The organism is Nocardia sp. NPDC058666, assembly GCF_042714895.1.
In the GTDB taxonomy this organism is placed as follows: domain Bacteria; phylum Actinomycetota; class Actinomycetes; order Mycobacteriales; family Mycobacteriaceae; genus Nocardia.
Genome location: NZ_JBHXRY010000001.1, coordinates 651168 through 708838 on the forward strand (window position 1 = coordinate 651168; position 57671 = coordinate 708838).

48 protein-coding genes and 1 pseudogene (2 of these 49 cut by a window edge) are annotated in these 57671 nt (G+C 66.5%); 30 read left to right on the plus strand and 19 right to left on the minus strand.

Translation table 11 applies throughout. The features are described 5' to 3' along the window. Window positions 1-1469, minus strand: partial view of a DEAD/DEAH box helicase gene (locus tag ACFWVD_RS02985; protein ID WP_379240229.1) — the 5' portion only. The gene continues 217 nt to the left of window position 1, outside the view; only the first 1469 of its 1686 coding nucleotides appear in the window; its start codon is at window positions 1467-1469; the stop codon falls past the left edge of the window. A gap of 489 nt (window positions 1470-1958) precedes the next feature. Here ACFWVD_RS02985 and ACFWVD_RS02990 point away from each other — a divergent pair, with 489 nt between their 5' ends. Together ACFWVD_RS02990 and ACFWVD_RS02995 are read left to right on the plus strand one after the other, a co-directional pair. Next, window positions 1959-3011, plus strand: a complete 1053-nt coding sequence (locus ACFWVD_RS02990) for an alpha/beta fold hydrolase (RefSeq protein ID WP_379240230.1) — start codon at window positions 1959-1961, stop codon at window positions 3009-3011. A gap of 28 nt (window positions 3012-3039) precedes the next feature. Beyond that, window positions 3040-3729, plus strand: a complete 690-nt coding sequence (locus tag ACFWVD_RS02995) for a ferritin-like fold-containing protein (RefSeq protein WP_379240231.1) — start codon at window positions 3040-3042, stop codon at window positions 3727-3729. A gap of 676 nt (window positions 3730-4405) precedes the next feature. Here ACFWVD_RS02995 and ACFWVD_RS03000 read toward each other — a convergent pair. Together ACFWVD_RS03000 and ACFWVD_RS03005 are read right to left on the minus strand one after the other, a co-directional pair. Further along, window positions 4406-4564 (minus strand): annotated as a pseudogene (locus ACFWVD_RS03000) (DUF6973 domain-containing protein); the annotation flags it as partial. Between the two features lie 109 nt (window positions 4565-4673). After that, on the minus strand, window positions 4674-5543 hold the full coding sequence (locus ACFWVD_RS03005) for a helix-turn-helix transcriptional regulator (RefSeq protein WP_379240232.1): 870 nt from the start codon (window positions 5541-5543) through the stop codon (window positions 4674-4676). 100 nt (window positions 5544-5643) lie between these two features. Here ACFWVD_RS03005 and ACFWVD_RS03010 point away from each other — a divergent pair, with 100 nt between their 5' ends. Together ACFWVD_RS03010 and ACFWVD_RS03015 are read left to right on the plus strand one after the other, a co-directional pair. Continuing rightward, on the plus strand, window positions 5644-6180 hold the full coding sequence (locus ACFWVD_RS03010; RefSeq protein WP_379240233.1) for a YceI family protein: 537 nt from the start codon (window positions 5644-5646) through the stop codon (window positions 6178-6180). Between the two features lie 101 nt (window positions 6181-6281). Continuing rightward, window positions 6282-6509: a DUF3107 domain-containing protein gene (locus tag ACFWVD_RS03015; RefSeq protein ID WP_357366222.1), complete on the plus strand. Its 228-nt coding sequence runs from the start codon at window positions 6282-6284 to the stop codon at window positions 6507-6509. Window positions 6510-6577: 68 nt separating this feature from the next. On the opposite strand, the gene ACFWVD_RS03020 is transcribed toward ACFWVD_RS03015, so the two are convergent. Beyond that, a complete protein-coding gene (locus tag ACFWVD_RS03020; protein ID WP_379240234.1) occupies window positions 6578-7258 on the minus strand; it encodes a TetR/AcrR family transcriptional regulator in 681 nt (226 codons plus the stop codon). A gap of 193 nt (window positions 7259-7451) precedes the next feature. On the opposite strand from ACFWVD_RS03020, the gene ACFWVD_RS03025 reads away from it, so the two are divergent. The 7 genes from ACFWVD_RS03025 to ACFWVD_RS03055 all read left to right on the plus strand — a co-directional run bounded on the left by ACFWVD_RS03025 (window position 7452) and on the right by ACFWVD_RS03055 (window position 15382). After that, window positions 7452-8537 (plus strand): DUF3152 domain-containing protein, encoded by a 1086-nt coding sequence (locus ACFWVD_RS03025; protein WP_379240235.1) that lies wholly within the window; start codon window positions 7452-7454, stop codon window positions 8535-8537. 104 nt (window positions 8538-8641) lie between these two features. Further along, a complete protein-coding gene (moeZ, locus tag ACFWVD_RS03030; RefSeq protein WP_379240236.1) occupies window positions 8642-9823 on the plus strand; it encodes an adenylyltransferase/sulfurtransferase MoeZ in 1182 nt (393 codons plus the stop codon). A 106-nt stretch (window positions 9824-9929) separates the two neighbouring features. Further along, window positions 9930-10781: a TIGR02569 family protein gene (locus ACFWVD_RS03035; RefSeq protein WP_379240237.1), complete on the plus strand. Its 852-nt coding sequence runs from the start codon at window positions 9930-9932 to the stop codon at window positions 10779-10781. Window positions 10782-10944: 163 nt separating this feature from the next. Continuing rightward, window positions 10945-12822, plus strand: a complete 1878-nt coding sequence (locus ACFWVD_RS03040; RefSeq protein WP_379240239.1) for an SCO2524 family protein — start codon at window positions 10945-10947, stop codon at window positions 12820-12822. Window positions 12823-12827: 5 nt separating this feature from the next. Then, the gene (locus ACFWVD_RS03045; RefSeq protein WP_379240240.1) at window positions 12828-13781 is read left to right on the plus strand and encodes an SCO2523 family variant P-loop protein; all 954 of its coding nucleotides are present in this window, start codon (window positions 12828-12830) and stop codon (window positions 13779-13781) included. A 149-nt stretch (window positions 13782-13930) separates the two neighbouring features. Continuing rightward, window positions 13931-14458 carry a GNAT family N-acetyltransferase gene (locus ACFWVD_RS03050; protein ID WP_379240241.1) on the plus strand — a complete coding sequence of 176 codons (528 nt, stop codon included), beginning with the start codon at window positions 13931-13933 and terminating at the stop codon, window positions 14456-14458. Between the two features lie 72 nt (window positions 14459-14530). Then, on the plus strand, window positions 14531-15382 hold the full coding sequence (locus ACFWVD_RS03055) for a hypothetical protein (RefSeq protein WP_379240242.1): 852 nt from the start codon (window positions 14531-14533) through the stop codon (window positions 15380-15382). Here the strand turns inward: ACFWVD_RS03055 and ACFWVD_RS03060 are convergent, their stop codons facing one another. The 4 genes from ACFWVD_RS03060 to ACFWVD_RS03075 are packed head-to-tail and all read right to left on the minus strand — an operon-like array spanning window position 15383 to window position 20186. Then, window positions 15383-16402, minus strand: a complete 1020-nt coding sequence (locus ACFWVD_RS03060; RefSeq protein WP_379240243.1) for an SCO2521 family protein — start codon at window positions 16400-16402, stop codon at window positions 15383-15385. 2 nt (window positions 16403-16404) lie between these two features. Next, on the minus strand, window positions 16405-17418 hold the full coding sequence (locus tag ACFWVD_RS03065; protein ID WP_379240244.1) for an SCO2522 family protein: 1014 nt from the start codon (window positions 17416-17418) through the stop codon (window positions 16405-16407). After that, a complete protein-coding gene (locus ACFWVD_RS03070) occupies window positions 17419-18354 on the minus strand; it encodes an SCO2523 family variant P-loop protein (protein WP_379240245.1) in 936 nt (311 codons plus the stop codon). Continuing rightward, window positions 18351-20186 (minus strand): SCO2524 family protein, encoded by a 1836-nt coding sequence (locus tag ACFWVD_RS03075; protein ID WP_379240246.1) that lies wholly within the window; start codon window positions 20184-20186, stop codon window positions 18351-18353. The genes ACFWVD_RS03070 and ACFWVD_RS03075 overlap by 4 nt, the downstream gene beginning before the upstream one ends. Window positions 20187-20382: 196 nt before the next feature. On the opposite strand from ACFWVD_RS03075, the gene ACFWVD_RS03080 reads away from it, so the two are divergent. Together ACFWVD_RS03080 and ACFWVD_RS03085 are read left to right on the plus strand one after the other, a co-directional pair. After that, window positions 20383-21396, plus strand: a complete 1014-nt coding sequence (locus ACFWVD_RS03080; RefSeq protein WP_379240247.1) for an SCO2522 family protein — start codon at window positions 20383-20385, stop codon at window positions 21394-21396. A 22-nt stretch (window positions 21397-21418) separates the two neighbouring features. Further along, complete coding sequence (locus tag ACFWVD_RS03085) at window positions 21419-22390, plus strand: SCO2521 family protein (protein ID WP_379240248.1); 972 nt, start codon at window positions 21419-21421, stop codon at window positions 22388-22390. On the opposite strand, the gene ACFWVD_RS03090 is transcribed toward ACFWVD_RS03085, so the two are convergent. The 4 genes from ACFWVD_RS03090 to ACFWVD_RS03105 all read right to left on the minus strand — a co-directional run bounded on the left by ACFWVD_RS03090 (window position 22391) and on the right by ACFWVD_RS03105 (window position 26243). Further along, window positions 22391-23215 carry a hypothetical protein gene (locus tag ACFWVD_RS03090; protein ID WP_379240249.1) on the minus strand — a complete coding sequence of 275 codons (825 nt, stop codon included), beginning with the start codon at window positions 23213-23215 and terminating at the stop codon, window positions 22391-22393. Between the two features lie 24 nt (window positions 23216-23239). Next, window positions 23240-23767, minus strand: coding sequence for a GNAT family N-acetyltransferase (locus tag ACFWVD_RS03095; protein ID WP_379240250.1), 528 nt, complete (start codon window positions 23765-23767; stop codon window positions 23240-23242). Between the two features lie 155 nt (window positions 23768-23922). Continuing rightward, on the minus strand, window positions 23923-25404 hold the full coding sequence (locus tag ACFWVD_RS03100; protein WP_379240251.1) for an MFS transporter: 1482 nt from the start codon (window positions 25402-25404) through the stop codon (window positions 23923-23925). A gap of 167 nt (window positions 25405-25571) precedes the next feature. Further along, window positions 25572-26243, minus strand: coding sequence for a FadR/GntR family transcriptional regulator (locus tag ACFWVD_RS03105; protein WP_379240252.1), 672 nt, complete (start codon window positions 26241-26243; stop codon window positions 25572-25574). 216 nt (window positions 26244-26459) lie between these two features. Here ACFWVD_RS03105 and ACFWVD_RS03110 point away from each other — a divergent pair, with 216 nt between their 5' ends. From ACFWVD_RS03110 to ACFWVD_RS03155, 10 genes are all read left to right on the plus strand, one after another. Next, window positions 26460-27605 (plus strand): MFS transporter, encoded by a 1146-nt coding sequence (locus ACFWVD_RS03110; RefSeq protein ID WP_379240960.1) that lies wholly within the window; start codon window positions 26460-26462, stop codon window positions 27603-27605. A 279-nt stretch (window positions 27606-27884) separates the two neighbouring features. Then, the gene (locus ACFWVD_RS03115) at window positions 27885-29330 is read left to right on the plus strand and encodes a nitrate/nitrite transporter (RefSeq protein WP_379240961.1); all 1446 of its coding nucleotides are present in this window, start codon (window positions 27885-27887) and stop codon (window positions 29328-29330) included. A 31-nt stretch (window positions 29331-29361) separates the two neighbouring features. Further along, window positions 29362-31911, plus strand: coding sequence for a nitrite reductase large subunit NirB (gene nirB, locus ACFWVD_RS03120; protein WP_379240253.1), 2550 nt, complete (start codon window positions 29362-29364; stop codon window positions 31909-31911). Window positions 31912-31974: 63 nt separating this feature from the next. Further along, window positions 31975-32355, plus strand: a complete 381-nt coding sequence (nirD, locus tag ACFWVD_RS03125) for a nitrite reductase small subunit NirD (RefSeq protein ID WP_379240254.1) — start codon at window positions 31975-31977, stop codon at window positions 32353-32355. Next, complete coding sequence (locus tag ACFWVD_RS03130) at window positions 32352-33584, plus strand: uroporphyrinogen-III synthase (RefSeq protein ID WP_379240255.1); 1233 nt, start codon at window positions 32352-32354, stop codon at window positions 33582-33584. Before nirD ends, ACFWVD_RS03130 begins: the two co-directional genes overlap by 4 nt. After that, entirely contained in the window at window positions 33578-34321 is a 744-nt protein-coding gene (locus tag ACFWVD_RS03135) for a sirohydrochlorin chelatase (RefSeq protein ID WP_379240256.1), read from the plus strand. Before ACFWVD_RS03130 ends, ACFWVD_RS03135 begins: the two co-directional genes overlap by 7 nt. Window positions 34322-34400: 79 nt before the next feature. Then, entirely contained in the window at window positions 34401-35183 is a 783-nt protein-coding gene (locus ACFWVD_RS03140) for a hypothetical protein (RefSeq protein WP_379240257.1), read from the plus strand. A 141-nt stretch (window positions 35184-35324) separates the two neighbouring features. After that, on the plus strand, window positions 35325-39539 hold the full coding sequence (locus ACFWVD_RS03145) for an amino acid adenylation domain-containing protein (protein WP_379240258.1): 4215 nt from the start codon (window positions 35325-35327) through the stop codon (window positions 39537-39539). Then, entirely contained in the window at window positions 39536-40207 is a 672-nt protein-coding gene (locus ACFWVD_RS03150; protein ID WP_379240259.1) for a DUF6875 domain-containing protein, read from the plus strand. The genes ACFWVD_RS03145 and ACFWVD_RS03150 overlap by 4 nt, the downstream gene beginning before the upstream one ends. Window positions 40208-40263: 56 nt before the next feature. Then, window positions 40264-41229: an alpha/beta hydrolase gene (locus ACFWVD_RS03155; protein ID WP_379240260.1), complete on the plus strand. Its 966-nt coding sequence runs from the start codon at window positions 40264-40266 to the stop codon at window positions 41227-41229. 59 nt (window positions 41230-41288) lie between these two features. Here the strand turns inward: ACFWVD_RS03155 and ACFWVD_RS03160 are convergent, their stop codons facing one another. Next, on the minus strand, window positions 41289-41723 hold the full coding sequence (locus ACFWVD_RS03160) for an Ig-like domain-containing protein (RefSeq protein WP_379240261.1): 435 nt from the start codon (window positions 41721-41723) through the stop codon (window positions 41289-41291). Window positions 41724-41899: 176 nt separating this feature from the next. Here ACFWVD_RS03160 and ACFWVD_RS03165 point away from each other — a divergent pair, with 176 nt between their 5' ends. Next, the gene (locus ACFWVD_RS03165) at window positions 41900-42118 is read left to right on the plus strand and encodes a hypothetical protein (protein WP_379240262.1); all 219 of its coding nucleotides are present in this window, start codon (window positions 41900-41902) and stop codon (window positions 42116-42118) included. Between the two features lie 141 nt (window positions 42119-42259). Further along, on the plus strand, window positions 42260-44821 hold the full coding sequence (locus ACFWVD_RS03170) for a LuxR C-terminal-related transcriptional regulator (protein ID WP_379240263.1): 2562 nt from the start codon (window positions 42260-42262) through the stop codon (window positions 44819-44821). A 2-nt stretch (window positions 44822-44823) separates the two neighbouring features. Here the strand turns inward: ACFWVD_RS03170 and ACFWVD_RS03175 are convergent, their stop codons facing one another. Then, window positions 44824-45435, minus strand: coding sequence for a TetR/AcrR family transcriptional regulator (locus tag ACFWVD_RS03175; RefSeq protein WP_379240264.1), 612 nt, complete (start codon window positions 45433-45435; stop codon window positions 44824-44826). Between the two features lie 114 nt (window positions 45436-45549). Here ACFWVD_RS03175 and ACFWVD_RS03180 point away from each other — a divergent pair, with 114 nt between their 5' ends. The 5 genes from ACFWVD_RS03180 to ACFWVD_RS03200 are packed head-to-tail and all read left to right on the plus strand — an operon-like array spanning window position 45550 to window position 51907. Further along, a complete protein-coding gene (locus ACFWVD_RS03180; protein WP_379240265.1) occupies window positions 45550-46923 on the plus strand; it encodes a flavin-containing monooxygenase in 1374 nt (457 codons plus the stop codon). Next, window positions 46920-48065 (plus strand): serine hydrolase domain-containing protein, encoded by a 1146-nt coding sequence (locus ACFWVD_RS03185; RefSeq protein WP_379240266.1) that lies wholly within the window; start codon window positions 46920-46922, stop codon window positions 48063-48065. The genes ACFWVD_RS03180 and ACFWVD_RS03185 overlap by 4 nt, the downstream gene beginning before the upstream one ends. A gap of 11 nt (window positions 48066-48076) precedes the next feature. Further along, window positions 48077-49723 (plus strand): class I adenylate-forming enzyme family protein, encoded by a 1647-nt coding sequence (locus ACFWVD_RS03190; protein ID WP_379240267.1) that lies wholly within the window; start codon window positions 48077-48079, stop codon window positions 49721-49723. A 14-nt stretch (window positions 49724-49737) separates the two neighbouring features. Further along, complete coding sequence (locus tag ACFWVD_RS03195; protein WP_379240268.1) at window positions 49738-51477, plus strand: amidohydrolase family protein; 1740 nt, start codon at window positions 49738-49740, stop codon at window positions 51475-51477. 31 nt (window positions 51478-51508) lie between these two features. Then, a complete protein-coding gene (locus tag ACFWVD_RS03200; protein WP_379240269.1) occupies window positions 51509-51907 on the plus strand; it encodes a hypothetical protein in 399 nt (132 codons plus the stop codon). Window positions 51908-51914: 7 nt separating this feature from the next. On the opposite strand, the gene ACFWVD_RS03205 is transcribed toward ACFWVD_RS03200, so the two are convergent. The 5 genes from ACFWVD_RS03205 to ACFWVD_RS03225 form a co-directional block, all read right to left on the minus strand. Continuing rightward, window positions 51915-52574, minus strand: coding sequence for a maleylpyruvate isomerase family mycothiol-dependent enzyme (locus ACFWVD_RS03205; RefSeq protein ID WP_379240270.1), 660 nt, complete (start codon window positions 52572-52574; stop codon window positions 51915-51917). A gap of 109 nt (window positions 52575-52683) precedes the next feature. Next, window positions 52684-53439: a respiratory nitrate reductase subunit gamma gene (narI, locus tag ACFWVD_RS03210; protein ID WP_379240271.1), complete on the minus strand. Its 756-nt coding sequence runs from the start codon at window positions 53437-53439 to the stop codon at window positions 52684-52686. Further along, window positions 53436-54116, minus strand: a complete 681-nt coding sequence (gene narJ / locus ACFWVD_RS03215; protein ID WP_379240272.1) for a nitrate reductase molybdenum cofactor assembly chaperone — start codon at window positions 54114-54116, stop codon at window positions 53436-53438. The genes narI and narJ overlap by 4 nt, the downstream gene beginning before the upstream one ends. Then, window positions 54113-55792, minus strand: coding sequence for a nitrate reductase subunit beta (gene narH / locus ACFWVD_RS03220; protein WP_379240273.1), 1680 nt, complete (start codon window positions 55790-55792; stop codon window positions 54113-54115). Before narH ends, narJ begins: the two co-directional genes overlap by 4 nt. An 11-nt stretch (window positions 55793-55803) precedes the next feature. Further along, window positions 55804-57671, minus strand: the 3' portion of a protein-coding gene (locus ACFWVD_RS03225) for a nitrate reductase subunit alpha (protein ID WP_379240274.1). 1840 nt of this gene lie beyond the right edge of the window; 1868 of the gene's 3708 nt are visible here — the last part of the coding sequence; its start codon lies off the right edge, out of view — the gene reads right to left on this strand; it ends in the stop codon at window positions 55804-55806.

Consider the following 57671-nt stretch of genomic DNA (forward strand, 5'->3'; position numbering starts at 1 on the left):
GTCTCGTCGGTGCCCTCCGCCGACTCGGTGGTCGGTTCGGTGCCCTCGGTGATGGGGGTGCCTGCGCGGGTGCGGCGGCGGCTGCGCGAGGACTTCGGGCGCTCGGTGCGCTCCTCGACCACGACGTCGGCTTCCCGAGCGGCGGGCGCGGCCTTGCGGATCACGCCGGTGATGCCCTGCGGGATGCCCAGGTCGCTGTAGAGGTGCGCGGAACTGGAGTAGGTCTCGGCCGGGTCGGCCATGTTCAGGCTCAGGGCCTTGTTGATCGACTCCCAGCGGTGCAGCTCGTCCCAGTCGATGAGGGTGATCGCGACGCCGGTGCGGCCCGCACGGCCGGTGCGGCCGATCCGGTGCACATACGTCTTCTCGTCTTCGGGGCACTGGTAGTTGATGACGTGCGTGACGTCGTCGATGTCGATACCGCGCGCGGCCACATCGGTGGCCACGAGCACGTCGATGCCGCCCTTGCGGAACTTGGTCAGCGCCTTCTCGCGGGCGATCTGACCGAGGTCACCGTGCACAGCGCCGACATTGAACCCACGCTCGGCGAGATCGTCGGCCACCTTCTGCGCGGTGCGCTTGGTGCGGGTGAAGATCATCGTCGCGCCGCGGGTCTCCGCCTGCAGCACGCGCGCGACCAGTTCGGCCTTGTCCATCGCGTGTGCGCGGTAGACGAACTGCTCGGTGCGATCGTGCACCGCGGAATCGTTGGCCAGCTCGGCACGGATGTGCGTGGGCTTGGTCAGGAAGGTGCGGGCCAGGGTGATGATCGGACCCGGCATGGTGGCCGAGAACAGCATCGTCTGACGCTTGTCGGGCACCATCGACAGGATGCGCTCGATATCGGGCAGGAAGCCCAGATCCAGCATCTCGTCGGCCTCGTCGAGCACGAGCACGCCGATCTTGCCCAGGATCAGGTGACCCTGGTTCGCCAGATCGAGCAGTCGACCCGGCGTGCCCACGACCACGTCGACGCCCTTGCGGAGGTCGGCGATCTGGGTGTCGTAGGGGCGGCCACCGTAGATGGCGGCGACCTTGAGCGGGCCCTGGTGGTTGGTCAGGTACTTGCTCGCGTTCTCCAGGTCCTTGGTGACCTGGATGCACAGCTCGCGCGTGGGCACGATGATCAGCGCACGCGGGGTGCCGTCGAGCGGGGTGGTGCCGGTGTCGGCGGTGGCGACACGGTGCAGCAGCGGCACGCCGAACCCGAAGGTCTTGCCCATGCCGGTGCGGGCCTGGCCGATGAGATCCTCGCCGGCCAGAGCCAGCGGCAGGGTCAGTTCCTGAATCGCGAAGGTGCGTTCGATCCCGATTTCGCCCAGCGCGCGCACGATTTCTTCGCGCACGCCCAATTCGGCGAAACTCGGCGGGATGTGGGTGGTGTCCAGTTCGGCCGTCAGGAGTGTTTCGGCCACGCCGGGTTCCTGTTCGACAGTGATCTTGCTCAGTGTTCGTGCCTTCCTCGTCATTGCATCTCGCACGCACGAGGTGGGGCGGGCCGGTCGGCCCGCGACGACCACATCTCCGCCTGTGATACTCACCGGGCCTGCGCCGGATAACCATCGTCGACCAGGCGTTATGCTCGATCGTCTGCGACGGTGTCATCGGCGCGGCGCTGCGGTGATGCGGATTCGTTGCGCGCACAATTTCTTCGACATTGCTGTCTGTGAACGACGCTGCGGTCCGCTCGCGCGCTGGCGCAAGTGGAGTGCCTCGCCCGCGAACTATGGTTCTCCGGCGATGAAACTAGCGTTGTCCACGGAGATTGTAGCGTGATATTCTGCGCAATCGGAAATTTCGACACCGGTGAATGCTGTGCGAAAACGGCTCGCCACCGATGTCTGTGCGCGGCGGCGGTGTGTCGCAGGACAATTCGCGGGTGGGGGGATTTCGGGCGTGTCCCGAATGTAATCGAGCTCACTGTTACCGCCGGTACCGCGTGTGAGACATTTCTAGGTGTGAGCATCACCGACACCGTCACCACTGCCGCGCGCAACGCGTGGGCGCTGAGCTTCGGCGCGGGCATCGAGCCCGTGGACCCCGCGCCCTCCACCGTGCTGTGGGACGAGCCGCACCGCCTGCTACGTCGCTACGACACCGAATTCCAGTCCGCGGCAAGCGATTCCGCGGTGTTGCTGGTGCCGCCGCTGGCCGCTCCCGCCACCTGTTTCGACCTGCGCCGCGATCAGAGCCTGGCCCGCTTTCTGGTGGAGACCGGGCGCGCGCCCTACCTGGTCGACTACGGCGACATCACCTTCGCCGACCGCAAGATGGGCTTCGAGGACTGGATCTGCGACATCCTGCCCGAGGCGATCCTGCGGGTCAGCGCCGATCGCGGTGGCGCGCCGGTGGACCTGGTCGGCTGGTCGGTCGGTGGCATGTTCTCGCTGCTCACCGCCGCCGCGAACCCGGAATTGCCGATCCGTTCGGTCACCGGCGTCGGCCCGCCGTTGGACTACGACAAGATGCTGGGCATCCCGCAATTGCGCGCGGTCGCGAAATTCACCGGCGGCTGGGGCAGCACCGCGATCGTGCGCGCGGCCGGTGGCATTCCCGCACCGCTGACCAAACTCGGCTATCGGCTGGCCGCCTTCGACCGTGAACTGGCGCGACCGGGGTTCATCGCACGCAATATCACCGATAAGCAGACCCTGGCCAAGATGGAATCCATCGACCGTTTCCAGGCCGCCATGCCCGGCTACCCCGGCCGCTTCTACAACCAGCTGTGGGGCCGGATGATGCTGGCCAACGACATCGGCAACGGCAAACTCGAACTGTCCGACCGCACCATCCGCCTCGCCGACGTGCGCGTACCGGTGCTGCTGATCGGCGGCAAGTCCGACGTGATCACCCCCAAGGCCGCCGTCGAGGCCGGTCTGCGCACGCTGTCGGGTTCGCCGTCGGTCACCTACGAGGTCGTGCCGGGCAGTCACCTGGGCATCCTCACCGGACCCGATGCGCGCGAAACCACCTGGGCGCACCTGGACAAGTTCCTGGCCGAACGCGATTGATCTTCGATCGGGACTATTCTTGATAGTTATGGGAGCCCAAACCACCAGCGTGCCGGAATTCTTCTCCACCGAACCGCTGCCCGCGGACCACGCCGGGGTGACGGAACTGTTCGCGGTCCTCGCCTACGGTGAGCTGTCGGCGTTCTACCGGCTGGCCGAAGAGGCGAAGCAGGCGCCGTCGTTGCGCGGCCGGATCGGCGTGGCCAAGATGGCCGCCGCCGAACTCGCGCACTTCGAAACCCTCGAAGCCGCGCTGACCGCCCGCGGTGCCGACGCCGAGGCCGCGATGGCCCAGTACCAGGGCGCGCTGGACTCCTACCACGCCTCCACCGACCCCTCGACCTGGCTCGAGTCGATGGTGAAGTTCTACGTCGCCGACGGCCTCGCCGCCGACTTCTACACCGAGATCGCCGACGCGCTCCCGGCAGAAGTCGCCGACGTGGTCCGCGACGTCCTCGCCGAAACCAGCCACTCCCAGTTCGTGGTCGACGAGGTCCGCAGCGCCGTGGAGTCCAGCCGCTCCGAACGCGACCGCCTCACCCTGTGGGGCCGCCGCCTCCTCGGCGAAGCCATCACCCAGGCCCAGTTCGTCATGGCCCAACGCGACGAACTCGCCGAACTGGTCCTGGCCGCCACCGGCGACCTCAACGGCATCGCCACCCTGTTCGACCGCATGCAGGAACGCCACGCGGCCCGCATGGCCGTGCTGGGCCTGTAGGCGCCGAAGTGAGCAACGGTCCTCGCCTGACGACGAGGACCGTTGCTCGCGTCGAGGTAGCCTCGCGAGCCCACCGTGAATGCAACGAAGGTGTTTACTGCGGGCGGAGATCGACGCCTGGGTCCGATGCCACCAATTGTTCGTCGGCCTGAATCGCCGACGCCGTGCCGGAGAAATCGAAGGGTCTATTGCTGGTTTCCCACCAAGACGTCGTCTGCTTCGCGGTCGATCCATCGAGAAAAAGGTAACTCCCTGTCGGGAGGACATCGTCACCGGCGGAATCCTCTGGGATACCCATCCAGCATATTCCACTTGTTCCTGCGGCGAGATTTATCTCATCAGATGTCATATTCGGCCGTATTTCAACGACGTGATCCCAGTTATCCGACCACCCTGCGGCGCGGGTGATCGTACGGAGTGTAGTCGGCTCACTGCGATCGGCTGCGGCAATGCTTTCCTGACGAAATCTCATTCCAGATCCAAGAACCTCACCCCGAATGGGCAAAGAGACCCTTGACATGCAGTTTTGGGGCGATTCAACTCGCCGATCGGGTATCAACGCACATCCAGAACAGATAACCAATGCCGTGACAAGCCAAGCGACTGGAACAAAATCTCTTCCCCGCATCAGCGACCACCTGGCAACGGAACGCCTACACCTGGAGCTTCCAGCTCCTCAGAGCTGGCACCCTGATTCTGTCTGCAACGCTATTTGTCTTCCACGCTCGTTGTTATAAAGGTCCATTGCCTCGCGTTGCGGAATGTTGCTGCCGGACATTTCGTGGGCATTGGTGTACGAAGCCGTCCAGGTCTCCCCGTAGTATTGCGTCATTCGGGCATTCCAATATCACGACTTGGTCGGATTACCCGGCCTACGCACACGCCTCGGGTTGTTCTGAGCGGCGAACGGGTAACCGACCACGGCGATTTCGCTCGAACGGTCGTCACTCGCCGGCGGCGCGCTGTACCAGGCGCAATTCCGGTGTGCGGGTCGCGGTTTCGCGGGGGAGCCAGACGACTACCTGTTGGTCCTTATCGGCCGACAGGGTTTGCACCGTGTAGGTGAGGGTGCCTCGGGTGGGGTGTTCGAAGCCCAGCAGGGTGGGGAGGTCTTCGGCTAGGCGGTGGGGGTGCCAGCGGCGGGCGAAGTCGGGTTCTTCGGTGAGGGTGGCGATGATTTCGGCGATGCGTTCGTCGTCGGGGCGGCGCAGGCGGGTTCTGGAGAGTTGGTCGGCGATGTTGTCGGCGAACTGGGGCCAGTCGGTGATCGTGGTGCGGGCCAGGGGGTGGTAGAAGGTCCACAGGGCCAGGTTGACCAGGTCGGGGTTGTCGAGCAGACCCAGCGGGGTGACCAGGTCGGCCCAGGCGGTGTTCCAGGCGAGCACGTTGGCGCGGGGGCCCAGTGCGAAGGCCGGGGTGGGGGAGAGGGCGTCGAGGACGCTGCGAAGGGCTGCGGGCACCTGATCCAGAGCCGGGTCGAAAGCTGTACTGGGGCACCGTGATTCGCTGCTGGTGGTCAGGGCAAGCCAGCCGAAGTGGGCGCGTTCGGTGTCGTTGAAACGTAGGGCGGTGGCGAGTGCGTCGACGATGGCCATCGACGGATTCGTGTCGCGGCCCTGTTCGATGCGGGCCAGGTAGTCGGCGCTGACCCCGGCCAACACCGCGACCTCTTCCCGGCGCAGTCCGGGCGTGCGACGGCGACCCCCACCGGGCAGACCCACATCCTCGGGTCGCAATTCGGCTCGACGGGCGATGAGAAGTTCCGCGAACGCCGAACGAGCACCCGGATGATCCGCCATACCTGCGCCTACCATTTCTCGATGGTGCCTGGTCGTGGCCTTGTCAGCCACGCCCTGTCGGGACCAGGATAACCACGGTCTGGTTAACGGACCACGGTCCGGTCAGGGTGGAGTCATGACTTCCTCGACACAGACACAAGCGCTGAAGGCCGGCTCCTGGGCCCTCGACACCTCCCACGCCTCGGTCGGCTTCTCCATCCGCCACCTCGGAATCGCGAAGGTGCGCGGCGGCTTCACCCGCTTCACCACCGAGTTCGTCGTCGACGAATCCGGCGCCGCCACCCTGGCCGCCACCATCGACCTCGACTCGTTCGACACCGGCAACGCCGACCGCGACAACCACATCCGCCAGGCCGACTTCCTCGACGTCGCCAACCGCCCGACCCTGAGTTTCCGTGCGACACAACCGGTTCAGATCGCGGAGTCCTTCACCGTCACCGGCGAAGCCACCCTCGGCGCCATCACCCAGCCGCTGACCCTGGACGTGGAATGGGGCGGCATCGCCGACTTCCCCGACGGCACCCGCCACGCCGGCTTCTCCGCCACCGGCTCCATCAAGCGCACCGACTTCGGCGTCGGCGTCCCCATGCCGGGAATGCTGTCGGACACCGTGAAGATCGAACTCGAGATCGAACTCGTCGAACCCGCGTAACCCCCGTTCGCTCACAGCGCAGGCGGCTCCGACACCGGTGTCGGGCCCCTGCACTAACCTGGGGGCTGACAACACAGGACTCTTACGTTCGGAGGTTGGCCGTGGAGGTCAAGATCGGTATTTCGGATAGCCCGCGAGAGCTCGTCATCAACAGTGCGCAAAGCCCTGAAGAGATCGAGGCGCTGGTGTCCGATGCGCTGAGCGGCTCCGCAGGCGTGGTGTCACTCACCGACGAGAAGGGCCGGAAGTTCCTGATCCAGGCCGCGAAGGTCGCCTACGTAGAGATCGGTTCCCCGGCGACGGGCCGCGTCGGCTTCGCCACGGTCTAAGGCCACGGTGTAAAGACACAGAATTGCCCCGCTACCTTTCGAAGGTGGCGGGGCAATTTTTGTCGGAACTACAGGTCTTGCGAAGCGCGCTGCGCTGCGGTGAGCGGCACGTGCTTCAGACCGCCCCATGCCAGCGACGCGGTGGTGTCCACGGCCTCGTCCTTGGGAACCGGGCGATCGGCCTCGAGCCAGTAGCGGGCCGAGAACTGGCTGGCGCCGACCAGGCCCACGGCCAGTATCCGCGCCCGATACGGGTCAAGGCCCGAGTCGTGGGCGACCAGGTCGAACACCGCGTCGACGCACGCCTCGGTGGCCTGTTCGACGCGACGCTGGACCTGCGGTTCGCTGGTGAGGTCGGATTCGAAGACGAGGCGGAAGCCCTGCATCTCGTTGTCGACGAAATCGAAGAACGCGGCGACCGCGGCCCGCACGCGCTGCTTGTTGTCGGTGGTGGAGCGCAGCGCCTGCCGCACGCTGGACACCAGAATGTCCACGTAGTTCTGCAGCACCGCCAGGTACAGCTCGAGCTTGCTGGCGAAGTGTTGGTACAGCACCGGCTTGCTGACCCCGGCCACCTGGGAGATCTCGTCCATGCCCGCCGCGTGGTAACCACGCTGGACGAAAACCTCACTCGCGGCGAGCAGCAGCTGCTGGCGGCGCTCGTCACGGGGCAGGCGGGTGCCGCGCTTGGCCGGGACCGTCTCCGGCACCGATCGGCGCGAGGGCATGCGGTCCACGAGGTCAGTCATCTCGGCTCTCTTAGTAGTTTTCGCCACGGCGCAGGTGCGGTCCGGGTATCCCAGAAACGATACCCGCAGGGTGTTGTCCCTGGGTTTCGCCCTGGAAATGTAGTACCAGTCCGCGAAGTTCGCCGGGCCGTAACCGGGCGAACTGCTGCGGCCGCCCGCATGGCGGATTTGCGCACTGTGAGAATCTGGTGGGGTGACCGACCCGGATGACCATGCCGACGGCGGGCGCGATGTCGCCGGCTCCGCGCAACCCGCCGAGTCCGGTGCTGTCATCTCGGCCTCGCCGGGCCAGGAGTTACAGGTGTACGACCCGCTCGGGTTGTATCAGCCCGCGGATCGCTCCCGGCAGCCGCTGCGGGCCCGCTGGGATCCCACCGACCACGACAACGGCCGACCGCGCAGCCCGCAACGTGACGCGAAGAAACAGAGTGCGCTGGGCCGGTTCGTGTCCGCCTACGGCTGGCGGGCCTACGCGCTGCCGGTGTTGCTGGCAATCACCGCGCTGGTGGTCGTGGACGCGGTGCGCGCGGGCCCCATACCCGCGCTGACCGATCCCGGTTTCGGTGCGCTGAGCCCGAAGGTGGCCCAGTCCGGCATCATCGGCGCACCCCCCGGCGACGGGAAGTTCCCCGCGGACCTGCCCCTTGGCGCGCTGCCCGAGGGCGGCGAGTACGTCGAACGCGCGGCGGGCACCTGGCATATCGTGCCCGGCACCAGCGCCCAGGTCGGCGCGGGCACCGAGCGCGTGTTCCGGTACACCGTCGAGGTCGAGGACGGCATCGACACCACACCGTTCGGCGGCGACGCGGCGGTGGCGAAAATGGTGGAGACCACCCTGGCCAATCCGAAGAGTTGGTCCAACGACCCCAAGTTCGGCTTCCAACGCATCGACGCCGGCCCCGCCGACTTTCGACTGTCGCTGACCTCCCGCGAAAGCACCCGCGCCGCTTGCGGTTTCGAGATACCGATCGACTCCTCGTGCTACAACGCCGACCTGGACCGCGTGGTGCTGTCGGAAGTCCGCTGGGTGCGCGGCGCACTGGCCTTCGACGGCGACATCGGCTCCTACCGGCAGTACCAGATCAACCACGAGGTCGGCCACGCCATCGGCTACCACGGGCATCAACCCTGCGAAACCGACGGCGGGCTGGCCCCGATCATGATGCAGCAGACCTTCGGCACCAAGAACAACGACATCGCCCTGCTCGACCCGCACGGTGTGGTCCCCGCCGACGGCAAGACCTGCCGGTTCAACCCCTGGCCGTACCCGCGCGGCTAGTGGCCTGCCGCATGCGGGACCATATTCGGGAAGAACAGCGCGGCAGGTCTTGTTGAAGTCAGCAGAACGGCCACCAGCGCCACCTCGAACACAGGAGTTCTCACGTGTCTTTCACCGGGACGTTGCCGCCGCTCGTCGAGCCGGCCGCGGAGCTGACCAAGGACGAAATCGCCCGCTACAGCCGACACCTGATCATTCCTGATCTCGGTGTCGACGGGCAGAAGCGTTTGAAGAACGCCAAGGTCCTGGTGATCGGCGCGGGCGGCCTCGGCTCACCCGCCCTGCTCTACCTGGCCGCCGCCGGTGTCGGCACGCTGGGCATCGTCGAGTTCGACGAAGTCGACGCCTCCAACCTGCAACGCCAGATCATCCACGGCGAATCCGACATCGGCCGCCCCAAGGCCGACAGCGCCCGCGATTCCATCCTGGAGATCAACTCCGGAATCGACGTGCGGCTGCACAAGATTCGCCTCGAACCTGACAACGCCGTCGAACTGTTCGCCGAATACGACCTGATCGTGGACGGCACCGACAACTTCGCCACCCGCTACCTGGTCAACGACGCCGCGGTGCTGGCAGGCAAGCCGTACGTGTGGGGTTCGATCTACCGTTTCGAAGGCCAGGTCTCGGTCTTCTGGGAAGACGCCCCCGACGGCCGCGGCATCAACTACCGCGACCTGTACCCCGAAGCCCCGCCCGCGGGCATGGTCCCGTCCTGCGCCGAGGGCGGCGTGCTCGGCGTGCTGTGCGCGTCGATCGGTTCGGTGATGGTGACCGAGGCGATCAAGCTGATCACCGGCATCGGTGAGACGCTGCTGGGCCGTCTGATGGTCTACGACGCACTGGACATGAACTACCGCACCATCAAGCTGCGCCGCGACCCGCAACGCGAGCCGATCACCGAACTGATCGACTACGACGCGTTCTGCGGTGTGGTGTCCGAGGAAGGCACCGCCGCCGCGGCCGGTTCGACCATCACCGCCGCCGAGCTCAAGGATCTCCTCGACGCGGACAAGATCGAACTGATCGACGTGCGCGAACCGGTGGAGTGGGACATCGTGCACATCGCCGGCGCGACCCTGATCCCCAAGGACCGCATCCTGTCCGGTGAGGCGCTGTCGGAACTGCCGCAGAACAAGCCGATCGTGCTGCACTGCAAGACCGGAATCCGTTCCGCCGAAGCGCTTGCCGCGTTGAAGCGGGCCGGTTTCGCCGACGCCACGCACCTGCAGGGCGGCGTGGTCGCCTGGGCCAAGCAGGTCGATCCGTCGCTACCCGTCTACTGATAGCTGCCGGTTCGCGACCTCACCGGTTGTTGCGGTGAGGTCGCGAAGTGGAGTATCACAGCGTGCCTTGGGACTTCCGTGCCGATCTCGGGGTTACGGTACGGCCGTGACCTCAGTCGAACCTCCCGAGCATGTGCGAGCCACATTCGGGCTTCGCGAAGTGACGCCGGTTTCCCTGGGAGACTGGGACGGTGGCTGGCGCATGGGTGACGTGGTGCTCAGCCCCGTGGCCGATCACGCGCGGGCCGCCTGGTCGGCGAAAGTGCGCGAACACCTCGCCGTCGACGGCCTCCGTGTCGCCCGTCCCGTCCGTGCCACCGACGGCCGCTATGTTGTCTCCGGTTGGCGTGCGGACACTTACGTCGACGGCGCCCCCGAACCCCGCCACGACGAAGTGGTTTCGGTCTCGCTGCGCCTGCACAAGGCCACCGCCGAACTGGAACGCCCCCGCTTCCTCGTCCAACCCCCCGTCGCCCCCTGGGTCGACGTGGACGTGTTCGTGGCCGCCGACCGCGCCGCCTGGGAATCGGTCCCGCTGCGCACCCTGCGCGCGGGCGGCGTCCCCATCGCCACCACCCCCGACGGCCAACGCTCCCTGGAACTGATCGGCCAACTGTCGACCCTGCGCAAACCGGTCCGCAGCCCCAGCCAACTCGTCCACGGCGACCTGTTCGGCACGGTGTTGTTCACCGGCGCCCACACCCCCGGCCTCACCGACATCACCCCCTACTGGCGTCCCGCGACATGGGCCGCGGGGGTCGTTGTCGTCGACGCACTCGCGTGGGGTGGTGGCGACGATGGTCTCCTCGACCGCTGGTCGACCCTCCCTGAATGGCCGCAAATGTTGTTGCGCGCCTTGATGTTCCGCTTAGCGGTCCATGCACTACACCCACGTTCGACCCCCGAAGCGTTCCCCGGGTTGGCGAGGACTGCTGACATGGTGCGTTTGGCACTGTGATGCGAAGACCTCTCCGGTCCTGACCGATCGGTCGATCTTGGCCTGAAAACTGTTGACGCCCAACGTTTCTGATTCCTTCGTGCTACCGTCGTCGAGCATCGCTGTCGTGTGTCCTGCGTCGGGGGCTCACCGCAGCATTCACGAGCGGTGAGGATTGCTGCAGGTGAGAATCCAGCCCAGACAACAGATTCTGGACATTTGGAGTGCCCTCGTCTCGGCGTGTTACCGAGACGGGAAATGGGACTGGGAGGGCGGCGTCCTCGGCGCCAACTCGGTCAGTGACTCCGAACTGTTGCTGTGCCTGCTGTACCCGGCGACCGAGATCGAAAGCTTCGCGCTCGACCGGCCCGACACCATGGCCGACGACGTCCGCGAAACTCTTTACGAACTCGGCGGATCGTTCATGATCGGTCTCACGGTCTTCGAGTTGCTCGAGGAATTCCTGCAGCGCAATTCATCCGACGGCCTTCCTCGATTCGACGCGGGTAGCTACCTCCAATCAACCACCGATGACGAGCCGACAGCCTCGCAGTTGTCGATCGCTGTGGTCGACAGCTACTCGATGTCGGTCACGCTGTGTGTCGCCGGAATGGGGTTCGCCCAGGTCTTCTGCCAGGATCACAATTTCCAGGGTCAGCCGGACGCCGAAGAACGCAGCAAGAATCTCATGGCCGGGCTGAGTACCCGACTGACAGCGGCATTGACTGCATTGGTCCGCAGCTTCGTGGTCAACACAGCCGCGCCTCGCTCGCCAGCGGGTCGGGCGATGTTGTCGATGTTCAACCAGGGTGACCAACCCGAGCGGGTCATCCTCGAATCGATCCATCGAAGTCTCGAACGGGTTCGAACTCGGCTGCGAACCGACGTCGCCCTCGGCCACGCCGACGAGAACAACGATCTGCACAATGACACGTTGCTGTTCGAGTGCGGCTGGAGTTGGGGCATCCACGAGAACGCGGCCGAAGTCGACTTCGTGAGCGAGGAAGTCGAGCAACCGGTAGGCGTTGCCGATCCGCGCCCGTATCTGTACTTCACCATCGTCGCCCTCGACGGCATCAACGACGTGCTCTCGCAACGAACACGAGAGTTGAACCTGCTCAACGACGAGCAATACCGGCTCGTCGAAGCGCTACGTCTGCGCTGGGATCTCACCCAACGGTATTGGGCGACCGTCGCGCGGTTCGGATCCAGTCGCTGGCCGCTGGAAGACCTTCCCTGGAAGACCTCTGATGGCGAAGAGTCCGACTACTTCAGTTTGATCGTGTCCGCCGTGCTGATTCAGGAACTTGTCTCGCGCACTGCCTCCGATGACGACCTGACCCGTGCGGTGGGCATTTTCGACGAGTTGGCGCGGCGTGGCCGGATCACGCGCAGACCGACTCGTGACGACCCCGCTGTCGCCTTGCACACACCCGGTGTCCGAATGATGCTGCGCGGTACCGAGAAGATCAACGGTGATGGCCCGCAGTTGTCCTGGATCGTGTCGGACTTCGCACCGGTTCTGCTCAAACGAATCCTGCAGGCCGCGCGACTGTCGAACAATATCGGCGCCCGCGACCAGTTGATGGAATTGGCCAAGGAAGTGATGGACCATCTCGACCAGCGGGTCATCGCGGAGGGCGATGCCGCCCGGCTCTGGGACAATCCGGGAGCATTGTTCGGTGGCGCGCAGCAATCGCAGCCGTCTTGGTATCTGACCAAGCGGGTGCTCGAGTGCTTGGTCGCCGCGGAGCGCACCTATCGAGAGGCGCCGCTTCACTCGCCTGCCATGGTCAACCGTGCTGTCGAGTTACTCAATGAGGCTGAGCACCTGCTCAATCAGGAGATGCTCAACACCAGCACGGTCACGGAATCGGCGGCCCGCCGAAAGTCGGCCAGGATGCCCGACCGGCAGGTCTTGAGCAAAGTCGAACAACAGTTGGTCCGGGCACGAGAACTGGTGAACGTTCAACCGGGCACGTCGTTCGCGTTGGCCTCGGCCGCGCTGACCGAACTCGACACCCTCGCCGTTGCCCGCACCCTCGCGGTGGAAGGGATGTGACGCCGATGATCGTGTTCGCGACATCCGACAAAGGTGGCACCGGCCGATCGGTCACCAGTTGCAATATGGCCTACCGCCTTGCCATGGGACGCAATATGAAGGTCGCCTACCTCGATTTCGACTTCGGCTCGCCAACCGCGGGGGCGCTGTTCGAGGTCAGTTCGGTGGAGGACGGCACCGGTTCGGGGGCAGGGCTGCATTCGTACCTGGAAGGCAGAACGTCGGTACCGGAACGGGTCAACGTCCGAACCTCGACCGATCGCGAAGCACTGCGTTCGCAGCGCTCGCGTGGCGGGCTGACGCTGTTTCCAGGCGACAGGGGCGGCGGTGAAACGGTAACTGCCACCCCGGCTGTAGTCGTGCGCTGTGTCGATCTTTTGAAAGAGCTCGACACGCAGTTTCCGGTCGTGATCGTCGACCTCAGTTCGGGCCGGTCCGCGGCGATGAAGATCGCACTGGAAGCGACCAGCCCCGCGAACATGATCCAGAACAAGGTGCGCTGGCTGGTCTTTCACCGGTGGACACGCCAACACGTCATGGCGGCGCACAGCTTGGTTTGGGGCGCCGACGGAATCGTGCAGTCCGGTGTGGCCGCGATTACCAAGGGTCGTCCGTGGTACACCGAAACGGAGCTGGAATCGCGAATCCGCTACGTGCGGACCGCCGTACCAAGTTTGGCGGATGCCGCTACCGCTAGCGGTGGTCCGCAGGCCGCATGGGTGCAGAGACAAGACGACGCCTTGCGATCGCTCGCCGCGCGCAAACGGCTCGGCGCGGGCAGAGTGCTCGGCGAAACCCCGGTCGATCCGCTCCTGCAATGGCGCGAACAGATCATCCTCGACGCCGATGTCAACGCGGGTATCGCGAACCCTCCAACGGCGGAAGCGTTCGAGGATCTGGCCAGAGCTCTCATCGACGAGGACACGTGGGTACCCGTGGAGAATCGGCGTCGTGTGTAGGCACTTCTCGATGGACGAACTCGCCAACCGACCGGATCGGATGCAGTCGTGTAAATGCTGAGTACACTGCCCCTGGTTTCGATGTTCGGGATCGGCGCGGCGTCTAGGCTTGACTACATAGGTTCTTGTGCGCGAACGCAAGGGAGCAGATGACTACCATCGCGGAAACCGTGCGATATCGGGAGCCGACGCGGGCCGACCTGCCCGATATTCAGGTGATCGACGGCGCGGCCTTTCGTGACCGCTATCCCTTCTTCGTCCTGCGGCAGTTGCTGGAGGCGGACGGTTCCCGCTCCGTCGTCGCTGTCGAACCCGGCGACAGCGAGGACAAGGTGGTCGGATATGCGATGACCATCAAGGGCGAAGGCACGAGGGCATGGCTGATCAGCCTGGCAGTCTCGCCCGATCGACGCGGGTACGGCTACGGCCACGGTCTGCTGCGGCGCAGCATCAAGGTGTGCCTGAAAAAGGGTGACGTGGACGAGGTCTGGTTGACCGTCGACCCGCAGAACGTCGCCGCCTACAAGCTGTTCACGGATTTCGGTTTCGTGCTGCGCGAACATGACGAACGGTATTTCGGCGATGACGAACCTCGCGATGTGCTGGTCTACAAGCTGCACCGCCTGCCGACAGACCTCACGGCTGACACCGGCGAAAACGGTTACACTGGAACTTGATTCGGGGGTATTCGCCTGCGGCCAGGCGCAGGCTGGGCACGACACGGGGGTGATCGGATGGTGGGGGCCAGGGTGCAGCCATCGCAGCACGATCCGGTCGTCAAAGATATCGGTGACCGGGCGCTGCGCTACACCCAGAAACTCGATTCGCTCGGGGTCGCCGAAACCGACGTCCTCGATGACCTGGACGTCCAAGTCGAAGCCCTGCTCGACCGCCCCGAACTGCTCAAACGAGGGCCGCAAAGCAACAAGCTGCGGTTCGGCACCGTGTACGCGGAGGTGTCGAACGCGGTGCCCAGCGATGACGAGGTCTGGCGCAAACCTCTGATCGCCGGGCTGATCGCCGCCGAAGTCGAATTCCGTGGACCGCTGCGGCTGAGCCCGACCCAGAACACCTTGCTCGCCGCGCAATTCGAGACGTTGGCTACCGCGTTGACCCGCCGCTGGTCGCCCACGGACGCGACGGATGCGCATCGCGCGCACGCGATGCGCGAGTTGCCCGCGCACGCGGTGCGTGCTTGGAGCGCCGCCGTGGAATTGCACCGCCGCGCCAAGGACGCCGGGGCGCAGGATCGGTGCGCGCTGGCGCTGGCGCGAGTGCGCCGCCGCACCGTCGCACCGGGCTGGCGGCGCGGGGTCAGCATGGTGGCAGATCTTTTGTGCGGCTACGGGTATCGGCCGTTCTGGCTGCTTGGTTGGGTTGTCGTGCTGATCGTCGTGTGCACCGGCCTGAGCCTGGTGTGGGCCGGGAACACGTCGTGGATCGACATCGTCTATCTGGGTGTCCTCAATCCGCTGGATCCGAAAGATGACAACGACTTGGCCGCACCGGTGCGCGTCCTGCTCGGGGTCGAGGCGTGGTTGGGCGCGGTTTCGATGTCGGTGTTCTTCGCGCTGTTGGTCCGTCGCTGGTTCCGGCTGTGATCACCAGCCACCAGGCGGGTCTTCGCCGCGCGCGGCGAAGTACGTAGCCACCTCGATCCGGCGCTGCACCTGTTCGACGCGGGCTGTCCACTGTTTGGAGAAGTTGGCCGCTGCTTGCAGGTCTCGCCACGGTGCCCGCATCGCGGCCGGGACCTGCGCACCCGGCATCCACAGGTGCGCGAGATGTTCGAACACCGGGGCGAGCACAGCGACCTGCTGGCCGTCGCTGAATGCCTCGGCCGCAAGCACTTTCGCGTCGATGACCGTCAGTAGCCAGTCGTGGACGGCGACATCCTGACAGAACCGTAGGGCGTCGGGGAGATCCGTCGCCTCCCGTACCGTCACTCGTAAGGTCCTGGACAGGTCGTCCTCGACACGCATCGACACCGCCGGCCCGGCGGCGCCACCGATGATGGCGGTCCATCGCAGCCGCGTGGTCGGTGCCCGCAGCGGCGGGCGTTGGTCCAGTACCGGCGAGGACCTCAGTTCGTCGAGGTGCCGGGCGCAGATCGAGGCGAGATCCAGCGTGTTCGGGCCGGGTGGGGCGAAATAGCCTGCGGCCAATTCCTTGTCGGCGATCGCGTGGTCGGGCAGGTCACCGATCACCTCAGTCACTCCGACTTGGCTGATGTAATGCGACCATGGCCTGCGCTTCTTCTGCGGCGGCCGCACTACCGTGGTGTGCGCGGACAGTTGCGACAACCGGCCACCGACCAGGACCGCGGTCGACTCCACGGTCCCTACCGCGCGTGCGGTCGTGGTCGTGCCCCAGCCGAGGTGGCAGTCGACGCCGGTCGCGCGACGCGGCGAAAAGGCAAGCGCCCCAGGGCGTTCACGCCGGCGAACGGTCGCGCCGGCAACCGTGGACAGCAGTTCGTCGGTGGCCTGGCTGTCCATGGTCAACGAATGCGGAAGCAGGCAGGTGCGGATCTCGCCGAGCACCACCAGCGGCGTCGGCGGTCCTGACGTGGCGCGGCGCGCTGGTGGTGGCGTGCGGGTCGAATGGTTCACGTCGGTCACGATCAGGTCCCATCTAGCAACAGATGTCCCACGCGTTCAACGACTTTGGCCGGAACCAGCACGCCCTCGGCACTACCGAGGGCCGCGACCTGCGCGGCGACATCGTCATCGGGCGCGAGGTGGTCGAGGATGACCCGCACCGCCGACTCGATCAACAGATAGCGTTTGGGCAGCATCGACAATGTCCGGTACGCCGTGAACGGTGCCGCGTCCGGATTGAGCCGCATCACCGGCGGCAGGTCCGTCCAGCGGTCCGGCCAAGCCCGGTCGGCAGTCCACAGCTGCGGATCTACCACGGGCGCACCGTGATAGCGCAGCATGCCGAGGCGCAACAGCTGCCACACCGCGGCCAGGAACGGGCACGACCAGCGTCGCTCCTGGTCCTGGTCCTGGTCCTGGTCCTGGTCGTGCCAGAGCTCCACGTCGAGGAAGATAGAATGCTCGCCGCGGCCGTACTCCTGCGGCGGCCGGTATGGCTGCGGATGCATCGCCGGGCGCGACGAGGCGTTCTGCTCCCGACGCCCATTACACAGCCACCCGGACTCGGCGGTGGGTGGTCGACGGCCGTTGGCGACTTCTTCGTCCTCGGGCTGGGCGATGAGCCGAGCCGCCACCATCTCCGCGACTGGGACATTTTCTCCGACGGCGACCCCGCCCGCAAATACTGGCGCTTGGTGGCAGGCCGATTCCCTGGCCAGATAGTCGATGGTCAATCCGGCGTCGGCGGCGGCGCCGAGCAGGCCGTCGAGCACGTCGGCCGGTTCGAATCGGGGTTGGAAGTAGTCATCGGTGAGGTAGCAGGTACTCACCTGGGTGTCCGGCCCGAATTCGATTCGCGCCGACTCGATGAAAGCGGCGACCAGCGGGACCGCGCGTCGGAACTGCGCGCGGACGAGGTCGGTGTCGTAGAGGATTTCCTCGTGTCGGAAATGGCAGACCTCGATCGACAGGTGAGCCATGGGTAGCGGTGTGATGACCGATTCCTCGGACGCCTCGCGATAGGTTGGTGAATTCATCTACTCGATATCCCAGGTCGCCGAATCGGTAAGTCGCCGAGCCAGATCCGTGTATGCCTCGACAGTCGCCAGGTTGGCTAGCCGGGCGTTCACGTCGGCATCGAGGATGAGCTGTTCGCGCCACTGCAGCATCGGCTCGATCGGTGTCTGCCCCAACACCATGGCCGCGCCGATGCCCTCGGCCATGGCCAGTTCGCGCAGCGCCTTGGACTGCTCGTTCAGCCAAGCCGCCTGCGGCGGGTCCACCGATCGGGCACCTTCTGACGCGGCGACTGCCGTGCGCACGCAACGGGTGGACGCCAGCAGATCCCGGCGGTCGTGACGCAAGAGTGCGCCGGTCTCGATCAGCCCATGCGAGCCGTGCACCAGGCCACCAGCGGCCAGCACATGCTGGCGTGTCCACCGATGGAACACGAGCCAGCGGTGCGCGCGATGCGCCAGCATGCTCGAGGCGGTGGCCCGTAACGCGATCTCGAGGGCGATCGAGCGGCCGGCGCTGAGATCGACTATCACCACGGCGAATTCGCTCAGTAGCTTGGCGAGCAATGTGACGGCACGTGCCACCATGGCGTCGTCACAACCGAATTCGGCGCCGCCCTCGTCACCGGGCAGCAGCACCAGTTGGCCGGCTCCGGGCGCCGGTCGACGCAGCTGGGGGCGGTCGGTTTCGCGGCCGACGACCAGCCGCCGCGGTTCGCCGGTCTCCCCGAGGAGATACGAATGCATCCCGCGACCCTCGGTGACGCCGCGTCCGGCGTGGCCGATCTCGAACAGCGCGCCGGCGGTCGGAGACCCGAAATCGAAGTCGACGTAGGCGACGTCGAGGCCGCGCAGACACAGCCGGTAGGCAACGTTGCAGCTGGTGACCGAGCGTCCGGTGCCGCCTTTGTCGGAGGTCGCGAAGACCAGCATCGAGTCAGTGCCTGGGGCGCTCATCGGGTGGCGTCCTCCCGGGCATAGGCGAGCGCGTCGAGCCGCTCCAGTGCTTTGCCTGCCAGCGAGTCCGCTGAGTGCGGCCGCTTGGTCAGGATGTCCGCGGCACGGTCGAGTAGCTGTTGGATCGCCGCCAGCTCCTGGAAGCGCGGCGAGTACTCGGCATCGGTGACCTGCAGCAATTCCTGATTGAGCAGATGCTCGGCCTCGCCGATCCTGCCGATCGCGGCGTTCACCACCTCGTCGGTGGCCAGCGGCGGTCGAGTGTAGGTGTTGTGCGCGACGACCAGGCACTCCATCATGCGTTCGGTCAGGAACCACGATGGGGCACCATCACCGTTCGAGCCGAGGTTGTCCCACAGGCCCGCCGAACGGCCCCCGACGATAGACCGGTCCTGCATGTGCTCCAGGGACGCTGCGGCGAGGTCGAGCAGTTGCTCGCGGGTATCCACGTCGCGCGCCAGCCGCGCGGCCTGCAGACTGCGCTTGAGCAACAGTGTGGTGAAGTCGTTGACGTGGTAGCCCAGGATCGGGCCGGCGTCGATGGACTCAGATCCCTTGAGCGTCAAGGTGACTCCGGGATAGTGCAGCAGGGCAGCGGGATCGTCCGGGATCTCGCGGTGGATGATCTTGCCCCGGCGGGCCAGCTGGCGCAGCACTGCGGCGGTGCGCGCGAGGTCGGTGGTGGACTCCCGTTCCAGCAGTTCCTGGATGAGGAAGGCTGTCACGGCCAGGCTGTAGTAGTCCGACTGCTTGCCGTCGGAAGTCCGCCACGGCAGGTCTTCGAGCGGCCAGCGGCCGGTGCCGAAGCGCGAGATCGTGGACCAGTAGCGCTGGGTCAGTTCCGCGCGGCGCTTGAGCGACTCGACCAGCAGGATCTGATGCGGCTCGAACAGGTCGGATTCCTGGGTACGTTGGGAGTACAGGTCCTTGATCCCGTCGAGCGCGACGAGGGTGAAGTAGAGGTAGGGCTCGGTGACCGCGACGCCGGGTTGGCTGGCGATCCGGCCGCTGAATTCGGAGAGGTTACCGGCGTTCGTGTCGATTCCCCACGACCAGCCGCATTCGAAGGCCCGATTGGCGTCGTTGAGGTCGATGTCGGCGGAATGGCCGCTGCGCACATCGAGTTTGGCCTGCACCCGGATCTGTTCGAGCGCGTCGGTGAAGTCGGCGATGACGTCTTTCACCGGGGCACCGGTCTGGTTCACCAGCTGCAGGATCTCCTGCCCAGCGGGGGACGAGAATTTCGGGGTGTGGATGACGAAACTCCGGATCAGACCACCCATCGCGGAGGTCAGTCGGGCGCTCACTCGGGGGATCAGCGCCTCGATGCGCTCGCTCAGCCGCCGGGCCTCGCGGCGCACCTCGTGCACCAGGTACCGCTGCATTCCACGCAGGAAGCGTAGCGACGCGATGCACAGACTCAGCGACATCGAATACGAGTCGACCACCTCGAGCTCGCACTGCGCAGCTGTCGGCTCGCCGAATCCCACATCGCGAAAGTAGCTGCCGCCTGCAAACAGCGGCTCCCCGTCGGCGTCGGTGTAGGCGTCTATGAACTCCTCGATCTTCGTCACCAGCGCGGCGCTGACTCGGATGTCGTCGCCCAGCACCGCCATCACCGAGGCGATATCGTCGGCGGTAGCGATGCTGTCCGGGTCGAGGGCGAAACTCGCCAGCTCGGTCGCCGGATACAGCAGGCACATGAGCTGCTCGGCGTCACTGATCGAATTGCGTCCGTCACGTCCGCCCCAGACCCAATTGCCATCGCGGAACGAGGTGCGCAGGTGCGCGCGCCAGAGATCCAGAAGTTGTTGCCGCGGTCGAACTCTCATCGATACCCCCTACGTACCACTGCCCCTTCAGTGTGGACGCTCGACCACGTTCTTGTCATCGGTTGTGCTGGAATACCTTTCGATGTTCATCGGCGATGCCTCTTGTCACTTCTCACTGGGTGCGTCATCGTTCCGGTCAGCAGCGGGCCCGCGTCGAGTGTCGGCATCGCATCCAGCCGGATAGGCTCTTGGACTTGTGAGTTCACTGTTTCACGAGGCGACAGCCGGGGTTCGGATCGCGGCAGTGCCGATGTCGCATGTCTCGATCGAGATCGGGCGATTCTCGATGGACGAACTCGCCCACTGCCCCGACAAGATCGGCGCCGATCTGACTAGAGTCGCACCGCTGGTGCACTCCTTCGCCGAGCGGGCCCGCGACGAGTTCGCTGACCGAGCTGGCGGCCGTTCAAGAGTTCGGGTCAGCACCTGTTTCCTGATTGACGACTACTTCCGTGGCGATACCGACCCACGTGAAATCTTGCCGCGGTTCCTGCGACTGGTCGGTGAATCCAGTATCGAACTCGACTATCTAGGCCGCGAATCCGCTTGTGCGTTCGCGCCGCGACCAGACAGTGATTCGATGCCGATTCGCCTTGCTCGTGTGGTCGCAGACATGGTCGTGGCTGAGCCACCCCCGGGATATGACGGGCGTCGTCCACCGACCTCTGAGCTCGGTTGGTTGGCTAACGGTGAGCGTTCCAGTGACCACGATAAGTCGCGCGCGAGCAACTTGGGCGCCTACTTTCCTCCAGGGGAGCTGGGGTCACGCAACCACTCGGTGCACTTAGACGTCGAGATGTGGCGCGGAACTCCCGAGCATGAAACCGAACCGAACTATTGGTCGTACCCATTCCTGGCATCGGTCTGGCAGTTGTTGCGGCTCGGAATGCTTCGCTACGAAGGCGGCCATGTCGCGCAGCCGCAGGATTTCACGGATTGGCATCCAGACACCCTGCCTGCCCGATGGAGCATGTTGCCTGCTGTCATGCAGTTGCGCGAGCGGCCCAAACCGTTTGCGGCGTACCGTTCGGTGTCCATCATGCACAAGCGATACCTCGGTGTCGAACACTCGGTACAGCAGATTCTCGACCATGTCAGTATCGAACCGGGGGTGCGTGCAGCATTCGCTGAGTGTGCAGCGCGGGATCGAATGCCACTATCCGACAGTCAAAGTGACCGTCTCCAGTACGTCTTCCTCAGCGCGTGCTGAGGCCGAGACGTAATCTACTCTGATGCAGCTCGGCGGGTCGACACTTGCGGTTCTGGGTGAGGTGCGGACGACGTTATTGCCGGAATCAGCTGCACTGAGTAGGGATTCAGCTGCTGAGCTTGTCGCCGTGGCCCACGGCGTGCCCGTTCGCTCGCGTGATCGGCCGGTGAGTTGGGCGCAATCGCCAGTGGTCGCAGAAGGAGTGGATTGTCGACTCACCGTTCCGTCGTCTCGTCGCGTCCGAGCGGTCGGCGCGGTCGCAGTCCAGGCGACGGTAACAGGGGGCCGCATCGTGCAGACCGCGGCATGCTGCGCGCTGGTCGGCGCGCAATCAGGCCGCCGTCAGCCGTGGGTGCACTACATGGGTCAGGTCGGGGTGCTCGATGTACTGACGCCCATCACGCCAGGGATCGACCGTGAGATCGCCCAGGGGTTTGTCGCGATGACCGAGCCGGCCAACGCCAGTTTCGACCCGGGTGCGATCGCGGCGCGGATGGCGACCAGACTGCGGCGTTCACCCCTGCTCAACCAGCGGCCGCCCATGTATTCGGACTCGACTCGCCTGAGGTGGTCGGCGCGCGCGGTGCCCGGTATCGAACCTTCGTTGACGGTGACCATGCACGACCGCGAACTGCGCACAGTGGAGATTGTGGTCGGCGACGTCGAGCAGTTGGCGGACGTGCAGGCGTTCTGTCACGACTTGGCAATGCACGACTGGCTGCTCACGGCGCTGATCGAGGCCGCCGACGAAGCGGCGGAGCCGTTCGAGCCATCGGACTTGTCCGTCGAACGAGCGCTCAGCCCGATGCTGGAGCACCTCGTTCACCTGTGGATGCCCGGCGCCGCGACGCCACTGTCGATGCGGGGAATGTGGACCCGTCTCGAGACCGATCCGGGATTCAGTCGCCAATGGCATGCGCGGGTCGGGCAGATGCGTGACGGGCTCGCTGTCGCCACGCTGACCGCCTTGAACCGAGCGAGGTCGGACTGGTAGTCAGAGCCGGAACAGGCGCCGCGCCAGGAGCGCGAAGAACACCGATGTCGACACCAAGCCGATGGCGGCCTCGGCGGTGAGGACCAGGAGTATGGCACTGCTGTCACCGTTGAGGTCGTCGTAGCCCGGTGGGCTGAGGATGCCGACCGTGGCCAGGTAGGTCATCCTTGCGGTGTTCTCGGGTGGGGTGAGGAGAACAACCGTCGTCGTGAACAGCGCGATCTCTGCGGAGATCCAGGCAAGCAGGCGAAAAGGTCGATACCCGTACCCGCACAAGAGATCTGAGATGTAGCCGCCGACGCGCCGCATGCGCGATCGCCCCGCCTTGGTTCTGGCACGGGCGTGCGCGAGACTGCAACGGTCCTGTTCACGCGGGTTCTCGTTGACGGTGTGCAGGTGTGCGGCCTGACGGAACGCTAGGGCCGCGTGCATCGGAAGTCTGTCGGCGAGTAGTTGGGTGCCAACTCCCTCATAGACTTCGGCGAGCAGCGAATTCTGGGTGCGACTCAGTCGCAGGGGCCCTCGAAACTCGACTTCGGCGGCGAAGAATGCGGCGAAAGTCGCGTTCACGTTGCGAGTGTTCGAGTCGGCGAACCGGTATGTCTTCGCGAAAATCAGGCTGTCGCCGACTCTTCGGCTGCTTGGCGGGGTATAGCGCAGCAGAATCTGTTCGACACCGTGATTGAAATCCTCGATCAGCGATCTTTCATTGCGAGGATGATCTGATTCCGCGATCTCGTCGACGAATGCGTCGGCATGACGTTGGACGAGAACGGTCTTGGATGTGATGAAGTCGCTGAGGTGTCGCTGTTCGCTGAGACTCATGGAATTCCTCCCGATCGCCACCGGCTAATCGCCCGGCAGTAGATATTCGGTCTTCTGCCACCGCGGACTGGCCTGCAGAACTGGCAGCGGTGCCAACCGGCGCACCAGGAGTTCGCGCGGCTCATCGACCCCGAAGTACTTCTCCTCGTCGCCGACCTCGCGGAAACCGGAGGTCTTGTAGAGGTTGGTCGCAGAGGCATTCGACGGCCGAACAGTGAGGAGAGTGTTGAGGTCGGCCGCACGGCACCTCGTGACAGCCCGCTCGATCAAGGACCTGCCGAGCCCGCGGCCCTGATGGCTCGACGACACCGCAAGGCCGATCAGCCAGGCATCCTGCACCTGACCGGCCGCGACGAGCACGTATCCACCCACAGCGCCTGCAAGATCGGCCACCACCCACAGGGCTCCGTGACTGTAGAACAGTTGGCGCAGGACGAAATAGGGGTAGGCGAGTGGTGAGAACTCACGTGATTCCAGCTCGGCGATCGCGGGCAGGTCATCGAAGACGGCCGACCTGAACAACGGTTCGGTCAACCCGTTCGAGATGTCCAATACCGTTCACCTTTGTTGCGCCGGTGCAAGTCTCGCGCTCCAGAGTAGGCGCAGGCTCCGTGTGCAGGCCAGAAGGAGCTATGAAAAGTACAGAACAGCCGAAAGCCACGTTCGGGAGGGGCTCCGAACGTGGCTTTCGGCTGGGAGGGGGTGGGTCAGACGTTGGCGTAAGCCAGGGACGGAACCTTGTCGGTGGCGAAGGAGGTGCGCAGGTAGCACCACCACGTGACACCGGCCATCACCAGGAAGGCGACCGCGTATGCCCAGAAGGCGGGCGCCATGGTGCCGAAGTTGATGTTGGACAAGCGAAGTGCCTGCTGCAGGATGAACCCGCCGAAGGCGCCGACCGCGCCGATCACACCGATCGCCGCGCCGGCCTGGCGGCGGGCCGAGGCTTGGGCTTCGGTGATCTCCATGCCGTGTTCGGCGGCGTACTTCTTGGCGGTGGCACCGAAGATCGAGGGGATCATGCGGTAGGTGGAGCCGTTGCCGACGCCGGTGAGCACGAACAGCAGCAGGAACGCGGCCAGGTACAGCGGGAAGCTCTTCAGCGACAGCGCGGTCATGATCAGCGCGACCGCTACGGCCATGCCGGTGAACACGATCACGGTGATGCGGGCGCCGCCGACCTTGTCGGAGATCCAGCCACCCACCGGGCGGCTGAACGAGCCGACCAGGGCGCCGAGGAAGGCGAGGTTACCGACCATGCTGATCCAGCCGATCTGGGTCAGGTGCGGGAAGTTGGCCTTGATCAGGGTGGGGAAGGCGAAGGAGAAGCCGATGAACGAACCGAACGTGCCGATGTACAGGAACGACATGATCCAGGTGTGCGGGTTGGTCAGGGCCAGCTTGTAGGACTTGCCGTCGGCCTTGGCGGACACGATCGAGTCCATGTAGCGCAGGGCGCCGAACGCGGCGACCAGGATGAACGGCACCCAGACCAGGATCGCCAGGGTGATGCCGAACCGGTAGCCCGCGGCGTCCTTGGCCAGCAGATGCGTGCCGAGGGTGATCAGCAGCGGCGCGACCAGCTGCGTCTGCGCCACACCGAGGTTGCCACCGGCGGCGTTGATGCCGAGGGCCGCACCCTTTTTGCCTTCGGGGAAGAAGAACGAGATGTTGGCCATCGAGGAGGAGAAGTTGCCACCACCCACGCCGGCCAGCGCCGCCAGCAGCAGGAATACCCACATCGGGGTTCCGGGCTGGTTGATGAAGTACGCCAACCCCAGGGTGGGGATCAGCAGCATTCCCGCGCTGAAGACGGTGAAGGCTCGCCCGCCGAACTTCGGCACCGCGAAGGTGTAGGGGATGCGCAGGGTGGCGCCGACCAGGGTGGGGACCGAGGTCAGCAGCAGCGCGTTGGCCACGGCGGTGGGGTTACCTTTGCCCAGACCTTCCAGGAAGGTGAAGCCCGCGGCGCCCATGGCGGTGACGATGGAGCCGAACAGCACCCACACGCTGAAGCCCAGGTTCTCGGCGAACACGGAGAACCACAGGTTCTTCTTGGCGGTCTTCTCGCCGCCCGACTCCCAGAATTTCGCATTGTCGGGTTCCCACTGGGTGAGCCAGCGTCCCTTCGTCTGATATTCGAACGACGGAGATTCCGTCGCCTGGCCGGTGGCGGCGATTGCGGTCATCGGCTTCCTCTCGATCGAGCGCTTGTGCGGTGTCGAGATAAAGGTAGGAGCCAGTTGTTGCGTGACAATGGCCTCAGGTGACATTCCCGGCAACTACGGCTCACCGTGCGAATTCGCTGGTGGTGACGCCCCGGTTACTTGGATTCAGTAATTGCGATCGTCGCTGCTCAGCGGTCCGGATATTCTGCGAGCAGCGATCCGAGGAAGCAGTTGGCCGCGCGCACAGCCCGTTCGGAGTCTCCGTCGATGATGGCCTGGACGAGCTCTTCGTGCTCGGTGTCGTACGCGTCGTCGGACTTCTCGGTGCGCGCGTGGATCACCTGCTCGATGATCGGCAGCAGCGAATCGTAGAACTCCAGGTATACCGCGTTGTGGCTGGCGACCACGATCGCGCGGTGCAATTCGACGTCGGCGGCGATGGCGACCGGGTCGGCCTGGGCCCAATCGCGGTTGCTGCGTTGGGCGAGCAGGCGGCGCAGGGTGGCGATATCGGTGTCGTCGCGGCGCCGCGCGGCCAGGCTCGCGGCCTGGGTGTCCAGGGCTTGGCGCAGTTCGAGGATGTCGCGTTCCTGCGCGTCGGCGAAGTACTTGCCCAGTGTGCCGCCGACCTCGGAGGTGGCGATCACATAGGTGCCCGAGCCTTGCCTGCGTTCGAGCATCCCCGCGTGCACCAGCGCCTGGACGCCTTCGCGCACGGTATTTCGACCGGTCCCGGTGAGCTCGGTGAGCTCGGGTTCGGTGGGGATTCGTTGACCGACGGGCCAACGGCCGGAAAGGATCTCGGCCCGAAGCTGTTCAGTCACCTGAGCTATGAGGCTGGTTCGCCGGACGGGTTGCACGAGACCAAGGGTACCGCTCGTCACAAACCATTGCCCCTATCATCGGGTCATCCTATGATTTTGGGCATGCCACCCCTGTACCAAACTCAGCCTGACTCGAGCTATGAATCGACCATCGCGGTCGACCAGCACGATGTCGCGAGCTTGGTCACCCCTCCCGAGGTCAGTCGGCGTTCACTGATCGAAGGCCGCCTGCTGGTGCTGGCGGCCATTGTGATGTCGGCGCTGACCCTTCGCGCCGCGGTCACCGCGTTCAGCCCGCTTGCGGAGAAGATCGGTGCCGAGATCGGCTACGGGACGGGAATCGTCGGGGTGTTCGGCATGTTGCCGACCGCCATGTTCGGTCTCGCGGGCCTGGTCACGCCGGTGATCGTGCGCCGGTTCGGGCTCGAGCGGACCGTGTTCGTGGCGATGCTGCTGGCCGGTTCCGGGTCGCTGGTGCGGGTGTTCTCGACCGGGACCGCGGAGTTGCTGGCGTTCTCCGGAGTGGCGCTGCTGGGCATGGGTATCGGCAATGTGGTGATCCCGCCGCTGGTGAAGCGGTATTTCGGCGACTACCTGGCCGTGATCAGCTCGCTCTACATCGTGATGGTGCAGCTCAGCACCGTCATCCCCGCGTTCATCGCGGTGCCCGTGGCCGAGGCGCACGGCTGGCGGATCTCGACGGGGGTGTGGGCGCTGATCGGTTTCGCGGCGGCGGTCCCGTGGTTCATCGTGCTGCGCGATCGGCGTGGTCGCGACGTCGTCGACACCACCGCGCTGCCCGCGTCGGCGCCCGAGACCGGCAAGGCCTGGCGTTCGCCGGTGGCGTGGGGGATGGCCGGCATGTTCGGCATGACCTCGCTGACCACCTACGCCATGTTCGCGTGGCTGCCCAAGATCCTGTCCGACGCGGGCGCCAGCGCCGGTTACGGCGGCACGATGGTCGGCCTGTTCGCCCTGATCGGGCTGGTCGGCGCGTTCGGCGCACCTGTGGTGGTCTCCCGGATGCGCAATCCGTTCCCCGTGGTGGTCGGCTGCATGGTGTTGTTCACGACCGCGTTCGTCGGGTTGCTGGTGGCACCGATGCATCTGACGCTGCTGTGGATCGTGTTCCTGGGTCTCGGCCCGTCGACCTTCCCGATGGCGCTGACGCTGATCAACCTGCGCACCCGCACGCCCCAGGGCTCGGCGGCGCTGTCGGGCTTCACCCAGGGCGTGGGTTACGCGGTCGCGTGCACCGGACCGCTGCTGTTCGGCATGTTGCACACCAGGACCGGCGGCTGGCTGGCCCCGTTCTGCCTGCTGTTCGTCGCCATCGGCGTACTTCTCGCGGGTGCCTGGCAGGCGTGCAAACCGCGCATGCTCGAAGACACTTGGTGAATTCCTCACCGCTGATTGTCCGCCGAAGTGCGGTTCGCGTGACTCTGTCCTAAAATCGCACGGACGAGGCGTAGCTCACACCCTCACCGGTGATTACCTCGGTTTCTCGCTGCTTCCTTACGCGCGGAAATCGTTGTGTCACATGCCCGAAACAAAAGGGCCGATCTCACCTCTGTGACCGAGCGCAGGTGAGAAACCGTTGATTCAGGCGCAATTTCCCGCAGCATTTCGGCAATACCCATTTCCTACCGTTGGGCCATCGCACTTTTGGGAGGCCCAATCTTGAGCACGCTGAAGCGAAACCACGACATCGACCACTGGGATGCCGAGGATGTCGCGGCCTGGGAAGCCGGCGGCAAGGACGTGGCCAAGCGCAATCTGATCTGGTCGGTGATCGCCGAGCACATCGGTTTCTCGGTGTGGTCGATCTGGTCGGTGATGGTGCTGTTCATGCCCACCGACAAGTACGGCATCGACGCGGCGGGCAAGTTCTTCCTGGTCGCCATGCCCACCCTGGTCGGCGCGTTCCTTCGCATTCCCTACACCGTGGCCACCGCCCGCTTCGGCGGCCGCAACTGGACGATCTTCTCCGCGTTCCTGCTGCTCATCCCGCTGATGCTGACGCTGTACTTCATCAACCAGCCCGGCACTTCCTACACGACTTTCCTGATCGTGGCCGCGTTCGCCGGCTTCGGTGGCGGCAACTTCGCCTCCTCGATGACCAACATCAACGCCTTCTACCCGCAGCGCCTCAAGGGCTGGGCGTTGGGCATGAACGCCGGTGGCGGCAATATCGGCGTCCCGGTGATCCAGCTGCTGGGCCTGCTGGTGCTGGTCACCCTCGGTGCCGATTACGCCTCGGTGATCTGCGCGGTCTACCTGGTCCTGGTCGGTTTCACCGCCGTGGGCGCCGCGTTGTTCATGGACAACCTGACCAACCAGAAGGCCGACCTGTCGTACATGGTCAAGGCCCTGCGCGTGCCGCAGTCGTGGGCGATCGCGTTCCTGTACATCGGCACGTTCGGTTCGTTCATCGGTTACAGCTTCGCCTTCGCCCAGATCCTGCAGATCAGCTTCAAGGCCGGTGGCGACACCGCCACCCAGGCCGCCATCCACGCCGCGTCGATCGCCTTCATCGGCCCGCTGCTGGGTTCGCTGGCTCGCCCCTACGGCGGCAAGATGGCCGACCGGATCGGTGGCAGCAAGGTCACCATCGCCACCTTCGGCGCCATGATGGTCGCCGCGCTGATCGTGATCACCGCGTCGACGATGGCCGACAGCAACAAGGGCATCGCCACCGGTTCCACCATGACCCTGCTGGTGGCGGGCTTCATCTCCCTGTTCGTGCTGTCGGGTTTCGGCAACGGCGCCGTCACCAAGATCATCCCGTCGGTGTTCGAAGCCAAGTCCAAGAGCCTGCCGGTCTCGCGCACCGAACAGGCGGCCTGGTCGCAGAACACCGCGGGCGCCCTGATCGGCTTCGTCGGCGCGATCGGCGCGCTGGGCGGAGTCGGCATCAACATGGTGCTGCGCAGCTCCTACGCCAGCACCGCCTCGGCGACCACCGCGTTCTGGGTCTTCCTGGCCTTCTACGTGGTCTGCGCCGCCGTGACCTGGACGGTGTTCCTGCGCCGTCCGCGCATCACCACCGACTCCGACGTCGTGGTCGAAGCCGAATCCCTGGTCCTCGAGGCCGAAGCATCCACCCCGTCGGCTCGCGGCTGACGCCCGACCACTACCAAGGAGGTCCACTCTCATGAACAGCACCCGCAAGACAGTGGTCGTGGTCGGCCACGGCATGGTCGGACACCGCTTCGTCGAAGCCCTTCGCTCGCGTGACACCGCAGGCGTGTGGCAGGTCGTCATCCTGTCGGAGGAGAAGCTGCCGGCGTACGACCGCGTCGGCCTGTCCTACTACGTCGGCAACTGGAACGCCGATGACCTGGCGCTGCCGGGCAACCTGTACGACGGCGACGCCCTGGTCGATCTGCGACTGGGCCAGCGTGGCGAGTCCATCGACCTCGAAGCCAAGACCGTGACGTCCACCAGCGGTGACGTGATCTCCTACGACGCGCTGGTCATGGCCACCGGTTCCTACCCGTTCGTGCCGCCGGTTCCCGGCCACGACCTGCCCGAATGCTTCGTCTACCGCACCATCGACGACCTCGACGGCATCCGTGCCGCCGCCGAAGCGGCCGGTCCGGGCGCGCACGGTGTGGTCGTCGGCGGCGGTCTGCTCGGGCTGGAAGCGGCCAACGCGCTGCGTCTGCTGGGCATGACCCCGCACGTCATCGAGTACAACGGGCGCCTGATGCCCGCGCAGGTCGACGCCGGTGGTGGCGCGATCCTGGAGAAGCTCGTCACCGACATCGGCCTGAACGTGCACACCGGGGTGGGCACCGCCAAGATCGTGTCGATCGAAGAAGAAGGCGCCGACAACGTCACCGTGCACCTGTCCGACGATGCCGAGATCAAGGCCTCGCTGGTGGTGTTCTCCGCCGGTGTCCGCCCGCAGGACGCCCTCGCGAAGGCGTCGGGGCTCGAAATCGGTACGCGCGGTGGCATTCTCACCGACCTCACCCTGCAGACCTCGGACCCCAGCGTCTACGCGATCGGTGAATGCGCCGCGATCGAAGGCGTCTGCTACGGCCTGGTCGCCCCCGGTTACACCACCGCCGAGATCGTCGCCGACCGCCTGCTGGGCGGCGCGGGCGAGTTCCCCGGCGCCGATATGTCCACCAAGCTGAAGCTGATGGGCGTGGACGTGGCCTCCTTCGGCGACGCGCACGCCGTCACCGAGGGCGCCCTAGAAGTCGTGCTGCACGACGCGGCCAAGGGCACCTACGCCAAGCTCGTGGTCTCCGACGACGCCAAGACCCTGCTCGGCGGCATCCTGGTCGGTGACGCCAGCCAGTACGCGGCCCTTCGCCCGCTGGTCGGTCGCCCGCTGCCCGCCGACGCCGCCGCGCTCATCTCGCCCGCCGGTGCCGAACTGGGCGCCGACTCGCTGCCCGACGACGCGCAGATCTGCTCCTGCAACAACGTCAGCAAGGGTGCCATCTGCGGCGCGATCGCCGAGGGCGCCTGTGACATCCCGGCCGTGAAGAGCTGCACCAACGCCGGTACTTCCTGCGGTGGCTGTGTGCCGATGATCAAGAAGCTGCTCGAACAGTCCGGCGTCGCGGTCTCGAAGTCGTTGTGCGAGCACTTCTCTCAGTCGCGCGCGGAACTGTACGACGTGGTCGCGGTCACCGGCATCCGCACCTTCTCCGAACTGATCGCCAAGCACGGCAAGGGTTCGGGCTGCGATATCTGCAAGCCGACCGTCGCCTCGATCCTGGCCTCGACCTCGAGCGAGCACATCCTCGACGGCGAACAGGCCGCCCTGCAGGACACCAACGACCACTTCCTGGCCAACCTGCAGAAGAACGGCACCTACTCGGTCGTGCCGCGCATGCCCGGCGGTGAAGTCACCGCCGACCAGCTGATCACCATCGGCGAGGTCGCCAAGGAATTCGACCTCTACGTCAAGGTCACCGGCGGTCAGCGCATCGACCTGTTCGGCGCGCGCGTGGAACAGCTGCCGCTGATCTGGAAGCGCCTGGTCGACGTCGGCATGGAGTCCGGCCACGCCTACGGCAAGTCGCTGCGCACGGTGAAGAGCTGCGTGGGTTCCACCTGGTGCCGCTACGGCCAGCAGGACTCGGTCGGCATGGCCGTGCTGCTGGAGAAGCGCTACCGCGGCCTTCGCTCGCCGCACAAGATCAAGCTGGCGGTCTCGGGTTGCGCGCGCGAATGCGCTGAAGCCCGCGGCAAGGACGTCGGCGTGATCGCCACCGAGAACGGCTGGAACCTGTACGTCGGCGGCAACGGCGGCCTGACCCCCAAGCACGCGGTGCTGCTGGCAGGCGAGCTCGACGACGCGACCCTGATCAGCTACATCGACCGCTACCTGATGTTCTACGTGCGCACCGCCGACCGCCTGCAGCGCACCGCGCCCTGGCAGGAGGGCCTCGAAGGCGGCTTCGACTACCTCAAGGCCGTGGTCATCGAGGACAGCCTCGGCATCGCCGGTGACCTCGAGGCGGCCATGGCCAAGCACGTCGAGGGCTACAAGGACGAGTGGGCCGCGGTCCTCGAGGACGAGAACAAGCTCTCGCGCTTCGTCTCCTTCGTCAATGCCCCTGACCAGGCCGACCCGACGATCTCGTTCGACGACAGCGGAGAACGCAAGGTACCAGTGCTTCTGGGTCTGCCGGGCATGCCCGTCGGTGTTGCGTCGAACACAGCACCGACCGGGACATAAGCACTTAACGCTGCGGAAACAGGGCGCCTGTACCAATAGGTAAGGCGTTCGGAGGAGGAACCGATGACCGTTATCGACACACCCACCATCACCACTGAGACCGCGACCTGGACCCAGGCCTGCCGACTCGACTTTCTGATCCCGGGGCGCGGCGTTGCTGTCCTGCTGAAGGGCGGCCGTCAGGCGGCTCTGTTCCTACTCTCCGATGGCACGCTCGCCGCCGTGGGCAACATCGATCCGTTCGGCCGGGCCGCGGTGATGTCGCGCGGCATCGTCGGTGACCGTGGCGGCATTCCCGTCGTCGCCTCGCCGCTGCTCAAGCAGGCTTTCTCGCTGATCGACGGCCGTTGTCTGGACGACGAGTCCAAGTCCCTGCCGGTGTACGCGGTCCAACTCGACGGCGGCGTCGTCGCGGTCTCGAACGAACCGGTGCCCACTCCATGACATCTCCGACCGACACCGGCCCCTGCCTTGCCGGCTTCACCATCGGCGTCACCGCGGCTCGCCGCGCAGAGGAATTCAGCACCCTGCTCACCCGAAGGGGCGCGACCGTGGTGTCCGCGCCCGCCATCCGCATCATCCCGCTGGCCGATGACACCGAGCTCGAACGGGTCACCGAACAGCTGATCGCCGATCCGCCGCAGATCACCGTCGCCACCACCGGCATCGGTTTCCGCGGCTGGATGGAAGCCGCCGAAGGCTGGGGGCTGGCCGAGATCCTGCGCGACACCCTCGCCTCCACCCGCATGCTGGCCCGCGGCCCCAAGGCCAAGGGCGCGATCCGGGCCGCCGAACTGCGCGAAGAATGGTCGCCGGCCTCGGAGTCCTCGGCCGAGGTGCTCGATCACCTGCTCGCCGAGGGCGTGGAAGGTGTGCGCATCGCGGTGCAGTTGCACGGCGCCACCACCGAATGGGAGCCGGTTCCCGACTTCTGCGAGGTGCTGCGCTGCGCGGGCGCCGACGTGGTTCCGGTGCCGGTGTACCGGTGGGAACCGCCTGCCGACCGTGGGCCGATGGACAACATGATCGAAGCGATCATCTCCGGCAGTCTGGACTGCGTCACGTTCACCAGTGCGCCCGCCGTGGCGTCATTGTTGATGCGCGCCAAGGAAACCGGTCTTCTCGAATCCGTGTTGCACGCGTTCCGTGGGCGGGTGCTGGCCGCCTGCGTCGGGCCGATCACCGCGGCTCCGCTGGAAGAACTCGGTGTGCCGACGACGATGCCGGGGCGTGCGCGGCTGGGTGCGTTGGCTCGCCATGTGGCAGAAGAACTTCCGCGTCGGGCCAGTCGGATCTACGCGGCCGGTCACCTGATCAGCGTGCGTGGTGGCTGTGTCGTCGTCGACAACGAGGTGCGTCAGTTGGCGCCCGCGCCGATGGCGTTGATGCGGTCGCTGGCTCGTCAGCCGGGTCGGGTCGTTTCGCGGGAGGACCTGCTGTCCGCGCTGCCCGGTGGCGGTGACGACACCCATGCGGTGGAGACCGCGATCGCTCGTCTGCGTGCGGGTTTGGGGACTCCCAAGGCTATTCAGACCGTGGTCAAACGTGGATACCGGCTGGCGTTGGACGCGGCCGACTGCTCCGATACCCCTGCGGTGCGTCCGGCACACGCCTCGGGAATCGGTACGCCCGCGCGGTCGCCTCGGCCCGCGCAAACGATCGGGGTGTGGTGAGTGCCGGGCTGCCGGGTGATCCGGCGCTGGTTCTGGTCGCGCACGGGACGCGTAGTGCGCGCGGGGTAGAGATGATCGCGGCGCTGGCCGATGCGGTGGGTGTCGAGCTGGGCGTGTCGGTGTCTTCGTCACCGAATGCGTTGCTGCGCACTGCTTTCGTCGATGTGCTCGGACCTTCGCCCTCGGAGGTTCTGCGGGATCTCGACGGGCCCGCTGTGGTTGTTCCGGCCTTTCTGGCTTCGGGATATCACGTCTATCAGGATGTTCCGCGCGAGATCGCCGAGAGTGGGCATGGTGCCGTCGCGGTGACACCTGCGATGGGGCCTGATCCGGCCTTGGCCAGGATCATGGCGGTGCGCTTGCGTTCGGCGGGGTGGCAGCCCGGAGATTCGGTGGTGTTCGCCGCCGCCGGTTCCTCGGATTCGCGTGCGCGGCAGGATGTTCGGCGGGCCGCGGGGATGCTCGCGGAGCAGATCGGTGCGCCGGTGCGGATCGCCTACGTGGCGACCGGGACGCCTCGGGTTCCCGAAGTCGTTGCCGCACTGCGTGAATCGGGATCCGAGCGCGTGTTCATCGCGTCGTATCTGTTGGCGCACGGGCTTTTTCATCAGCGGTTGCATGATGCCGGTGCTGATGGGGTGGCCGAGCCGATCGGGGTGCACCCGGCGGTCGTTCGGTTGATCGCCGACCGGTATCGCACCGCGGCACGTGCGCTGGCCGACGTTCGCGTTCGCTGAGCCGACCGCGCACAACCAGCCGGTGTCGGCGGCGGCGACTAGAGTTGGCCCGACTTCACAACAAGGGGGCAGCAGCTCGATGTCAGATCCGTCCGCAGGTCAGGGTTATCCGTCGCAGGATGACGGGTTGACCTCGTACCCGGAGAATCCCGCGCCGGCCGCGCGGATTCCGCAGCCGCCCAGTCTGCCGCCCTACCCGCAGCAGCCGTATGGGCAGCCACAGCCGTATGGGCAGCCTTATGGGCAACCGCAGCCGTATGGGTCCGTGCCGGGGGTGGTGGGTGCGCAGGGACCGTACGGGCCGCAGTCGCAGAGTCCGTATCCGGGACCTGGTGTGCAGCCGACACCGGAATCCGGGCCGCGGGTTGTTCCGCAGAGTGTGCAGATCGCGTTCTACGTGATGCTGGCGGGAGCGTTGGTCACCCTGCTCAGCGCCGCGTATTCGCTGACCACCCTCGACGAGGCACGCAGTAGCGCACTGGATGCGTCCGGCGGAGTGTTCCGCGGAGACGAGCTCGACTTCCTCGTCTACGCCACCGTGGGCAGCGCCGTCGGCGGCGCGTTGATATCGGCCGGACTGTGGGTGTGGATGGCGTTCGTCTGCCGGGCGGGCAAGAACTGGGGGCGGATCACGGGCACGGTGTTCTTCGGCATCAACGTGGTGATGTACCTGTTCGGCGCGCTGGGAATGGCGATCACCTCCACGGCCAATATCAGCCTGGTGTTCAGCACCGTCAATCTCGCGATCGGGCTGGCGGCGGTGATCCTGCTGTGGAACGGCAAGTCCAAGCCCTACTTCACCCCACCGAGGCCACCCGGCTACCAGCCGTACCCGGGTTACCCGCCTACCTCGCCGTACTGACGTTGTCAGCGACCACGTATCCGGCTGCTACCCGGTGGTGACGCCGACCTGCCGGGTGGCGAACAGTGCCTGACGCGGGGCCGATGCCGTAGGTTTGCCGGGGAACCAGTCAAACGTGTGCTCGGAATCCCGGGAGGCCCGGTGCGGCAAGGTGAGGGTGGTATCGGTGCGGAACAGGCCGTGCGGGCCGATGCTGTGCCGATTCCCTTGTCTCCCGGGCAATTACGGTGGTGGGTAGCCCATCAGCTCGCACCCGGAGTGCCTGCGACGATCGCCCTGTATGTGGATCTGCACGGCGCGCTCGATGTCGCGCGGCTGGGTGCGGCGATGCGGTGGGCGGCGGCGCGGATGCAGTCACCGCACGTGCGATTGCGGCTGATCGACGGTCGGCCACACCAGTATCTGGACCCGCAGGTCTTCGGCGAGCTCATCGATATCGATCTGACGGACTATGCCGCGCAGCATCCCGAACTGGTTGATGGGCTGACGGTTGGGGCCGCCGATGAGGGTGGCCCGGTGGCGGAGGCGTTGGCGCGGATGGAGGCCGATCGGCTCGCGCCGCTGGATCTGTGCGAGGACGCGATCACCGTTGCGGTGCTGTATCGGGTCGGCCCGCAACGGTGTCTGCTGTATTTGCGCAGCCACCACTTGGTTCTCGACGGGGTCGGTGCCGCGGCGTTGTTGCGCTTGGCGGCCGAAACCTATTCGCAGGGTGTCCCCGACGAAGGTGGGCAGCAGGTGGTCGACGCGACCGCTGGCGTGCGCCGCGATCTGAATGCGGGCGAACCGCTGTCGATCGGCGAACTGGTCGAGGAGGATCGACGCTATCGGCATTCCCCGCGTGCGGTGGCGGACCAGGAGTTTTGGGCGAAAGAGGTTGCCGGACTGGGTGATCCGGTGGGTCTGGCCGGCACAGCGGCGCCCGCATCGGCACGCCCGCATCGCGTCTCCGCCGTTCTCGATGCGAAGACCGCGGAACTGCTCACCGACGCTCGAAACCGTTATGCCGCAAGTTTTCCGGAGCTGACCGCGGCCGCGTTCGCCGCTTTCCTCGCGCGCATGTCGGGTGCCGACCAGATCGTGTTGTCGCTGCCCGTCGCCGCCCGACCCTCCGCTGCCCTGCGCCGGTCCGCGGGTTCGGTCTCCAACGTTGTCCCCTTGCGCCTGCGCGACCTCGCCACCACCACGGTCGAAGACCTGATCACCCAGGTTCGACTGCGGGTCATCGGCGCGCTGCGTCACCAGCGCTACCGCTACGAGGACATCCAACGCGACCGTGGCGAAACCCAGCTGCTGCGAGGCGGTTTCGGTCCCGTGCTCAATCTGCTGGGTTTCACCGCCCCGCTGACCCTGGGCTCCGCGACCGGCCGCGCACACCTGCTGAGCCTGGGCCCCGTCGAAGACCTCCTCGTCAACGGCTATCAACTCGGCCCCGACAACAGCACCGCGACCATCGACTTCCAGGCCAACCCGTCCCGCTACGACGCCGCCACCCTGGCCTGGTATCACCGCCTGTTCCTGGACTGGTTCGCCACCTTCCTCGCCGCCGACCCGACCCTGCCGATCGGTGAGCTGGACCCCGAATCAATTGCCCGAAACCATCATTCACAGCGATACGCTGATGCCGGCACCGCTGATGGCGCGCACGGCATCGCTGGTGAACCCCCGGCAGGGGCGGACTCCGGCCTGGGCCGAGGCGGCCGTGCCGTGACCGGGTGCGGCAGTAGCCCGGCTGCTGGGGCACTGCGTGCCAACGCCGCACTCTCACCGACCCTGGGCGAACTCTTCAGCCGGTTCGATCGCTCGGACGCCGTCGCGGTCGTCGACGGCGCTCGGTCGATGACGTATCGGGAGCTCGCCGAATCGGCGGCGCGGTGGGCCAGGTTGCTGCTCGCGCACGGCGTTACGCCGGGAACTCCTGTGCTGACCGCGATTCCGAGATCGCTCGAATCCGTGCTGGCCGTGCGTGCCATCGCGGCGGCCGGTGCCTGCCTGACGCCGATCGACGTGGCGGATCCGGGGGAGCGGGTCGCCCGGATCATCGCCGGATCCGGTGCGCTGGTGGGGTTCACGACGCGGGCCGCCGCCGCACCATCAGGTGACTCTGCACCATCGGGTGGCGGTGAACCGGAGGGGAGCGGGGTCACCTGGCTGGTCCTCGACGACGCGGAAACCCTCGCGCGAGCCGCCGACCAATCCTGCGACCGGGTGACCGATGCCGACCGCCACGCACGGCTGACGCCGACGCACCCGGCCTATCTGATCCACACCTCCGGCACAACCGGTGCGCCCAAAGGTGTCGCGGTCACCCATCACGGCCTCGGCCCACTGACCGACCACCTACTCGACCGATACGGCACAACGCCGAATTCGATAGTGCTGCACGCGCATTCACCTGCCTTCGACGCTCACCTACTCGAACTCCTCGCGGCCTTCGCCGCTGGTGCCCGCCTGGTCGTCGAACCGCCCGCAGTGGTCGCGGGCCCGGAACTGACCGAACTGATCACCGAGCACCGGGTCACCCACCTGCTCACCACCCCGGCCGTGCTGGCCACGCTGCGCCCCGACGACGTGCCGAGCCTGACCACCGTGGTCGTCGGCGGCGAAGCCTGCCCGCCGGAACTGGTCGCCACCTGGGCAACCCGCGTCCGCCTACACAACGGCTACGGCCCGACCGAAGCCACGGTCATGGCTACGCAGTCGACCCCGCTGGTAGCGGGGGAGCCGGTGATCATCGGCCAACCCCTGCCGGAAGTGACTGCACGACTGCTGGATTCGCAACTACGGCGGGTTCCCGAAGGTGCTCGCGCCGAGTTGTACCTGGGCGGACCGTGCGTGGCACAGGGCTACATCGGTGACGCCGCAGGCACCGCAACACGTTTCGTAGCCGACCCCAGCGGCGCCGGCCAACGCATCTACCGCACAGGCGATCTCGTCGGCCCCCGCGCCGACGGCGGCTACGAATTCCTCGGCCGCATCGACACCCAACTAGCCGTACGCGGCCGCCGCATCGAACCAGCCGAGGTCGAAGCAGCCCTACTCACCGACCCCACCATCGCCCACGCCGCCGTCGACCTCACCGCCCCCGGCACCCCCGCCGCCCGCCTCATCGGCTACGTCGTCCCGTCAACGCCCACCCCCAACGGCGTCTTCGACAGCGCCGCCGCGTTGACCCGCCTGCGCACCATCCTCCCCGCGGCACTCATCCCCGCCACCCTCATCACCCTCGACCACCTCCCTCTAACCCCCAACGGAAAACTGGACCGCGCAGCACTCCCCACCCCGCCGTCCACTCCCTACCGCCCCCCACAAACCCCCCTCGAACACCTCGTCGCCTCCGCCTTCGCCACCGCCTGCGACCTCGAATCAGTCGGCGCCGACGACGACTTCTTCACCATCGGCGGCAATTCCCTGACAGGCGTAGCGGTTTCAGCGGAACTGGCCCAATCCACGAACACCCCGATCACAGTCCGCTGGCTCTACACCGCACCGACAGTCACCGCCCTGGCCCACCGCATCCAGACCTACCACCCCGACACCGACCCCGGCGTCGACGCCCTCGCCACCGTGCTCCCCTTGCGCACCGGCGGCACCCGCCCACCCCTGTTCTGCGTGCACTCCGCGGTCCCACTCGCCTGGTGCTACACCGGCCTCGCCCACCACATCACCGACCGCCCCGTCTACGGCCTACAGGCACCCACCCTGTCCGAAGCGCATTCGACCCCACTGACCGTCGAATTCCTCGCCCACACCTACGCCACCGAAATCACCCGCCTGCAACCAGACGGCCCCCTCCACCTGCTGGGCTGGTCCCTCGGCGGCCAACTCGCCCACGCCACCGCGGTCCGCCTGCGCGCCGAAGGCCGCGATGTCACCACCCTCGCCATGCTCGACAGCGTCGTCATCCCCGACGAAGCCGACCCACCCCCACGCCCCCGCATGCGCGACCTGCTCACCCACCTCCTCGGCGACGAACCCGACGACGCAGACTCCCTCCCCGACCTGTCGGCAGAGCAAGCAGCAGCCGAATTGGCAAAGGCGGGAGCCACTCTCGGACAGGGCCTCACCGCCGAACAGCTGACAAACCTGCACGAGGCCTACGCCGACGGAGTCCGCCTCTCCCACGGCTACCGCCCCGACCTCTTCGACGGCGACCTGCTCTACTTCTGCGCCACCCAGGGCATGACCGCCTTCCTCGACGCCCAGATGTGGCGCCCCTTCGTCACCGGCCGCCTCATCGAACACCCCGTCGACACCACCCACGCCCAACTCACCAACGCCGACATCGTCGCCCACCTCGGCCCGATCCTGGACCGGCACCTGCGCGAGGTCGAAACCGCGGCGGCACGCCCATGAACCTGCGCACCGCACAGGGCCCCCGCACCGCGGGCACCTGGTGCAACGTCTACGACGACCCCGCCCGCTGGTCGGCCGAACACCCGAGAACGGCACCCCTGCTGGACTGGTTCGCCGACAATCTGATGCGCCACGACCCCGCCCAAGGTCGCCAAGGCCCGGTCTGCCCCTTCGTCAAACCCGCTGCCGCACAACGCACCCTGTGGATCGCGGAACTCGACGACATCGACATCACCGACGCCATCGACGACGCCTTCGCCCTCTACCGCACCCTCGACAACACCCCGGCGGTCCTGACCGTCTTCCCCGACCTCGATGACACCACCCGCATCGACACCGCCCACACCGCCCGCAAGAGTGACATCGTCAGCGCGGGCGCCATGCTCGGCCAGTTCTACCCCGGCTGCCCGGTCGCGGGCCTGTGGAATCGCGACTACCGCCCCCTGCACGCCCCGCTGCCCATGCTGGTGATCCGTCCGATGATGAACACCGACTTCCCGTTCCTGGTGGGCAAACCCGAATGGCTCGCCGCCTACCTGGCCCGCCACGCGCCGGGTCTGCCGCGCAAGCTGCGCGCCTCGATTGCCGATCGGATGCACGTGCCCGACGCGGGACCCGCCTCGATCACCGACCTGCGCGCGCATTTTCCGGATGAACTCGCACAATAAGGACACGAACCGCGGAATGCCGGACATTAGCGGGGTCGTGCGGCACACTACGTCGCATGCGTCGGCTTGTGTGCTGCCTGCTCGTCCTGCTCGGCTGTGGATTCGTCGTCTCGCCCGTGGCGTCGGCGCAATCCGCGATCCTCGATGTCCGCCCGTTAGGTGGCCGACAATTCGAGGTGGTCGTGCATTCCGCGGCGATGAACCGCCCGATCACCCTGTGGATGTCGCATCCCGGTGCCGGTGCGCCCGCGCTGTACCTGCTGAACGCGGTCGACGGCGGCGAGAGCGGCGGCCCGTGGATGCGCCGCACCGATGTGGTGGACTTCTTCGCCGACAAGCCGGTGAATGTGATCGTCCCGATCGGCGGTCGCGCCAGCATGTACACCGACTGGCAGCGCGACGACGGCGCACTGGGCCGCAACAAGTGGACCACCTTCCTGACCAACGAACTGCCCCCACTGCTCAACGACCGCTTCGGCATGACCGGTGCCAATGGCATTGCGGGCCTGTCGATGTCGGCCACCTCGGCCCTGAACCTGGCGATCGCCGCACCCGGCCTGTACCGCGCGGTCGGCGCCTTCAGCGGGTGCACTCAGACCAGCAACCCGCTGGCCGAAACCCTGGTCCGCTCGCAGCTGGCCACCTTCGGCGCCGACGCCACCAACATGTGGGGCGGCCCCGGCGACCCGGCCTGGGCGGCCAACGACCCGACCCTGCACGCCGAGCGGCTGCGCGGCACCGCGGTCTACCTGTCGTCGGGCAACGGCGCCCCCGGCCCGCACGAGGCCTTCAACGACCCGAGCATCGCGGGCAATGTCGGCGTGCTGGTCGACCGGGTGCTGGTCGGCGGCACCATGGAAGCGATCGTCGGCAGCTGCTCGAGCCCGCTGGCGGGTCGCCTGGCCCAACTCGGCATCCCCGCCGACGTGCGCTTCCGCGCTGCGGGCACGCACGCCTGGCCGTACTGGCAGGACGACATCCACGACTCCTGGCCGATGTTCGCCGCCGCACTGGGCGCCTGAAACACAGCAGAACGGCCGCCGCGGGGAGAGTTCGCGGCGGCCGTTCTGTGTGCGGGGGACTAGCCGGCCGAACCGGTCAGCAGCCCACCCAGATCGGCGGAACCCGAGCCCGCGCCGTCACCCGGAGCGGGATTGGTCGGCTTCGGAACCACGGTGATGGTGACGGTCTTCGAGCTGACCAGCTCCTGCACCGCCTTGATCTCGTGCGCGCCGGTGGTCTTCGGCGTCCAGGTGATGGTGGCCTTGCCGTCGGCAACCGAGACCGGCTCGCCGATCTGCGTGCCGTTGTCGGTGAAGGTCACCTTGAACAGGAACGAGGTGGCCGTGACGTCGGCGGTGACGGTGTAGGAGGTGTCCACGTAGTGGGTGCTGCCGCTGACCGCGATCCCCTGGACCAGCGCCGATGCCTGCGGTGCGGCCAGCACGGCCGCCGCTGCCACCGCGGTGAATGCGGTGAGCCCGAAACCGGCCCGGCGCGCCTGGTAGATCTTCATGGTGTTCTCCTGTTCGAGCTGATGATGAGCGCGACATTAGCGACCGGGAACGGGCGCTGTCCCGGAAACTGAAAAAGCGATGTTTAAAAGTGTGGAACCTGTTCCAGTGCAGGTCGCGGGCAAATTCACCCGCGGCGGATGAGGCACCCCCGGCGGCCGACCGCGACACTGGTTGCATGTCCACGGGTCCGGTGCGCTATCAGTTCGTCATCGAGGGCGAACTGTCTGCGCGTGTGCTCGCGGCCTTCCCCGAGTTGCGTCCCAGCGCGCATTCGCCGACCGGAACCACCACCCTCTACGGCCTCGTCGACGACAGCACCGCCATGCGCGGCATCATGGCCCGCATCGACACACTGGGCCTGACGTTGCTGAGCATGTCGCAGCTGCCCGACTGAGGCCGCGCGGACAACGTCGATCTGATAACGAGCTAGCTGACCGCACCCCACCAGCAACCGCGCAGCCGCCGGGTCGCCTACCGTCGAAACTCGGCGCAGGTGTGTCGACCCGCGGTGAACAGCGAGTTCAGGAGGGTGAAGATGGTGATGTCGTCGCGCTCGATGTTAGCTGCGCCCGCTGTCTACACGGGCATTCCGGAACTGTCGTTCGCGCCCGTTCGCTGCGGGCAGGCCTACGCCCGCTTGGATCGCGCCCAGGCCGCCGCCGGTCAGACGGTGCTGCTGTGTGGTCCGGTGGGCACCGGGAAGACTGTCGTGCTGGTCGACTGGGTTCGCCGCAGGCGTTCGACGCGGGTCGTGTGGTTGACCGTGCCCGAGGGAACCGGTTCGGGTCTGCTGCGCGAGATCGCCCGAACCCTGGTTCCGACAACAGCATTCGCGTCGCCCGGCGCGGTGCGCACGCCGATGGATCGCGCGGCCGACCTCGTCGCGGCCTTGGCCGACGTCACCCCGACGGTGCTGGTGCTCGACGACGCCCACCTGCTCACCGACCCGATGGAACTCGCCGGCCTGGAATACCTGCTGGCGCACCTGCCCGCCCAGGTCACCGCCCTGATCGCGGGCCGTTTCGACCCGCCGCTGCGCTGGCACACCCTCGACCTGGCGGGCAGGCTGACGCGCATCGGCGCGCCGGAACTTGCCCTGTCGCCCGACCGGGTCGCGCAGCTGCTGGCCCAGCACGACTGCCTGCTCGACGACGCCGAATTGGCGGTCGTGCAGAACCTCACGCGGGGCTGGGCCGCGCTGGTTCGCATCGCGGCAATCTGCCTGTCGGCCAGGGAATCCGACCGCACCACCGCCCTCGCCGCGCTGGCTCGCCCCGCGCACGCGGTCGCGGACTTCCTGGTCGCCGAGCTACTGACGACACTGTCGGAGTCCACCCTCGAATTCCTGCTCGCCACAGCGGTTCCCACGCGCTTCTGCCTCCCGATGGCCGAGGATCTGATCGGCGACGATGCCGCCCGCATCCTCGACGAACTGCTGCGCGCCAACTTCCCCCTGCACACCGTCGCCGACGCGGGCGAACTCTGGCACACCTACCACCCGCTGCTGCGCGCCTACCTGCTCGCCGAGGCCGCGCACACCCGACCGGATCGCCTGTCGGACTGCCATCGTCGCGTCGCGGCCTGGTTCACCGCGGCCGCGATGCCCGCGCCCGCGCTCGACCATGTCCTTGCCGAACCCGGTGCGCCCGGTCTGGAGCCCTTCATCCGGGACTGGGGGCTGCGCATGGTGTTGGAAGGAACCGGCCAGACGCTGCTGTCCGCGGTCGAAAACCATTGTGAATACGACACTTTCGTTCGACTGTTGCGCGCGGCTGTCGCGGTCGAGTCGGGTGACATCGCCGCCGCCGAGGTCTACCTCGAAGCCGCCCACGTCGGTCCCGATTCGGCCACCCCGCTGGCGCCTGCGGCTCGGATCGTCGCGCTCGACCGGGCCGTGAGCGCGGGAGTCGCTGTGCTGGTGGGTGATTCGTCGTCGATGCGCTGGCCGCTGCCGCCCGCCACCGGCCACCCCGACCTCGACTGCTACGCCGCCCTCCAGTGCGGCACGGCCGACATCTACGCCGGTGAAATCGACAGTGGCACAACAGCGGTACGGCACGCGATCGTGCACGCCGAACAGGCCGGACTCGGTCGCGTCGCGGTCCGCGCCCGCACGGCCGCGGCGGTGGCGGCGGGCATGGCGGGTCGCATCGGCGAGCTGCGCGCACTGGCGGACGCGGCCATCGACTGCGCGCGACGCTACGAGCCCGCCGGTTCGACCGACGCCGCCCAGGCCAGGGTGCTCGCGGCCTTCGGCGCCTACCAGCAGGGCGTGGACATCGACGCGCCCGTGCTGCCGGTGGAAGACGAGACGATGGTGCCCGCGCCGGTGCGCCGAGCGGGGGTCATGGCCGCGCTGCTCACGCACACCGACCCCGCCGATCGCACCGCCGCCGTCCTCGCGGTGAGCAAGCCGCTGCACCGCCTGCTCGACGAATCGCCCACCCTGCACGGCACCGGCGAACTGGTCGCCGACGTGCTGTGGTTGCTGCTGCGCCTACAGGCCAGAGCCGACGCGCAACGGCTGGTCGACCACGCGACCAGGGTCCTCGGACCCACCCCCGACCTGATCGTCGCCGAAGCCGGGCTCGCCCTGCACGCGCACCGCCCCGCCGCGGTGCTGTCCCTGCTCGAACCGCTGCTGACCACCCCGAACCTGGCGCCCCGAACCCTGGTCACGACCTGGCTGCTGGTCGCGGTCGCCGCCGACCACCTCGACCGCCCCCGCAAGGTCGACCACGCCTGCGAACAAGCCCTCGCCGGCGCCGCCCCCGAACAACTGATCCGCCCGTTCCTCGACGTCCCGCAAGCCGCCGAACTGCTCGACCGCCTCGGTCCCCGCTTCGCCCGCCACGCCACCCTCGTGGATCGCATCCGCGCCCACCGCGGCACCACCGCGAACGCCCCACAACTCACCGACACCGAACTCGTTGTGCTGCGCCAACTTCCGTCGGGCATGACCGCGGCCAACATCGCCGCCGAACTGGGTGTCTCGGTGAACACCGTCAAGACCCACCTGCGCGGCATCTACCACAAGCTGTCGGCGAACGCCCGCGGCGAAGCCATCGCCCAGGCGCGGGCACTGGGCCTGCTCTGAGCTCAGGCCGGTGCCTGCAGTGCCGGAAACCAGACATCGGTGAGTACCGCGGCCGCCTGCTCCGCGGACACTTCGATGGTGCCCTGCATGGCCCACCGGGTGAAGAACCGCTCGAGCTGGGCCACCAGCAGTTCGATGCGCAGGCGGGCCTCGTCGCGGCGATGTTCGGGCCAGCGGGCGAGGTAGACCGGCATGGTGTCGGCCAGGGCCATGATGCCTTCGCGGGCCACCGCGCGAAACTCCGGTTCCAGCGCGGTGGCCTCGTCCCAGGCGGGCAGCATGTTCTTGTTCGCGAAGAACCAGTCGATCGCACGACTCATCCAGTCCGCGAACGATTCTCGTGAACCTAGCGCGAGCACCCGGTCCAGGTCGGCGTAGAAGTCGAGCACGCTGGCCAGGGTGCCGTCCAGCGCGATGGCCCGCAGCACCTCGCCTTTGCTGGTGAAGTGCAGGTAGAACGTCGCCCGGCTGCAGCCAACGGCGGCGGTGATGTCGTCGACGCGGACATCGGAGTAGCCCTGGGTCTCGAACAGGGTGCGGGCGGTCTCGACGATCCGGGCCTTGGTCAGGCGCTTCTGTTCCTCACGGAGTGAGCCGCGGCGGGGGGTCGTCATGCGGTCATCATACGACTTGATCATTCACTAGACACCGTGTCCAGTGAGCCGCTATCCTGTGGTCCACGTCACTCGGCGAGGTCATCGACGACCGCAGCCGTTCAGGAGTTGTGCATGGATACACGCGAATTGCCCAGGGTGTGCGTCATCGGCGCCGGACCTTCGGGTATCACCGTCGCCAAAAGGCTTGCCGAGAACGGGATTCCGTTCGACTGCTACGAGGCATCCGACGAGGTCGGCGGCAACTGGTACTTCAAGAACCCCAACGGCATGTCGGCCTGCTATCAGAGCCTGCACATCGATACGTCCAAGTACCGCCTGCAATTCGAGGATTTTCCGGCGCCCGCGGACTGGCCGGATTTTCCGCACCACTCCCAGCTGCTGCAGTACTTCAAGGATTATGTCGACCACTTCGGCCTGCGCGACCGCATCATGTTCGACACGGTGGTCACTGCCGCCGAACACGACGACGACGGCCTGTGGCGGGTCACCACCGACAGCGGCGACACCGAGATCTACGACGCGCTGATCGTGTGCAACGGCCACCACTGGGATCCCCGATTCCCTGACTACCCAGGCGAATTCGACGGTGTGCTGATGCACAGCCACGCCTACCGAGACCCGTTCGACCCCGTCGATCTGCGCGGCAAGCGCGTCGTGGTGGTCGGCATGGGCAACTCGGGTCTGGACATCGCCTCGGAGCTGTCGCAGCGCTTCCTGGCCGAGAAACTGTTCGTTTCGGCGCGCCGTGGCGTGTGGGTGCTGCCCAAGTACGTGAACGGCCGAGTGGGCGACCGACAGTCGGTACCGGCGTGGATCCCGGACCGGGTGGCGCTGAAGTTGAAGCAGCGGTTCGTGCGCAAGAATCGCGGCGAGATGCAGAACTACGGCCTGCCCACACCCGATCACGAACCGTTCGAGGCGCACCCCTCGGCCAGCGAGGAATTCCTGCATCGCGCCGGCTGCGGCGACATCGCGTTCAAACCCGCCATCACCCGATTGGACGGCGACACAGTGCATTTCGCCGACGGCAGCAGCGAGCGCGTCGATGTGGTGCTGTGCGCCACCGGCTATCACATCAGCTTCCCGTTCTTCGCCGACGCGCGGTTGGTGCCCGATGCGGCCAACCACTTCCCGCTGTTCCAGATGATGCACAAGCCCGGTGTGGACAATCTGTTCTATCTCGGTCTGGCGCAACCGATGCCGACGCTGGTCAACTTCGCCGAGCAGCAGAGCAAACTGGTCGCCGCCTACCTCACCGGCCGCTACCACCTGCCCCCGCGCGAGCAGATCGATCGAGTACTCGATGCGCAGGAGGCCAAACGTGCCGGGCGGTATTACGATTCGCCGCGCCACACGATTCAGATCGAATTCGAACCGTATGTGCGCTCGATGAACAAGGAACTCGAGCAGGGCGCGAAACGTGCGGCCGCGGCGGGCAACAGCCTGCCGGTACCCGCGCGCGCGGTGACAGGAGTGTCGCGATGAGTTCTGGTTTCTGTCGCGATGAATTCGCCGGTGTCCGTGCGGCTTTCGACGAGAACTTGGCCTCCGGTGCCGAACTGGGTGCGTCGCTGTGCGTCACCGTCGACGGTGACCCGGTCGTCGACCTGTGGGGCGGTCACGCCGACGCGGCGCAGACCACACCGTGGGGTGCCGACACCTTGGTCAACGTCTTCTCGGTCACCAAGACGATGACGGCGCTGTGCGCGCTGCTGCTGGTGGACAGCGGCGACCTCGACGTCGACCAGCGCGTGGCCCACTACTGGCCCGAGTTCGCGGCCAATGGCAAGGCCGACATCGAAGTCCGCCACCTGCTCTCGCACACCTCGGGCGTCTCGGGCTGGGACAAGCCGATCGCACTGTCCGACATCTACGACACCGACGCCGCCGCGGCCCGGCTGGCCACGCAGGCCCCCTGGTGGGAGCCGGGCACTGCCTCGGGCTACCACGCCATCAACTACGGCCATCTCATCGGCGAGCTGGTGCGCCGCCTCACCGGCCGTTCGCTGGGCCGGTTCTTCGCCGACGAACTGGCCGGACCACTGGGCGCGGATTTCCATATCGGCACCGGCCCGCAGCACGCCGACCGGATCGCCGAACTGATCCCGCCGCAGCTGCCCGACTTCGACCTGTCGACGCTGGACCAGGACAGCGTGCTGATCAAAACGCTCACCAGTCCCTGGCTGGAGGTCTCCGAGACCGCGACCCAGGGTTGGCGTGAGGCCGAGATCGGCGGCACCAACGGACACGGCAACGCCCGCTCGGTGGCCCGCATCCAATCGCTGATCGCCAACGGCGGCGAACTCAGCGGCAGACGCTACCTCGCACCCGCCACGATCGACCTGATCTTCCGCGAACAGGCCGACGGCATCGACCTCGCCCTGCTCACCCCCTTGCGCTTCGGCATCGGCTACGGCCTGCCCCGCCCACAGACCTTCCCGCACATCCCCGACGGCCGCGTCTGCTGGTGGGCGGGCTACGGCGGCTCGATGGTCGTCAACGACCTGGACCGACGAATCACCTTCGCCTACACCATGAATCGGATGGCGACCGGGCTGATCGGTTCCGACCGCTGCGACAGCTACCTGAAGGCCACCTTCGACGCGGCCGCGGACCTCATTCCCTGATGGAGAAGAACATGACCGAAGCTGTAGACCCGCAGGAATTCGTCGCCAAGGTCGCCGCGGGGCTGACCGCGCCGGGTGCGCCGTTCGAGATGACCGTGGAACCCGTTCTCGGCGTGCCGATTCCGGTGATGGCCCATCGTCGCGCCAACTTGCGCGAAGTGTTCGAGCACTCGCGCGAGTGGGGCGAGCGCGACTATCTCGTCACCGAGGATCGCCGGATCTCCTTCGCCGAGCACGCCTCCGCAGTGGGCGCGCTGGCCACCGCGCTGGCCGCCCGATACGGAGTCGGCAAGGGGGACCGAGTCGGCATCCTGGCTGCCAACGGCCCGGACTGGGTGATCGCGTTCTGGGCGGCGCAGTGTCTGGGTGCGATTCCGGTCGGATACAACGCGTGGTGGGCACCCCCGGAGGTCGCTTACGGAATCAGCCACACCACACCGAAAGTCGTGATCGCCGACGCGAAAAGGGCTGCGCTGCTGGTCGAGTCGGGTGCGGCGGTGTTGTCTATCGAGGACGACCTGCCCGCCCTGCTCGCCGAGTTCGCCGGTGCCGATATCCCGAATACCCCGTTGGGCGAGGACGATCCGGCCGTCATCCTCTACACCAGCGGCACCAGCGGCCGCCCCAAAGGCGTCGTGCACTCGCAGCGAAACTTGGTGGCGATCAGCGACTATCACCGCTTCACCGACGCGATGATGGCCGTGTTCATGGGCCAGTCACCCACCGCGGGCCCCAGCGACCGGCGCTACCTGGTCACCGCGCCGCTGTTCCACATCGCCAGCCTGCACAACCTGGTGATTCCGCGCCTGGCCACCGGTGCGGCGGTGGTGTTCCCCGACGGTGCGTTCGAGGTCGACCGGGTGTTGCGGCTGGTCGAGCGCGAGCGGGTCACCAACTGGGCCGCGGTGCCGACCATGGCCAGCAGAATGCTCGACCACGACGTGTCGCGGTACGACCTGTCCTCGCTGTCCGCGCTGTCGCTGAACTCCGCCCCGACCTCGCCCGACCTGCTCGAACAGCTGCGCGGTCACCTCGCCGGGGCAGGCCTGGCGCTCACCACCAGCTACGGCCTCACCGAGAGCGGCACCGCGGCCACGGTCGCGACCCCGCTGGATCTCGCGGTCGACCTGGCCTCGGTCGGCAGGCCCATCATCGGTGTCGCGGTGCAGATCCGCGACGAGCACGGTGCGGTGGTCGCCGACGGCACCGAAGGTGAGATCTGTATCCGCAGCCCGTACGTGATGCTCGGCTACTGGAACGACGAGACTGCCACCGCCGCCGCGATCGATGACGAACGATGGTTGCGCTCAGGTGATTTCGGCACCGTTTCGGACGGGCGCCTGACTGTCGCGGGCAGGCGCACCGATCTGATCCTGCGCGGCGGCGAGAACGTGTACCCCACCGAGATCGAGAACGTGCTCAGCACGCATCCCGCGGTCGACGATTGCGCGGTGTTCGGGGTCGCCCACGCCGATCTGGGTCAGGAGGTGGCGGCGGTGGTCGTCGCCGACCCGGGCACCGTGGACGCCGAGGAGCTGCGCGCGTTCGTCGCCGCCCGCCTGGCCTATTTCAAAGTCCCCAGCCGCTGGCGGATTTCCGCCGACGAGCTGCCACGCAACGCAACCGGTAAGGTCACTCGTCGCGAGCTCGCGATGTAAGAGGAGTCACTGACATGTTCGACAGCATCATCAAAGGCGGCCGGTGGTTCGACGGCACCGGCGCCCCGTCCGCGGTCCGTCACCTCGGTATCCGCGACGGCAAGGTTGCCGAAATCTCGGAGACCCCTCTCGACGAAACCGGTTGTGCCTGTGTCGTAGACGCCACCGACAAGTGGGTCATGCCGGGCATGATCGATATCCACACCCACTACGACATCGAGGTTCTGCTCGACCCGTCGCTGTCGGAATCGGTGCGCCACGGCGTGACCACCGTGCTGCTGGGTTCGTGCTCGCTGTCCACCGTGCACGTCGACGGCGAGACCGCCGGTGACCTGTTCGGCCGGGTCGAGGCCATCCCGCGCGAATTCGTGGTCGGCGCGATGAACGACGGCCAGACCTGGAGTACCGCAGGCGAATACATCGACGCGCTCGAGCAGTTGCCGCTGGGCCCGAACCTGGCCGGCTTCATCGGCCACTCCGACATCCGGGCCGCGGTGATGGGTCTGGACCGCGCCACCCGGGACGAGGTGAAGCCGTCCAAGGACGAACTCGCCGAGATCGAGCGGATGCTCGTCGACGCCCTCGATGCCGGCTTCGTCGGAATGTCCTCGCAGCAACTGATGTTCGACAAGCTCGACGGTGTGACCTGCCGTTCGCGCACCCTGCCCTCGACCTACGCGAAGAGCAAGGAACGGCACAAGCTCAATACGATCCTGCGCAAGCGCAACCGCGCACTGCAGGGCGGCCCCGACATCGCCAACCCCAAAAGCCTTGTCTCGATGGCTGTCTCGAGCATCGGCATCGGGCGCAAGCCGCTGAAGGTGAGCCTGCTGTCGGCCGCCGACGTGAAGGCGGTGCCCGGCGCGTCCAAGATGTTCCCCGCCGTCGGCAAGATCATCAACGGCCTCAACGGCAACTTCCGCTGGCAGCATCTGCCCGTCCCGTTCGAGGTGTACTCCGACGGCATCTCGCTGCCGGTGTTCGAGGAATTCGGTTCCGGCGCAGCGGCATTGCACCTGTCCGACCACATCGACGAGCAGCGCCACCTCATGCAGGACGAGGAATACCGTCGCGCGTTCCGCAAGGACTACGACAACAAGTACGGCCCCCGCGCCTGGCACCGCGACTTCTTCGACGCCGACATCGTCGCCTGCCCCGACGAGTCCGTCATCGGCAAGACCTTCGGCCAGGTCGGTGTCGACCGTGGCGGCGTGCACCCCGTCGACGCGTTCCTCGACCTGGTCGTCGAGCACGGCGACAAACTGCGCTGGCGCACAACGATTTCCAACCACCGCCCCGAGGTGGCCGACATTCTCGCCGCCGACCCGTCGGTCCAGCTCGGCTTCTCCGACGCGGGCGCGCACCTGCGCAACATGGCCTTCTACAACTTCGGCCTGCGCCTGCTGCGCCGCGTGAAGGACGCCGCGAACACCGAAAAGCCGTTCATGACAGTCGAACACGCGATCCACCGCCTCACCGGCGAACTCGCCGACTGGTACGGCCTGGACACCGGCCACCTGCGCGTGGGCGACCGCGCCGACGCCGTGGTCATCGACCCCGCCCACCTCGACGAAACCCTCGACGCGTACGCCGAGGATCCGATCAAGGTGTTCGGCAACCTGTCCCGCATGGTCAACCGCAACGACGAGACGGTCACCGCGGTCTTCGTCAACGGACGCTTTGTCTTCGGCGAGGGCGAAGCCGATCCGGCCCTGGGCACCGAACGAGTGGGCGCCTTCCTGCGCTCGCAGTAGGAACCGGTCCGTACTCTCACCTGATGACCGGTTGGCGGCCGATCTGAACTGGTCGGCCGCCGCCCGCCCATCAGCGAAGGGACTCGACATGTCGGACGCCAAGAAGATCGCCTGGGGCAAGCCACGCCACCCCACCGACGCCGACCGTGACGCCCTGCGCGAAGACCTGCTCACCAGGGCTCGCGCCGTCCGCGCCGACGGCTGGGCCGACTACCGCACCGAATGGCCCGCCGGCCAGGTCGCCGTGGTCGCCTACATCCTCGGTGACGCCGAAGTACTCGCGGAGTTCGAAGAGAACGAGGGCACAGTCCTGAGCCGCTACGCCGCCGACCTGTTCGGATTCATCAAGGGCCGCAAGGACATCGAGGCAGGCCTGGTCGGCACCCAGGCATGGTTCGAGACAGCGCGTAAGGCGCTGGGCAAGTCGTAGGTGGCACTCACGAGGCGAGGATGCGGTCGCGAAGGGTAGCTGCGCCCGGCCCAGTGAGGTCATCGCAATAGGCCACCCGCCCCGCCATCGCCATGGTCAGCGCCAGCGTCGTGCCACTGACCAGCGGCCCCGCTCCCGTGGCGAACGGCCCATCGGTCGCCTCGACCCGCAGGTCCTTGATCAGGGTGCGGCTGGGAACGGTGAAGTCGCGACTGGCGTAGAACTCAGCCGCCGCGGTCGTGGCTTCGATCGACGGTGTACGGGTCAACCCGAGCGGACGACGGATGTCCTGACCATGCACGATAACCTCACCCAGCCACGCCGCCGTATGCCCCGACGCCGCGACCGTGCTGGGAACGATCGCCGTGAACATCGCGAGCGTCTGCGCCGGCGTCACCCCGAGATACTGAGCCTTCCGCCGCTCATTGTGCTTGTCGAAGTCGAACCGAGCAGCCAACACACTGGCGATCCACCGCACCCGACCCACACTCGCCGCCGCCGTGAGATGAGCGACCACATCCTCCACCGTCCACGCCCCACACAACGACGCCCGCCCCCACTGCTCGTCGTCGAGACCGCCGAGGTCATCGGCCAGCGCCGCACGCTCGGCACGCGCCAACTCCCACAGCGCATCACGGGGTAGTTCACGGGCAGACTGTTCAGGCACGACGACCTCCGATTCGGGCACCGGCAGCTCCCGGAACGCGACGGTGCCACCTCGACGCTCCGTAATGAAGACGGATCGGCCCCCACAAACTCATCGGTGCCGGCGCCAACTACCACTTGTCGGGAGTCACCGGTGCGTCCCAAGCCTTGGCGAAACGGGTCTTGTCCTTGGTGTCGACTTCCTTGCGCCGGTAGACGATGTACGGGCGGGTCAGGTAGCCGATGGGGGCGCTGAACATGTGGACCAGGCGGGTGTAGGGCCAGGCGAAGACCAGGGCGAGTACGACCAGGCCGTGGAGTTGGAAGGTCCACGGGACGCCGACCATCAGGCCCGGTTCGGGGTTGATGGAGAACAGGCTGCGGAACCAGGGGGACACGGTGGTGCGGTAGTTGTAGGTGCCCCACAACAGGTTGGAGCCCCAGGTGTTGAGCAGGCCGGTGACCAGCGCGAGGGTGAGCAGCGTGTACATCATGACGTCGTTGCGGCTGGTGTTCTTGCGCACGGCGGGGATGACGATGCGGCGGTAGCACAGGATCGCCACGCCCGCGACGACCATCAGGCCCGCGATCGAGCCCGCGCCCACGGCGACGAGGTGGTAGGCGTGTTCGGAGATTCCCAGTGCGGCAGTCCAGGATTCGGGGATCAGCAGACCCATCACGTGCCCGCCGAACACGCCGAGCATGCCGAAGTGGAACAGCGGGCTGCCCAGCTGCAGCAGCTTGGACTCGTAGATCTGCGAGGAGCGGGTGGTCCAGCCGAACTGGTCGAAGCGGTAGCGCCAGACATGGCCCAGCACAAAGGAAGTCGCCGCGATGTAGGGCAGGATCAGCCAAAGGCCTTCGGGCAGGGGGATTGTGGCGTTCATCGGCGGCCTTCCGCGGCGTCGAAGAGAGCAGGGTCCATGGCGTAGGGCTCGAGGCCGACTTCTTCCTCGGGTGGGCCCTGCGCGGCGAGTTCGGCGATGCGGCGACGGTCGGCGGTGGTGACCGGGGGCAGTGTGGACAGCACCGCGCCGAGCACGCCGCTGTAGGGAGAGTTGTTGTCGCCCAGCGACAGTCGCAGCAGCTCCATCACCGGCACGTGTTCGCCGAGTAGACGCTCGCCGCCGATCGGGTCGATGGTGGCGGCGAATTCCAACAGCACCGGCAGGTGGTCGGGCAGTTCCTCGTCGCCGAGTTCTACTCCGGCCTGGCGGTAGGCGTGCTTGAAGCGCAGTAGCGCCATGCCGCGTTTGCGGGTGTCACCGAACGCGTAGAACGTCAGGTGGAGGCTGGCGCGGCGGCGCATGTCGAAGGTTTCGACATAGCTCTGCGCCGCTTCGATCGCCGGGGTGTCGCGCAGGTAAGTGAGGATCTCGGCGAAGTACGCTTGTACTTCGTCGGGCAATTGTGCTGCGGCGCCGGACAACTGGTCCAGCATCGCCAGGGTCTTCTCGCCGGGGTAGTCGAGCAGGAACGCGGCCAGTCGCCACACGACGAGTCGGTCGTGCTCGGGCATGGCCGTCACCGGTTGGGGCCGTTTGCGAATCGACAGCAGGCTCATGGCGCGACACCGCTCACGGGCGAGTCGGTAACGGCAGCGCCGTTGCTGCCGTTGCCGTTACCGGCGCCGTTGCCGGTCTCCTCGGTGCCGTTCGTGGTCGGCACGAGTCCGCTGGTGCTGCGCCCGTCCCAGTTGAGCAGGTTGATTCGGCCCGACTTCTCCTCGGGCGCAGCCTGGTTCACGTCCGACAATGAGAACTTCTCGACCACCTGGTCGAACGCGGTCATGCCGGGTCCGCCGTCGGTGTCGAGACTGCACCCGGTGGCCAACGAATCCAGTTCGTGCGCTTTGGATGTCGCGCCCATCGGGATCACGTACCGGTGTTCGTACTTGGCGATGGCCAGCAGCCGGTACATCGCCTCGATCTCCTCGGGTTCCAGCCCGATCGACGGTGCGATATGCGGCTCGGGCTCCTCGCCGAGGTTGACCGAACGCATGAACGCACGCATCCCGGCCAACCGCTGCAGCGACGAGCGCACCGGCCCGATCTCGCCGGCGGTGAACAGTTCGGCCAGATATTCCAAGGGAATACGCAGCGCGTCGATGGCACCGAACAGGTTGCGCACGTCTTCGCCGTCGTGGCCGGTCTCGCTGAGCACGTCCACCACCGGCGACAGCGGCGGCACGTACCAAACCATCGGCATCGTCCGGTATTCCGGGTGCAGCGGCAGCGCCAACTGGTAGTCCACGATCAACTTGTAGACCGGCGAATCCTGTGCGGCCTGAATCCAATCCGACGAGATGCCCGCCTTCTCGGCTTCGGCGATCACGCGCGGATCATGCGGATTGAGGAACACGCCCAGCTGTGAGGTGTACAGGTCCTGCGGGTCGGTGACCTGGGCCGCGTCGAGCACCGCGTCGGCGTCGTAGAGCATCACGCCGATGTAGCGCAGCCGTCCGACACAGGTTTCCGAGCACACGGTCGGGATGCCGACCTCCACGCGCGGGTAGCAGAAAGTACATTTCTCCGCCTTGCCCGTCTTGTGGTTGAAGTAGATCTTCTTGTACGGGCAGCCGGTGATGCACTGCCGCCAACCACGGCATTTGTCCTGGTCGACGAGCACGATGCCGTCTTCCTCGCGCTTGTAGATCGCGCCGGAGGGGCACGCCGCGGCACACGAGGGGTTCAGGCAGTGCTCGCAGATGCGCGGCAGGTAGAACATGAAGGTCTCTTCGAACTCCAGTTTCACCTTGTTCTCGAGCTTGCCGAGAATGGGGTCCTTGCCGACCTGCTCGGGGCCGGAACCCAGGTCGTCGTCCCAGTTCGCACCCCAGGTGACCTTGGTGTCCTCGCCGGTGATCAGCGACTTGGGCCGCGCCACCGGAGTGGTGTCCATGGGCGGCGACGACAGCAGATTGTCGTAGTCGTAGCTCCACGGCTCGTAGTAGTCCGCGACCGTGGGCAGATCCGGGTTGGCGAAGATGTTCATCAGGCGCTTGAACCGCGAGCCGGACTTCAGGGTCAGCTTGCCGCGCTTGTTGAGCGTCCAGCCGCCCTTCCACTTCTCCTGGTCCTCGTACTGACGCGGATAACCCTGTCCCGGACGGGTTTCCACGTTGTTGAACCAAACGTATTCCGTGCCACCACGATTGGTCCATGCCTGCTTGCAGGTGACCGAGCAGGTGTGGCAGCCGATGCACTTGTCGAGGTTCATGACCATCGCAAGTTGAGCCATTACGCGCATGGTTAGTACTCCACGTTCTGGTTGCGGCGACGGATAGTCGTGACCTCGTCACGCTGATTTCCGGTGGGGCCGTGGTAGTTCAGGGCGAAGGACTGCTGGGCGTAGCCGCCGATCAGGTGCGAGGGCTTGATCAGCACGCGGGTCAGCGCGTTGTGGATGCCGCCGCGCTTGCCCTTGGCTTCGGGGGTGGTGTCCTCGGCGCCTTCGATGCGCGGCACGTCGACCGCGCGGTCCTGAGCGTGGTACATGAAGACCGTGCCCTCGGGCATACGGTGCGAGACGATCGCGCGGGCCACGACGACACCGTTGCGATTGATCGCTTCGATCCAATCGTTGTCCGCCACACCGATTTTCTTCGCGTCGACGTCGGACATCCAGATCGTCTGACCGCCGCGCGACAGCGTGAGCATGTGCAGGTTGTCCTGGTAGGCCGAGTGGATCGACCACTTGGAGTGCGGGGTCAGGTAGCGCACGGTCAGCCCGTTGCCGCTCACGTTGCCGATGCTGGGCTCCGCGAACAGCGCCGACATGTCAAGTGGCGGACGGAAGATCGGCAACTGCTCGCCGAGTTCGATCATCCAGTCGTGGTCGAGGTAGAAGTGCTGGCGACCGGTGAGGGTGTGCCAGGGCTTGAGCCGCTCGACATTGATGGTGAACGGCGAGTACCGGCGGCCACCGGCTTCCGAGCCGGACCATTCCGCCGAGGTGATCACCGGGACCGGACGAGCCTGGGTATCGGCGAACGTAATCCGTTTACCCTCAGCCTCTTTCGCGAGGTCGACGAGTTCGGTGCCCGTGCGCCTTTCTAGCGCCTCGAACCCTTCGACCGCGAGACGGCCGTTGGTAGTGCCCGAGAGCGACAGAATCGCCTCGGCGGCGTGGGTGTCCTTGGCCAGCGAGGGCCGACCCGCCGCGATGCCGGACACGATCGTGCCGTTCTGCCCGGCCAGGTACGCCACTTCCTCCTCGGGGAAGGTGGTCACACCCTTGGTCGTGAGACCCAGCTTCTCCACCAGGGGTCCGAGCGCGGCCAACTTCTCCGCGATCTTGGTGTAGTCGCGTTCGATCTCCACGATCTTGGGCATGGTCTTGCCCGGAATCGGTTCGCACTCACCGGCTTTCCAGTCCAGCACCTTTCCGCCGGCCTGTGCGAGGGCGTCAGGCGAGTCGTGCTGCAACGGCACCGCGACGATGTCTTTGCGTGTGCCCAAATGCTTTTCGGCCAGCCAGGAGAATCCGCGCGCGATCCGGTGGAACGCCTCGAAGTCGGTCTTGGCTTCCCACGGCGGGGAGATCGCGGGGGAGAACGCGTGCACGAAGGGGTGCATGTCGGTCGAGGACAGGTCGTGCTTCTCGTACCAGGTCGCGGCGGGCAGCACGATGTCGGCGAACAGGGTGGTGCTGGTCATCCGGAAGTCCAGTGCGAGCAGCAGATCCAGCTTGCCCTCGGCCCCTTCCTCCCGCCATTCCAGTTCCTGCGGACGCACGCCGGTGGCGTCGGTGGTCTGCAGGTTGGAGCCACAGCCCAGCAGGTGCTTCTGGAAGTACTCGTTGCCCTTGCCCGACGAACCGAGCAGGTTCGCGCGCCACACCGTCAGCACGCGCGGGAAGTTCTCGGGCGCGTCGGGGTCTTCGCAGGCGAACCGCAGCTCACCGGACTTCAACCCGTCCACGACATGCTCGGCCGGGGTCTTTCCGGCTTCGGCGGCTTCGTCGGCGAGGTCGAGGGGGTTGCGGTTGAACGTCGGGTAGCTCGGCATCCAGCCCAGACGGCTGGCGAGGGCGATGTTGTCGGCGGCGGTGCGACCGGCGAACTTGCCCTTACCGAGGGGCGACGCGAACGAGTCCGAGGTGAACGGGTCGTAGCGCC

Excerpts from the sequence above, each read along its gene's own strand:
- ACFWVD_RS03065 (WP_379240244.1), bottom strand. The coding sequence starts at position 17,418 with ATGAATTCACCAACCTATCGCGAGGCGTCCGAGGAATCGGTCATCACA.
- ACFWVD_RS03045 (WP_379240240.1), top strand. The coding sequence starts at position 12,828 with ATGATCGTGTTCGCGACATCCGACAAAGGTGGCACCGGCCGATCGGTC.
- ACFWVD_RS03020 (WP_379240234.1), bottom strand. The coding sequence starts at position 7,258 with ATGACTGACCTCGTGGACCGCATGCCCTCGCGCCGATCGGTGCCGGAG.
- ACFWVD_RS03140 (WP_379240257.1), top strand. The coding sequence starts at position 34,401 with ATGTCAGATCCGTCCGCAGGTCAGGGTTATCCGTCGCAGGATGACGGG.
- narH (WP_379240273.1), bottom strand. The coding sequence starts at position 55,792 with ATGGCTCAACTTGCGATGGTCATGAACCTCGACAAGTGCATCGGCTGC.
- ACFWVD_RS03175 (WP_379240264.1), bottom strand. The coding sequence starts at position 45,435 with ATGACGACCCCCCGCCGCGGCTCACTCCGTGAGGAACAGAAGCGCCTG.
- nirD (WP_379240254.1), top strand. The coding sequence starts at position 31,975 with ATGACCGTTATCGACACACCCACCATCACCACTGAGACCGCGACCTGG.
- ACFWVD_RS03090 (WP_379240249.1), bottom strand. The coding sequence starts at position 23,215 with ATGAGTCTCAGCGAACAGCGACACCTCAGCGACTTCATCACATCCAAG.
- ACFWVD_RS03155 (WP_379240260.1), top strand. The coding sequence starts at position 40,264 with ATGCGTCGGCTTGTGTGCTGCCTGCTCGTCCTGCTCGGCTGTGGATTC.
- ACFWVD_RS02995 (WP_379240231.1), top strand. The coding sequence starts at position 3,040 with ATGGGAGCCCAAACCACCAGCGTGCCGGAATTCTTCTCCACCGAACCG.
- ACFWVD_RS03195 (WP_379240268.1), top strand. The coding sequence starts at position 49,738 with ATGTTCGACAGCATCATCAAAGGCGGCCGGTGGTTCGACGGCACCGGC.
- narI (WP_379240271.1), bottom strand. The coding sequence starts at position 53,439 with ATGAACGCCACAATCCCCCTGCCCGAAGGCCTTTGGCTGATCCTGCCC.
- ACFWVD_RS03185 (WP_379240266.1), top strand. The coding sequence starts at position 46,920 with ATGAGTTCTGGTTTCTGTCGCGATGAATTCGCCGGTGTCCGTGCGGCT.
- ACFWVD_RS03070 (WP_379240245.1), bottom strand. The coding sequence starts at position 18,354 with ATGAGCGCCCCAGGCACTGACTCGATGCTGGTCTTCGCGACCTCCGAC.
- ACFWVD_RS03180 (WP_379240265.1), top strand. The coding sequence starts at position 45,550 with ATGGATACACGCGAATTGCCCAGGGTGTGCGTCATCGGCGCCGGACCT.
- ACFWVD_RS03100 (WP_379240251.1), bottom strand. The coding sequence starts at position 25,404 with ATGACCGCAATCGCCGCCACCGGCCAGGCGACGGAATCTCCGTCGTTC.
- ACFWVD_RS03160 (WP_379240261.1), bottom strand. The coding sequence starts at position 41,723 with ATGAAGATCTACCAGGCGCGCCGGGCCGGTTTCGGGCTCACCGCATTC.
- ACFWVD_RS03010 (WP_379240233.1), top strand. The coding sequence starts at position 5,644 with ATGACTTCCTCGACACAGACACAAGCGCTGAAGGCCGGCTCCTGGGCC.
- ACFWVD_RS03170 (WP_379240263.1), top strand. The coding sequence starts at position 42,260 with ATGGTGATGTCGTCGCGCTCGATGTTAGCTGCGCCCGCTGTCTACACG.
- ACFWVD_RS03050 (WP_379240241.1), top strand. The coding sequence starts at position 13,931 with ATGACTACCATCGCGGAAACCGTGCGATATCGGGAGCCGACGCGGGCC.
- ACFWVD_RS03075 (WP_379240246.1), bottom strand. The coding sequence starts at position 20,186 with ATGAGAGTTCGACCGCGGCAACAACTTCTGGATCTCTGGCGCGCGCAC.
- nirB (WP_379240253.1), top strand. The coding sequence starts at position 29,362 with ATGAACAGCACCCGCAAGACAGTGGTCGTGGTCGGCCACGGCATGGTC.
- ACFWVD_RS03150 (WP_379240259.1), top strand. The coding sequence starts at position 39,536 with ATGAACCTGCGCACCGCACAGGGCCCCCGCACCGCGGGCACCTGGTGC.
- ACFWVD_RS03130 (WP_379240255.1), top strand. The coding sequence starts at position 32,352 with ATGACATCTCCGACCGACACCGGCCCCTGCCTTGCCGGCTTCACCATC.
- narJ (WP_379240272.1), bottom strand. The coding sequence starts at position 54,116 with ATGAGCCTGCTGTCGATTCGCAAACGGCCCCAACCGGTGACGGCCATG.
- ACFWVD_RS03085 (WP_379240248.1), top strand. The coding sequence starts at position 21,419 with ATGCAGCTCGGCGGGTCGACACTTGCGGTTCTGGGTGAGGTGCGGACG.
- ACFWVD_RS03190 (WP_379240267.1), top strand. The coding sequence starts at position 48,077 with ATGACCGAAGCTGTAGACCCGCAGGAATTCGTCGCCAAGGTCGCCGCG.
- ACFWVD_RS03005 (WP_379240232.1), bottom strand. The coding sequence starts at position 5,543 with ATGGTAGGCGCAGGTATGGCGGATCATCCGGGTGCTCGTTCGGCGTTC.
- ACFWVD_RS03165 (WP_379240262.1), top strand. The coding sequence starts at position 41,900 with ATGTCCACGGGTCCGGTGCGCTATCAGTTCGTCATCGAGGGCGAACTG.
- ACFWVD_RS03110 (WP_379240960.1), top strand. The coding sequence starts at position 26,460 with ATGTCGGCGCTGACCCTTCGCGCCGCGGTCACCGCGTTCAGCCCGCTT.